44 protein-coding genes and 1 pseudogene (2 of these 45 running past the window's edge) are annotated in these 57,671 nt (G+C 52.3%); 18 read left to right on the plus strand and 27 right to left on the minus strand.

Annotation, left to right across the window (positions count from 1 at the left end):
- The 4 genes from nrdD to ribA form a co-directional block, all read left to right on the plus strand.
- Nucleotides 1–605: the end of an anaerobic ribonucleoside-triphosphate reductase gene (nrdD, locus tag DB48_RS06390; protein ID WP_041509433.1), read on the plus strand. 1,513 nt of this gene lie to the left of the window's left edge; the window shows 605 of its 2,118 coding nt (coding positions 1,514–2,118); its start codon lies off the left edge, out of view; it ends in the stop codon at nucleotides 603–605.
- 120 nt (nucleotides 606–725) lie between these two features.
- A complete protein-coding gene (nrdG, locus tag DB48_RS06395) occupies nucleotides 726–1,202 on the plus strand; it encodes an anaerobic ribonucleoside-triphosphate reductase-activating protein (protein ID WP_041509434.1) in 477 nt (158 codons plus the stop codon).
- A 169-nt stretch (nucleotides 1,203–1,371) separates the two neighbouring features.
- Complete coding sequence (locus DB48_RS06400) at nucleotides 1,372–1,728, plus strand: YibL family ribosome-associated protein (protein WP_041509435.1); 357 nt, start codon at nucleotides 1,372–1,374, stop codon at nucleotides 1,726–1,728.
- Between the two features lie 246 nt (nucleotides 1,729–1,974).
- Nucleotides 1,975–2,592, plus strand: coding sequence for a GTP cyclohydrolase II (gene ribA / locus DB48_RS06405; protein ID WP_041509436.1), 618 nt, complete (start codon nucleotides 1,975–1,977; stop codon nucleotides 2,590–2,592).
- Nucleotides 2,593–2,646: 54 nt separating this feature from the next.
- On the opposite strand, the gene DB48_RS06410 is transcribed toward ribA, so the two are convergent.
- The 19 genes and pseudogenes from DB48_RS06410 to DB48_RS06505 all read right to left on the minus strand — a co-directional run bounded on the left by DB48_RS06410 (nucleotide 2,647) and on the right by DB48_RS06505 (nucleotide 25,802).
- A complete protein-coding gene (locus DB48_RS06410; protein ID WP_041509437.1) occupies nucleotides 2,647–3,105 on the minus strand; it encodes a hypothetical protein in 459 nt (152 codons plus the stop codon).
- Nucleotides 3,106–3,295: 190 nt separating this feature from the next.
- Nucleotides 3,296–3,700, minus strand: a complete 405-nt coding sequence (locus tag DB48_RS06415; RefSeq protein WP_041509566.1) for a VF530 family DNA-binding protein — start codon at nucleotides 3,698–3,700, stop codon at nucleotides 3,296–3,298.
- A 99-nt stretch (nucleotides 3,701–3,799) separates the two neighbouring features.
- Entirely contained in the window at nucleotides 3,800–6,214 is a 2,415-nt protein-coding gene (locus DB48_RS06420; protein WP_041509438.1) for a S8 family serine peptidase, read from the minus strand.
- Nucleotides 6,215–7,018: 804 nt separating this feature from the next.
- Entirely contained in the window at nucleotides 7,019–7,405 is a 387-nt protein-coding gene (locus tag DB48_RS06430; protein ID WP_152619107.1) for a rhodanese-like domain-containing protein, read from the minus strand.
- 186 nt (nucleotides 7,406–7,591) lie between these two features.
- Nucleotides 7,592–7,804, minus strand: coding sequence for a YgaP family membrane protein (locus DB48_RS06435; RefSeq protein WP_033537722.1), 213 nt, complete (start codon nucleotides 7,802–7,804; stop codon nucleotides 7,592–7,594).
- A gap of 11 nt (nucleotides 7,805–7,815) precedes the next feature.
- On the minus strand, nucleotides 7,816–11,070 hold the full coding sequence (locus tag DB48_RS06440; RefSeq protein ID WP_052813675.1) for an efflux RND transporter permease subunit: 3,255 nt from the start codon (nucleotides 11,068–11,070) through the stop codon (nucleotides 7,816–7,818).
- Between the two features lie 30 nt (nucleotides 11,071–11,100).
- On the minus strand, nucleotides 11,101–12,117 hold the full coding sequence (locus DB48_RS06445; RefSeq protein WP_041509440.1) for an efflux RND transporter periplasmic adaptor subunit: 1,017 nt from the start codon (nucleotides 12,115–12,117) through the stop codon (nucleotides 11,101–11,103).
- Nucleotides 12,118–12,231: 114 nt separating this feature from the next.
- Nucleotides 12,232–12,942 (minus strand): SIMPL domain-containing protein, encoded by a 711-nt coding sequence (locus tag DB48_RS06450; protein ID WP_041509441.1) that lies wholly within the window; start codon nucleotides 12,940–12,942, stop codon nucleotides 12,232–12,234.
- Between the two features lie 436 nt (nucleotides 12,943–13,378).
- On the minus strand, nucleotides 13,379–13,765 hold the full coding sequence (locus DB48_RS06455; protein ID WP_041509442.1) for a VOC family protein: 387 nt from the start codon (nucleotides 13,763–13,765) through the stop codon (nucleotides 13,379–13,381).
- Nucleotides 13,766–13,870: 105 nt separating this feature from the next.
- A complete protein-coding gene (locus DB48_RS06460; RefSeq protein WP_041509443.1) occupies nucleotides 13,871–15,190 on the minus strand; it encodes an OmpP1/FadL family transporter in 1,320 nt (439 codons plus the stop codon).
- A gap of 411 nt (nucleotides 15,191–15,601) precedes the next feature.
- Entirely contained in the window at nucleotides 15,602–17,053 is a 1,452-nt protein-coding gene (putP, locus tag DB48_RS06465; RefSeq protein WP_041509444.1) for a sodium/proline symporter PutP, read from the minus strand.
- A gap of 353 nt (nucleotides 17,054–17,406) precedes the next feature.
- Complete coding sequence (locus DB48_RS06470; RefSeq protein ID WP_041509445.1) at nucleotides 17,407–18,111, minus strand: DUF3379 domain-containing protein; 705 nt, start codon at nucleotides 18,109–18,111, stop codon at nucleotides 17,407–17,409.
- Nucleotides 18,104–18,667, minus strand: coding sequence for a sigma-70 family RNA polymerase sigma factor (locus DB48_RS06475; protein WP_041509446.1), 564 nt, complete (start codon nucleotides 18,665–18,667; stop codon nucleotides 18,104–18,106). The genes DB48_RS06470 and DB48_RS06475 overlap by 8 nt, the downstream gene beginning before the upstream one ends.
- 84 nt (nucleotides 18,668–18,751) lie before the next feature.
- Complete coding sequence (locus DB48_RS06480; protein ID WP_041509447.1) at nucleotides 18,752–20,392, minus strand: BatD family protein; 1,641 nt, start codon at nucleotides 20,390–20,392, stop codon at nucleotides 18,752–18,754.
- Nucleotides 20,386–22,433, minus strand: a pseudogene (locus tag DB48_RS06485) (VWA domain-containing protein). Before DB48_RS06485 ends, DB48_RS06480 begins: the two are co-directional and overlap by 7 nt.
- Nucleotides 22,430–23,434 carry a vWA domain-containing protein gene (locus DB48_RS06490; RefSeq protein ID WP_041509448.1) on the minus strand — a complete coding sequence of 335 codons (1,005 nt, stop codon included), beginning with the start codon at nucleotides 23,432–23,434 and terminating at the stop codon, nucleotides 22,430–22,432. The pseudogene DB48_RS06485 and the gene DB48_RS06490 overlap by 4 nt, the downstream one beginning before the upstream one ends.
- Complete coding sequence (locus DB48_RS06495; RefSeq protein ID WP_041509449.1) at nucleotides 23,422–23,916, minus strand: DUF4381 domain-containing protein; 495 nt, start codon at nucleotides 23,914–23,916, stop codon at nucleotides 23,422–23,424. Before DB48_RS06495 ends, DB48_RS06490 begins: the two co-directional genes overlap by 13 nt.
- Nucleotides 23,917–24,846, minus strand: a complete 930-nt coding sequence (locus DB48_RS06500; RefSeq protein WP_041509450.1) for a DUF58 domain-containing protein — start codon at nucleotides 24,844–24,846, stop codon at nucleotides 23,917–23,919.
- Complete coding sequence (locus tag DB48_RS06505) at nucleotides 24,846–25,802, minus strand: AAA family ATPase (protein ID WP_041509451.1); 957 nt, start codon at nucleotides 25,800–25,802, stop codon at nucleotides 24,846–24,848. The genes DB48_RS06500 and DB48_RS06505 overlap by 1 nt, the downstream gene beginning before the upstream one ends.
- 409 nt (nucleotides 25,803–26,211) lie before the next feature.
- On the opposite strand from DB48_RS06505, the gene fadI reads away from it, so the two are divergent.
- Together fadI and fadJ are read left to right on the plus strand one after the other, a co-directional pair.
- The gene (gene fadI, locus DB48_RS06510; RefSeq protein WP_041509452.1) at nucleotides 26,212–27,522 is read left to right on the plus strand and encodes an acetyl-CoA C-acyltransferase FadI; all 1,311 of its coding nucleotides are present in this window, start codon (nucleotides 26,212–26,214) and stop codon (nucleotides 27,520–27,522) included.
- Between the two features lie 4 nt (nucleotides 27,523–27,526).
- A complete protein-coding gene (gene fadJ / locus DB48_RS06515) occupies nucleotides 27,527–29,647 on the plus strand; it encodes a fatty acid oxidation complex subunit alpha FadJ (protein ID WP_041509453.1) in 2,121 nt (706 codons plus the stop codon).
- 799 nt (nucleotides 29,648–30,446) lie between these two features.
- Here the strand turns inward: fadJ and DB48_RS20380 are convergent.
- The 3 genes from DB48_RS20380 to DB48_RS06540 all read right to left on the minus strand — a co-directional run bounded on the left by DB48_RS20380 (nucleotide 30,447) and on the right by DB48_RS06540 (nucleotide 38,747).
- Nucleotides 30,447–31,043, minus strand: coding sequence for a hypothetical protein (locus tag DB48_RS20380; RefSeq protein ID WP_082035594.1), 597 nt, complete (start codon nucleotides 31,041–31,043; stop codon nucleotides 30,447–30,449).
- 150 nt (nucleotides 31,044–31,193) lie between these two features.
- Nucleotides 31,194–35,474: an EAL domain-containing protein gene (locus DB48_RS06530; protein ID WP_235375352.1), complete on the minus strand. Its 4,281-nt coding sequence runs from the start codon at nucleotides 35,472–35,474 to the stop codon at nucleotides 31,194–31,196.
- 483 nt (nucleotides 35,475–35,957) lie between these two features.
- Nucleotides 35,958–38,747: an insulinase family protein gene (locus DB48_RS06540; protein ID WP_041509457.1), complete on the minus strand. Its 2,790-nt coding sequence runs from the start codon at nucleotides 38,745–38,747 to the stop codon at nucleotides 35,958–35,960.
- 211 nt (nucleotides 38,748–38,958) lie between these two features.
- Between DB48_RS06540 and sixA the strand changes: the two genes are divergently transcribed.
- On the plus strand, nucleotides 38,959–39,429 hold the full coding sequence (gene sixA / locus DB48_RS06545) for a phosphohistidine phosphatase SixA (protein ID WP_041509458.1): 471 nt from the start codon (nucleotides 38,959–38,961) through the stop codon (nucleotides 39,427–39,429).
- A gap of 181 nt (nucleotides 39,430–39,610) precedes the next feature.
- Here sixA and smrB read toward each other — a convergent pair whose 3' ends face one another.
- A complete protein-coding gene (gene smrB, locus DB48_RS06550) occupies nucleotides 39,611–40,138 on the minus strand; it encodes an endonuclease SmrB (protein WP_041509459.1) in 528 nt (175 codons plus the stop codon).
- Nucleotides 40,139–40,217: 79 nt separating this feature from the next.
- Between smrB and prmB the strand changes: the two genes are divergently transcribed.
- From prmB to DB48_RS06580, 6 genes are all read left to right on the plus strand, one after another.
- Complete coding sequence (gene prmB / locus DB48_RS06555; RefSeq protein ID WP_041509460.1) at nucleotides 40,218–41,162, plus strand: 50S ribosomal protein L3 N(5)-glutamine methyltransferase; 945 nt, start codon at nucleotides 40,218–40,220, stop codon at nucleotides 41,160–41,162.
- A 182-nt stretch (nucleotides 41,163–41,344) separates the two neighbouring features.
- Nucleotides 41,345–42,439 carry a chorismate synthase gene (gene aroC / locus DB48_RS06560; RefSeq protein WP_041509461.1) on the plus strand — a complete coding sequence of 365 codons (1,095 nt, stop codon included), beginning with the start codon at nucleotides 41,345–41,347 and terminating at the stop codon, nucleotides 42,437–42,439.
- A gap of 206 nt (nucleotides 42,440–42,645) precedes the next feature.
- Entirely contained in the window at nucleotides 42,646–43,851 is a 1,206-nt protein-coding gene (locus tag DB48_RS06565; RefSeq protein ID WP_443018610.1) for an MFS transporter, read from the plus strand.
- Between the two features lie 20 nt (nucleotides 43,852–43,871).
- On the plus strand, nucleotides 43,872–45,038 hold the full coding sequence (locus tag DB48_RS06570) for an ATP-NAD kinase family protein (RefSeq protein ID WP_041509462.1): 1,167 nt from the start codon (nucleotides 43,872–43,874) through the stop codon (nucleotides 45,036–45,038).
- Nucleotides 45,039–45,063: 25 nt separating this feature from the next.
- On the plus strand, nucleotides 45,064–45,345 hold the full coding sequence (locus DB48_RS06575) for a YfcL family protein (protein ID WP_041509463.1): 282 nt from the start codon (nucleotides 45,064–45,066) through the stop codon (nucleotides 45,343–45,345).
- A 2-nt stretch (nucleotides 45,346–45,347) separates the two neighbouring features.
- The gene (locus DB48_RS06580; protein ID WP_041509464.1) at nucleotides 45,348–45,872 is read left to right on the plus strand and encodes an RNA methyltransferase; all 525 of its coding nucleotides are present in this window, start codon (nucleotides 45,348–45,350) and stop codon (nucleotides 45,870–45,872) included.
- A 302-nt stretch (nucleotides 45,873–46,174) separates the two neighbouring features.
- Here DB48_RS06580 and mnmC read toward each other — a convergent pair whose 3' ends face one another.
- On the minus strand, nucleotides 46,175–48,085 hold the full coding sequence (mnmC, locus tag DB48_RS06585) for an FAD-dependent 5-carboxymethylaminomethyl-2-thiouridine(34) oxidoreductase MnmC (RefSeq protein ID WP_052813676.1): 1,911 nt from the start codon (nucleotides 48,083–48,085) through the stop codon (nucleotides 46,175–46,177).
- Between the two features lie 298 nt (nucleotides 48,086–48,383).
- Here mnmC and fabB point away from each other — a divergent pair, with 298 nt between their 5' ends.
- A complete protein-coding gene (gene fabB, locus DB48_RS06590) occupies nucleotides 48,384–49,595 on the plus strand; it encodes a beta-ketoacyl-ACP synthase I (protein WP_041509466.1) in 1,212 nt (403 codons plus the stop codon).
- A 304-nt stretch (nucleotides 49,596–49,899) separates the two neighbouring features.
- Here the strand turns inward: fabB and DB48_RS06595 are convergent, their stop codons facing one another.
- Complete coding sequence (locus DB48_RS06595) at nucleotides 49,900–50,637, minus strand: YciK family oxidoreductase (protein ID WP_041509467.1); 738 nt, start codon at nucleotides 50,635–50,637, stop codon at nucleotides 49,900–49,902.
- A 260-nt stretch (nucleotides 50,638–50,897) separates the two neighbouring features.
- Here DB48_RS06595 and DB48_RS06600 point away from each other — a divergent pair, with 260 nt between their 5' ends.
- From DB48_RS06600 to DB48_RS19650, 4 genes are all read left to right on the plus strand, one after another.
- Nucleotides 50,898–53,384 carry a VolA/Pla-1 family phospholipase gene (locus DB48_RS06600; RefSeq protein ID WP_041509468.1) on the plus strand — a complete coding sequence of 829 codons (2,487 nt, stop codon included), beginning with the start codon at nucleotides 50,898–50,900 and terminating at the stop codon, nucleotides 53,382–53,384.
- 122 nt (nucleotides 53,385–53,506) lie between these two features.
- Nucleotides 53,507–54,538: a protease SohB gene (sohB, locus tag DB48_RS06605; protein ID WP_041509469.1), complete on the plus strand. Its 1,032-nt coding sequence runs from the start codon at nucleotides 53,507–53,509 to the stop codon at nucleotides 54,536–54,538.
- A 138-nt stretch (nucleotides 54,539–54,676) separates the two neighbouring features.
- Nucleotides 54,677–54,946: a hypothetical protein gene (locus DB48_RS20385; protein WP_052813677.1), complete on the plus strand. Its 270-nt coding sequence runs from the start codon at nucleotides 54,677–54,679 to the stop codon at nucleotides 54,944–54,946.
- Nucleotides 54,947–54,972: 26 nt separating this feature from the next.
- Nucleotides 54,973–55,689, plus strand: coding sequence for a helix-turn-helix transcriptional regulator (locus tag DB48_RS19650; protein ID WP_235375357.1), 717 nt, complete (start codon nucleotides 54,973–54,975; stop codon nucleotides 55,687–55,689).
- Here DB48_RS19650 and DB48_RS06615 read toward each other — a convergent pair.
- Entirely contained in the window at nucleotides 55,686–56,912 is a 1,227-nt protein-coding gene (locus DB48_RS06615; protein ID WP_041509470.1) for an SO2930 family diheme c-type cytochrome, read from the minus strand. The genes DB48_RS19650 and DB48_RS06615 overlap by 4 nt on opposite strands.
- 52 nt (nucleotides 56,913–56,964) lie before the next feature.
- Nucleotides 56,965–57,671: the final stretch of a parallel beta-helix domain-containing protein gene (locus DB48_RS06620; RefSeq protein ID WP_041509471.1), read on the minus strand. It continues 1,945 nt past the right edge of the window; 707 of the gene's 2,652 nt are visible here — the last part of the coding sequence; its start codon lies beyond the right edge, outside the window; the stop codon is at nucleotides 56,965–56,967.

The following is a 57,671-nucleotide window of genomic DNA, read 5'->3' on the forward strand; positions in this document are numbered from 1 at the left end:
ATGTGTATGACAGCGAGGCGCTCAGAGATAAGGCCCTTGCCATTATCGAGCATCTCAAGGCGGCTACCGTGCGCTGGCGCGAAGAGTCTGGCTATGGCTTCAGCCTCTATAGCACGCCGAGCGAGAACCTGTGCAGCCGCTTCTGCAAGCTGGATACCGAGGCCTTTGGGGTGATCGATGGCGTAACGGACCGCGGCTATTACACCAACAGCTTCCACCTGGATGTGGAGAAGAAGGTGAATCCTTACGATAAGCTGGATTTCGAGCAGCCCTATCCGGCGCTCACCAGCGGTGGCTTCATCTGCTATGGCGAATACCCCAACATGCAGCACAACATCGAGGCGCTGGAAGATGTGTGGGACTATAGTTACAGTCGGGTGCCATACTATGGTACCAATACGCCGATTGATGAGTGTTACGACTGCGGCTTTACCGGCGAGTTTAGCTGTACCAGCAAAGGCTTTACCTGTCCTAAGTGTGGCAACCATGAGCCGAGCCGGGTTTCTGTGACCCGCCGCGTGTGTGGTTATCTGGGCAGCCCAGATGCCAGACCCTTTAACTATGGCAAGCAGGAAGAAGTTAAACGCCGGGTGAAGCATCTCTAATGAGCTGAGCCAAGCAGCACTAAGTTTCGGCTGCTGGCGCAAAGAGAATATAGAAAGTGAAAGAAAAGATGAAGATAGCAAGGCGCCCCGGGGCACTTGCTATCTTTGCATGAGGGACACATGAATTATCATCAATATTTTCCCATCGACGTGGTCAATGGCCCAGGCACCAGGGCGACTCTGTTTGTCTCGGGCTGCGAGCATCAGTGCCGGGGCTGTTACAACCAATCGACCTGGCATCCCGACTCGGGCCATCTGTTCGATGAGCAGATGCTCGAGCAGGTGATTGAGGACCTCAACGATACCCGCATCAAACGTCGCGGCCTATCGCTCTCCGGTGGTGACCCGCTGCATCCGGGTAACCTCGACACCATACTCACCCTGGTGAGAAGAGTCAGACAGGAGTGCAAGGGTAAGGATATCTGGTTATGGACAGGCTATAGACTTGATGAACTCAGCCCGGCGCAACAAGCCGTTGTCGCCTATGTGGATGTGCTGGTGGATGGCAAGTTTGAGCGTGATTTAGCCGATCCTAGCCTGGTGTTTCGCGGCAGCAGCAACCAGGTGATCCACTATCTCACCCAAAAGCAGCGCTGATTTTTACGCCAAAAACGAATAAACAGGCCCCAAGACGCTGGCGCGGCCTGCGCCAGATGACTTGTTCGCACCTTCCTCATTAGTGGTATAATGTTCGCCAAACTGGCAAATGCTGCCTATTTTTAACCGAGTGGCATTTGTGTATTCGCGAGATTTTTAAGGCAAGTTAATGAATTTAAAGCAAGAGTTACAGCAGTTGAACGATCGTCTTGACAAGTATCGTCGTAAATTAGATGCGGCGGAGAAGCGCGGCGATCAGGCGGTGATTTTGCAATTTAAGCAAGAGATCAATGCGGTAACTAAGCAAATTACCCATGTCAAACAGCAACAGAGCCGCCAATTGAACAAACGTGGCACCGAGCTGAGTGAACTTGCCTTTAGCCGTGCGCTGACCAAGGCCGAGCAGGCCGATATGGGTAAGCTCAAGCGTTCGGTGAAGGGGTTGATAGTCGTGCATCCCATGACGGCGTTGGGTCGTCAGATGGGATTGACTCAGGTAACAGGATACGCACCTAAGGCCTTTTAAGACTGAGGATAAAGCATATAGGATTTTGATGGCGGCGTGAGCGACTTCATAGCCTTGTCGCCGCTCAGAGCGTATCCTAATAAGCCGAAGCGGTTGCGGTGAAGCAATATCCGATTTTAATACTCGGGTATTTCACTGTTAGGCAAAAACACATAGAATGCTCGGTCTGAGAAAGGGGAGAGTTCCTCCACCTGGTTTTCATTCTTCATTCGCATCTCAGACAGAGCGAGTTGTAAAGGTTATTTCATGTCGATTAAGTATGTCGCCACCTCTAAACTTCCCACCCCTTGGGGAGTATTTGCCATGCATGGTTTCGAAGATACAGAGACGGGCAAAGAACATGTGGCGCTCACCTTTGGCGAGTTAGATGCGAGCCAGCCCATGTTGGGCAGAATTCATTCCGAGTGTCTGACCGGTGATGCCCTGTTTAGTCTGCGTTGCGATTGTGGTTTTCAGCTACAAACCGCGATGCAAAATATCGCCGAGGCGGGTCAGGGGTTTATTCTCTACCTGCGTCAGGAAGGCCGTGGCATAGGCCTGCTCAATAAGATCCGTGCCTATGAGTTGCAAGATCAAGGCGCCAACACGGTAGAGGCCAATGAGCGTCTGGGCTTTGCCGCCGATATGCGCAAATATGACATGATCAAGCCTATGCTGGAGAAGATTGGTGTGCAGCAGGTGAAGCTGATGACCAACAATCCCCGCAAGGTCAAGGCGATGAAGGAGCTAGGCATAGCGGTAATCGAGCGCGTGCCTCTGCAGGTAGGTAAGAATCGTTACAATGAGGCCTATCTAAAGACCAAGTCGACCGAGCTGGGTCATATGATGTCTGAATATCACTTCACCGAAGAACATCAAAATTAACCTCTTTCGCCATGGCGACACCTTAACCTGTCGCCATGGTGTGATTACTTTTCGTTAGCCTTGCGATTGATCCTGTTTCTCTTTAGCACTGAGCAGCGACATCAACTGATTGCTGAGAACGGCTATCTGATCTTGTAGTTGCTTGCGCGCTTGTTTCGCCGTCTCGGAATCATCCCCTTGAAGGGCCTGGAGCTCAAGTTTTAACTCTTCGAGTTTCTGCTTTAACTCTTTAATCTTTTTGTCTATCTGAGATTGGCCTTCATCCACTTCTTGCTCCGCTTTTTGCGCGTTAGCTGCCTTGGCCGCATCGTTGTTACGCAGCGCCTTGCCTGTCGCATCGGCGAGCGCCTGACGGCCCTCTTCGGACAGGCTGACCTTATCGGTTGCAGGCTGAATCTGAGTGTTTTGAACTTGGGGCGCTTGCGGGGCATTGGTGCTACGCACTTCGATAGAGCTTAAGTCTGTAGGACCGGCGCTTTGGGCGCCTAAGGGATTTATACCGAGCACATTCATTTGCTAACCTTCCTGGTTATTACGACTAAGAGGATGCCTAGCCAGAATATCGGCAGGCAGGCGCAAAGCTTAAGTTAATTCCTGCATGAATACGCTGATAGGATTCACTTTTTCGGTGAAATTCGCTGGCTTCGACTGTGACTTATCGTCAGGCTTATACTCTGACCTCTGCTCAGGCTTCTTTTCTGGCTTAGTCCTGGCCTTTTCCCCAAATGTGTTGATTCACGCCCGTTGAACTCTCATCTTCAGCCTTGTCTTTCGTGGGCTGCTCTTTTGTGGGTTGATGGTTTGTTGGTCTCGATCTGCCGGAATCCTGGGTACCGCTAGCTCGTGGTGTCTCGGTATTGCGACCTGCGTCACCGCGAAGGTGCTGCGGAATAGGCTCGCCAATCATCTTGAGATAGAGGCGCTCGACCTTTTCTCTGGCCCATTGGGTCTTGCGTAAAAACTTGAGACTGGACTTGATGGAAGGGTCGTGATTAAAGCAGCGTATGTCGATGCGTCTACCCAGCTCTTCCCAGCCGTAGTGGTCGACAAGGTCGGTGAGTAAGGCTTCGAGTTTGATGCCGTGTAATGGATTATTCGCCTGGGTCATGGTGATGAATGAGTAAAAAATTTGTCTCATTATATCAGCTTATTCATGGCGTTTTCGATAAAAAAGGGGACCCTGAGGTCCCCTGTTTATTTTATGCCTTTACTGGAAGCTAAGCTGCCATGCATCGATAGTACCTGTGTCGCGACGGGCGCTATCTACGGCTTTCAGCGTCCAGGTGCCGGCCGATTCAACGCCAGACATGTCGACTGTGTAGCTCTTGATGATGTTGTCTGCGCTGCCGCCACTGTTGTCATGTAGCACGGCTACCTGACCGCTTGGGCTGTGCAGTTCAACCTGCAAGTCGCCGATATAGGTGTGGGTAATGTTTACCGTTACTGTGACTGTGCCTGAGTCGCCGCTGCGAGTGACATCGATTGGGCTGCTGATACCAGCAGAGCTGTTGTCAGGGATCGCATAGCTGGTGTTGTTGGTGTAGGTGGCTGCGCCGCCAGTGTTGCCGCCAGAGCTCTGCTCTGTGTAGCTAGCTGTCAGGCTGACACCGCTAAAGTCGCTGTAACCTTGCACCATCACATAGTAAGTGCCTGCCTGCGGTGTGCTCACTGGGCAAGATTCGCTGTTGCCACCTTTCCAAGGACGACAGTCGTAGCTGCTCAGGGTAGGGGCCGCGCCGTACTGCATGTAAAGGTCAGCATCGCCGGTACCGCCGCTCATGGCAAAGTTCAGATCGCTGGCACCTGCTGGTACTTCGATTGAGAAGTGTAGCTCGTCGCCTTTCACGCCGGTGAGGTTGGTCTTAGCCACGCCATTTCCCAGCACGTTGCTACCGTTTCCGCCCGTACCCGGATCGGTTGGGCCGTTACAAGAAGCATCTAGGTACTCTTTGGCTGCAACCGCGTTAACCAGACCATAACCCGTCTTGTCGTCGCGACCCGCTACATCCAGATCTTCAGCGGTTGCGGTCAGCGCAGCACGCACTTGGGCGGCGCTACACTCTGGGTGGTAGCTCCATACCAGTGTTGCAACACCCGATACGTGTGGCGTCGCCATAGAGGTACCATTGTAGTACTCGTAATCTTCACCACTAGTGTTAGCCACAGTGACATTGGTGCCTAGGTGAGCACGCAGTGCCTGACCAGTGGCGCGATCGACAGAAACAGAAACCATTGGGGCTTCGTTGTTGGTGTCAACCAGGAAGGGGTTTTGCAGACCTGGCAGTGTCGTGTTACTGAACACGATGGCCGCCTGGGCGCCGGCATTGTTACAAGCCTTAACCGCGTCGATCTCTGGGTAGCTGGCGCCTTGGTTGCCAACACGCTCAACCAGACAAACCTTACCTGTCATGTCGCCACAGTTAAATACACCGCCCGATACGCTACACTCGGCCAGCTCGGCGGTGACAGAACCTGCGATAGGTGTACCGACATAGTTGCCGCTGCTGTCTTTCACATAGCGGTTATGGGGAACCACACCATTGTCGAAGTATGACTGACCACCTGCGGTGATATTTGCCAGACGACCCTCGCCACGTGTGACGGTTGAAAGAATCGCTTCACCTGGACCTGAGATCTCAACCTGGTTGGTGTACTGAGAGAAGGCGGCGTGATCTTTGTTGTTGTCTACCGCGGCAACAGACATTACGGCGTCATATGATGCTGGGTAGCTATGAGTGTTGTTACCATCGTTACCGGCAGCGGCGATCAGTAGCACGCCGTTGTTGGCGTGAGCCGCGAGTGCGTTGCGCTCAGTCGTGGTTGACTGAGAACCACCCAGACTCATGGTGACGACATTGGCACCGTTATTGACACAGGTGTCAACCGCAGAAACCAGTGAAGACGAGTAACCCCAACCGTCAGAGTTAAATACTTTTACCACGTGGATGTTGGCGTTTTGGTTTGGCATCACACCGACAACACCGTCGTTGTTGGCGATAGCGGCAATGGTGCCGGCTACGTGAGTACCGTGCGCGTTGTGGGCGCCTGGCTCATACCAGTTGCCTGTGCCCGAGTTGTTGGTACCCGTGACATTGTTGCCGCTTAGCTCGCTGTGGCTGCGATCGTAACCTGAGTCGATGATACAGATGGTGCGGTTGCCGGCCATGCTGTCGCTTAGGCTGGTGGCGCCTACGAAGGTTTGACCCCAAGGCGTCGTTTCACTCAGCAGACGGCGCGGCATATCTTCTTCAACATAGTCGATGTCGGCGCGCAATTTCAGGGCCTTAACGCCCTTGCTATCGAGCTGAGCCGAGTATGCGTTTGAGCGACCGATGCGCTTCATCTGCTTGGCCTTCACGCTGTTCAGTGCTCTGTGCTGAGAGAAGACTTCGTTGGCTCTAGGCTGATAATCATTCAGGCTGTTGGCATCGGCTTGTGCGGCGGCCTGGGCATTCTTAAACTTGACGATATAGCGCTTAGGCAGGGGAGATGCTTGATTGATACGGGCATTATCCGCCTGAAGGTGGAGTCCTTTCGAAGGCGCCGCATTGACGTTTGCTGCGATTGCCAAGGCAAGCGCAGACAAAGACATAGCGACCGCAGTTGTCTTTTTAACTGTCATATTGTCTTCCATTTTAAAAGTTAGAATTAATAATTATTATTAGAGTGCATAGCAGCATGACTGCCATTATATGCGTTACTCGACAGTGAATTTATCTGCTGCAGAAACATTTGTAAACAAGCTGTTAATTCGCGATGCGGGCCAAACACCATAATGGTAGAGAGCATTTTTATGCGGAAAATATTCAATGAATACGATTGTTTCGTCGGTGAGATAGTGTGTTTTTGAGTATTTATTCGAATTTTTGGCGTATTTATTTTGTAACTATGAGGGATGCTTGCCTGCGACGGGAAATTGACCTTAATTTATAAATCATTGTAATTATTGCTTAATTTATATTCCATAATCGTAATAACATATAGCTAATGGTTATATGCTGTTTCAATTGTTACATTTGCCCCGATACTTTGGCTGAACCTTGCCTGCATATTGGTTGCACATTGGCCGCATAGTTAGTTTCACATTGACCGCATATTGAGTTTCACATTGACCGCATATTGAGTGAGCACCGAGTGGCCCATGAGTTTATGTATCGGTTGGCTACTTGCCGGCGAGATAGGCTAACGAATGAATAGTGACGTTATTGGGGGCCGTGTGCTGCTCCGCCCTTGGCTAACTTGCTTCGATGCGTCAGGCCCTAGGCGGCTAATAAATAGAAAGCATGAAATAGCTAAGGTTGAAACAGCTAAGGTTGAAACAGCTAAGGTTGAAATAAGAAGGGCAGAAATAACAAAGGTTGAAATAAGAAGGGCTGAAATAAAAAAGGCACCCAGAGGCGCCTTTGTTTGAAAGCGGAACTTATCTTTACTGCTTATTAGCCAGGCTCTGATAGCCGCCGCCATTATAGGTGTTGCTATAGCCGAGTTTTATCAGGCTTTCCTGAGCGATACCACTGCGACGTCCGCTGCGGCAATAGAGCACCACAGACTGATCTTTGGCTATGTTGCGTTTGGTAAACTCTTCGGCAATGTTTTCAAAGGGAATGTTAATCGCGTTTTCCAGGTGTCCCTCGGCAAACTCCTCAGGGGTTCTGACATCGACGACCATGGCCCCTTGCTGTATATGCTCCCAAGCAACCTTAGGGTTCTTCTCTTCGCCATAGCTTGGCGCAGATATGCCCATGATAGCGATAAACAGCAGCGCCATCAGGCTGATAAAAGACTTGGGTAGCATCTTATTGGCTTGTCTCACGTTGGCTCCTTGTGACTTGTGAGTGGTTCCAATCCTAGTCAATAACTGCTCATGTTAGCTTGTTAAAACGCTCGATAAGGGCATTATAATTTTTGATTGTAAAATAACTACTTATCTAAAATTATAGCCTGGCTATCAAGCGTTTCTCTTAGGTTGTTTCTGAGCACTTACTTACCGTGATTGGTATTATTTCATGCGAGCCAATTCCGCTTCTGTCTTGATCCCCATCTTCTTCATCAACATGGCGGCCGGGCAGAAGCCGGTAAAGGCACTTTGAAATAGATTAGCGCCTACAAAAGCCGTTAGCCAGATAAAATTGGGATGGACAAAGGCCGTGAGCAGTAAAGACAACATGACCATAAAGCCTGCAAAGGCGAAAATACTACGTTCGACAGACATACAGTATCTCCTTAAGATTGCGGATTGACCGCGGCAAAGTATTCGGGGCGGTGACGCATCACGGCGTAATAGAGCACGGGGATCACCACCAGGGTTAATAGGGTCGATACCAAGATGCCGAAAATCAGGCTGATGGCCAGCCCGTTAAAGATCGGATCATCCAAGATGAACAGGGCGCCAATCATGGCGGCCAGTCCCGTGAGCATGATGGGCTTGGCCCTGACGGCGCCAGAATGGATTACCGCCTGCTCGAAGGGCACGCCCGCCGCGGTTTCCTGGTTAATAAAGTCCACCAATAGGATGGAGTTACGCACGATAATCCCGGCCAGGGCGATCATGCCGATCATTGAGGTGGCGGTAAATTGTGCGCCCAGCAGGGCATGACCCGGCATTACCCCTATGATGGTGAGCGGAATAGGCGCCATGATGATCAGCGGCACGCTGTAGGAGCGGAACTGACCCACCACCAAGAGGTAGATGGCGATCATGCCCACGCCATAGGCGATGCCCATGTCTCTGAAGGTTTCATAGGTGATCTTCCACTCGCCATCCCAGAGCACGGCAATGCTGTCCAGCCCGCTAGGTTGGTTGACATAATGCTGATCGAAGCCTAGGCCGCCATCTTGATTGATGCTGCCGGCAATTTCGAACATGCCATAGAGGGGGCTGTCCAGCGGCCCTGCCATGTCGGCCACCACCATGATCATAGGGATCATGTTCTTGCGTATGATGGGGGCATCTATGGCTTGCTTACGTATGGTTATCAGCTCAGAGACGGGAACCGAGGTGCCCGATGCCGTGGTGAGTTTGAGGTTTAGCACCTGCTCGAGATCCACCTTGGCGCCTTCCTCCAGCTGCAGCTTGATGGGTACCGGGGTCTTCTGATTGGGTTTGTGCAAGTAGCTTACCGCCTTGCCGCCCACCGAGGTGGCCACCAGATCGACGATATTGCTGTAGGGCACGCCCATCAGGCTGGCCTTGGCACGGTCAATATTCACCTGCCATTTTTGCTGGGCGGCCGGTAGATAGATGTCGATATCCACCACATCCTGGGTGTCATGAAATAGCTGTTGCAGCGCCTTGGCGGCAGTTTCTCGCATCTCGGCGTTAGGGCCATAGACCTCGGCCAGGATAGGTGACCATACTGGCGGCCCTGGGGGCACTTCGACTACCTTGACGTTGGCATGATATTGCTTGGCGGTAGCTTGCAGTGCGCGGCGCACCTCAGATGCTATGCTGTGGCTGTCTCTGTTTCGCTCGCCTTTGTCGACCAGATTAACCTGAATATCGCCCAGCTCCTGGCTCTGTCTGAGGAAGTAGTGGCGCACCAGGCCGTTGAAGTTCATTGGCGCGGCGGTGCCGGCGTAGAGCTGGTAGTTCTCCACCTCTTCGACCTTATCCAGCTCCTGTGCCAGCGCCTTGAGGACGCGCTGTGTCTGCTCAACTGGTGTGCCTTCTGGCATATCCAGCATCACCTGAAATTCTGATTTGTTGTCAAAAGGCAGCATCTTGAGCACGACCAGCTGTCCCACGGGCAGGGAGATGGCAATCATGATCATTAATGCGATAGCGGCGCCCAGGCCAATTCTGGCCTTACCGGCCTGCTTACCTCTGACGAAAGGCGAGATCAGGCGGGTAAAGAGCCTGAGCATGCGATCGTCTACATCCTGCTCGCCATCACTGCCTTGATGCTGGTGGCCCTTGAGCAGCTTAGTGGCCAACCAAGGGGTGACGATGAAGGCGATAGCCAGTGAGATCAGCATCCCCATGCTGGCGTTGATAGGGATCGGGCTCATATAAGGGCCCATGAGGCCTGATACGAACGCCATCGGCATCAGTGCGGCGATCACGGTAAAGGTGGCCAAGATGGTCGGGCCGCCCACCTCATCGACGGCGACGGGGATCAGCTCGACGAAGGAGCGTTTGCCTAGCGCCATGTGCCTATGGATATTCTCTACCACCACTATGGCGTCATCCACCAGAATGCCGATAGAGAAAATCAAGGCAAACAGCGAGATACGGTTAAGGGTAAAGCCCCAGGCCCAAGAGGCAAACAGTGTGATCGCCAGGGTAATGATGATGGCGATGCCCACCACCACAGATTCGCGTAGCCCCATGGTGAGGAAGACCAGAATCACCACGGCCGAGGTGGCAAACACCAGCTTGAGGATCAGGGTATTGGCCTTGTCGCCAGCCGTCTTACCATAGTTACGCGATACCGTGATGTTCACATCATCGGGCACTAGGATGTTGTCTATCTTATCCAGGCGCTCGAGGATCACATTGGCGATATCCACGGCATTTTCGCCCGGCTGCTTACCGATGGCGATGGTGACCGCTGGATAGATAGCCGACTTGTCGCCGTGCCAGGCGTGCTGGGTCGGTATGTCGCTGTTAAGGCTTATCTTGGCGATATCGCCCAGGTAAACCGGGGCGCTTTGGCCCGACTCGTCCTGATAGACGGCGACGACCAGCTGCTCAACCTCCTGCCTGGACTTTAAAAACTGCCCCGTCTGGACCTTGATCTCCTGATTGTCTTGCACCAGAGATACGGGCATGGAGACATGGTTATTGCTCGACAGGCTGCGGTTAATATCGTCATAGGTGAGGCCGTAGAAGCTCATCTTGGCGGGATCGATACGCACGTTGAGGCTGATCTCATGGCTCCCCACGCTGTAGATCTCTCGGGTACCAGGGATGCGTTTCAGCTCGCTCTCCAGCCCCTTGGCGATGTGAGTCAGCTGCTCGGCGGATTGTGCCTTGTCTTTCGACCAGAGGGTCAGGCTGACAATGGGCACATCATCGATGCCGCGGGGTTTGATCTGTGGTTCACCCACGCCCGCATGGCTGGCGACCTTGTCTTTATTGGAGTAGACCTGATTGTAAAGTTTGACTATGGCCTCGTTGCGGGGAATCCCCACCTCGAAGATGGCGATGATCAGCGCGCCGTCCGGCTGCGAGAAGGAGTAGAGGGTATCTATGCCCTTAATTTGCGAGATCACCTCTTCCATGGGTTGAGTCACCAGATGCTCGACCTCGCCGGGTGTGGCGCCAGGGAAGGGGATATAGATGTCGGCGAAGGTCACATCTATCTGTGGCTCCTCCTCCTTGGGGGTCACCATGACGGCGAACAGGCCAAGCAGCAGGCCAAGCAGTGCCAGCAGTGGCGTGATGGCGCTTAGCTGGAACATGGCCGCCAGACGCCCGGAAAATCCCAGACGTTTTTGGCTGTGGTGATTATCTTGGTGTCGTTCTTGCTGATTCATATCTATACGGCTCCTATTCGATCACCAGATCTAGTGTTTCAACTTCAGCAGCACTTGGTAGGCATCGACAGCTATGGTGTCGCCGTCGCTTAGCCCGGATAGCACCTCGAAATTATCGCCCTGCTTGTTACCCAGACGCACCTGGTTGAGCATGAACTGGTCGTTCTGCAGCAGATAAACGGCGCTGAGTTCGTTGTTATAGATCACCGCAGACTCAGGGATGGTCAGGGTATTCCTGTTGCCTGCGTTAAAGCTGGCCTTGACCCACATGCCTGGCATCAGGTTGGGCTCCTGGGGCGGCAGGTTGATGCGGGTCTTATAGCTGTGGCTTTGGGCGTCGGCAAAGGAGAAGATGGTCAGGGCGTCCGATTCGAGTTCCTTGCCGTTAGGTAGCACTAGCTTCATCTTGGGGTTGGCGCGCAGCGCATCTATGTAACGCAGCGGCACATGGGTGACGGCGCGCATATGCTCGGTGGCAAAGCCGCTCAGCAGTGGCTGGCCCGGCGATACGGTTTCGCCCACCTCAACGTGGCGTTTGGTCACCACACCGGCAAAGGGCGCGCTGACCGTGGTGTACTGCAAAGACTCGTTCGCCTGAATGATTCTGGCTCTGGCGGCGCTGACGGCTTGGGCTGCGGCGCGGGCGTTGGCGATGGCCTGATCCATGTCACCCTGGGAGATAGCGCCTTGGGGGAATAGCTGCTCGTAACGTTTGCGCTGTTTCTGCGCCTCTTCGTTTTGGGCCTGGGCGCGGGCAAAGTCGGCCTCGGCGGCGGCTAGCTCGGCGCCCTGGGCCTTGCTGGTGATCTCCAGCAATGAGGCGCCTTGGGGCACTATGTCGTTGACATCATAGTTAATCTTGATGATACGGCCTGAGGTCTGCGCCGACACAGTAGCCGATTTTACCGCCTCGAGCTGTGCATCTAAGGTGACCCACTGGGGCTGAGATTGTTTGGCCAGAGTCATAGTCGGCAGTTCGCTGGCAGCCGATACTAGGCTGACGAGCGACAGCAGAATGCCGATGGAAAACGTGTGTTGTACTTGCATGGAAGATCACCTCTTAAAACTTCATAAGAAAATTCTAATGGACTTTTTAAGCTTGTGCAATCTTTTATTAGAAAAATACGATTGAAGGGGCGAAGATGCCTTGCCCCTTTAAAACTAATCGTTTAAGTAGTAGGTCAGGGTCGAAACCACCCGGACTTTCTTGATGCTCGGTGTATTGCTGTCGCGATTGCTAATCGTAAATTGCCCCTGAGACGCCTGCTTTATCTTGCCAAGCTGTGATGCCGAGTCTTTGGCAAACTTCTCGGCGGTCTGGCGGGCGTTTTCGGTTGCCGTCTGCACCATCTGTGGCTTGAGCTCGTTCAGGCCGGTAAAGAGAAACTCGGTACGGCCGTTGTAATCCTGATTGGAGATGGCGATCCCTTCCTTGGTCAGCTCGATGAGGTTGCGTTGGGTGCCCAGCAGCAGGTCTACCCGCTTGGTATAGAGGGATACCGTGACCTGAGCGGCATAGCGATATTTAACATTGGGGTCGACGTAACCCTGGGCCTGTCTGTCTTCGATGGAGGGGAGGGAACTTGAGATCTCATCTGAGGTAAAGCCCTGTTTACTCAGGAAGGCGATCACCTTATCCGTCTTGCTCTGCACCTCTTGATAGAGGGTATTGAGATCATTATCTACCTGAGTGAAACGGATAGGCCAGATGGCGGTGTCGGCCTTGACTTCGACTTCGGCAAGTCCCTTGACCGTGACGGTTCTTTCCATGGCGCGCATCTTGATGATGCTGTCGCCAAGGCTGGTGCCTAATAGGTAGAGACCGGCGCAGATAAAGCCGCCTAAGAGAATACTCGCCAGTGATTTTTGCATGAGTCAGCGTCCGAATTGCTATGAGGTAAATCCAGCATATGCTTGTTTCGTTTAGTTTTCCAGCGTCTTAGGAGTTATACCAATCGTAATAAATATTGATCATGCTAGCTTACCTCAACTCCGGATAATCTAAGTCTCTCAGAACGGCTCTTTTAGCGCCTAACGTCGTTAAAATCAACGTAATAGACCGGCTATTGTCTTATGATTTTGCCTCGTTTTGCTTCTAAAATGGCCGCACTGAGTCATGAGATAATATTGCTATTATGCAAATCAAAGAATGATAGCCTTTCTTATCCAGAGTTCAGGTTAGCTTGTTAAAACGCTCGATAACTGTATTGGTATTTTTAATTGTAGAATAACGACTCTAAAAACCCTGCCTTGTTCTCAAGGTTTTTTCCTGGGCCATTTCCTTATCACATACTTAATGTGACTGGTATTAGGTTTGGTTACTGGGTTGCCAGAGTTCTACCTTGTTGCCATCTGGGTCAATAAACCAGCCGAAACGGCCAAATTCAGAGTCTTCGGTTTCCGCAATTAATTGGGCGCCACCCTGGGCCACCTGGGAGAGGGCTTCGTTGAGATCGTCAACGATCAGGTTAAACATAAACTCTTTGGTTGAGGGATGGAGATAATCCGTGTCTCTGCCCATGGGGGTCCAGACGCTGTAGCCGGTGGCCGCCATCGGCATCAGGTTGTTGAGGTAGAAGGCCGCGCCGCCCCAGTTCTCTACTGGCACCTGTAGGTAGGTCTTGTACCACTCGGCGAGCCGTTTGGGATCGTCACTCTTGAAAAATATGCCGCCTAGGCCAATTACTTTTGCCATCGTCAATCTGTTGTCATGGGAGCCTTGTACTAACTGTAGAAAAGTTTTCCCATAACTACAAAAAAGCCGCAGTAGACTGCGGCTTTTTGGGTATTGGTCAACAAGTTAGAACTTGTAGTTGTACTGCATAGAGTAGTAGGTGGCGTTCGAGCGCGTGGTGGCGTGAACCATGCGGGTATCTGGACCGATTGGCAGGCCGCCCGTGATGGCGCTGTGCTCGATTAGGTCCACATCTTCACCGCGGATGACGGCGATACCGAAGTCCAGGCTGGCGTGCTTGCCCAGGTTATAGGTCGCACCTGCGGTGAACCACTGACGGTCAGAGTCAGGAATAGAGATAGAGCTGACTTCACCTACAACACCCTGGTCGAACATGTAACCGGCGCGCACTGTCCAGTCCTGGTTGAGGGTATAGGTGCCGCCGATGCTGAACAGCCAAGAGTCGTCCCAGGCGTAAGTTTTCAGGCTAGCTTCAGGTATGGTAGTTGGCATGCCTGGTATAACACCATCGTTGACAGTGATCTCTTTAAAGTCGCCCCAAGTAGTCAGCTGGGCCGTATAGTGCAAGGCAAACTTTTCGGTGAGCTGATGGAAACCCGCTACCTGGAAGATATCCGGCATAGGGATGTTGATCTCATCGAAGGCCACATTGGCACCGGCTGCAGGATTGTACATGTCGATGTCGCCCGTCGCCTTGAAATCAGGGCTGAAGCGGTAGCTCATACCAAATCTGTGATCGGCATTGATCTCATAGACGGCGCCAACGATGCCACCAAATGCCACGCCATCGGCGTCCACATCTACCAGATCTTGTTGTGCTGGGCCAGCTTGAGTCGGTACCAGACCACCTCGGGTCAGGGTGCCTTGACCATAGATCACATCGACACCGGCGCCGACGCTGAAGTGGTCATTAAAGCGGTAAGAGGCGCTCAGGTTAAAGTTAAGTGTGGTGACTTCTGTCTTACCCAAAAGATCCAGCGGCGCAGGCAGGCCGTTGACCAGCTGCTGTGACATAGGCGTGGTGTCTGTACCTGTGCCGAAGTTGCTGAACATGGCAACGCCATAGGCTAACTTGTCGTTTACCGGGCTGACATAATAGAAGTTAGGGATGATCTTGGCTTCTGCCGCATCATCCACATGGCCGTAGTGGATCTGACCCAGCGCAGAATCTATGTAGACATCTTTTACGCTGACTTCGACGTCGGCATAGGTAAGGCCCATAGAGAGCTGCTTCTCGTCAAACAGAGCCATGGCTGCTGGGTTGCGAGACAGCACAGACGCGTTGTCAGCGATCACTGCATCGCCGGCAAATGCACGGCCGACACCTGTGGCTGACTGGCTGTTGAGTTGGAAACCTGCGGCCATCGCCTGTGAGCTAGCGAGTGTGACGGCTACTGCGAGTATTGTCTTGTTGAAACGCTTCATAGTTTATTCTCGTTATTGTCGGCCCGGCAGTATGTTTACGCTTAGCATCGATGAAAAGTCACTTATACCATTCATCTTTTGCATGGCTGGTGGCGGCCGGGTCCATTTTATAATTCCCGTGCATAGTAGGGATGAGGTGTTACCTCAACAACTCCGACCAGATACAACTTTTTGTTGATTTTGTGTTAAATGCTTGGCCGGTTTTGTGCCGAGAAATGGGCGCCTGTTTGAAGAGTGCCTCGATCGAGCTATGTCACGTAGGTTCTGGGTTTGGTTAAGGTTTTGCTAAAGGTTAACGGGATGTGAAATGGCAAATTGTAAGTAAAATTTTTACGGTATAAAAAAAGCGTACACTTGTACGCTTTTTTGATCTTCCGCTCATTTTTACGTCAGCAGAGTGCGAGCCCGGCCTCAAAGTTTCTGGTTAAACTGGTCGAATTGTTCGCGTGTGCTGTTTGCCGGGGCAGAGACTAGGCTAACCAAGACACCGGCAAGGGTGGCGAAGAGGAAACCTGGCAAGATCTCGTACAGATCGAAGATGCCGCCGCTGCTCTGTTTCCATAGCACGACCGTGATGGCGCCAACAAGGATCGTGGCCACGGCGCCGTTGCGGCTATAGTTACGCCAGAAGAGTGACAGAATGACCACTGGGCCAAATGCCGCGCCAAAGCCTGCCCAGGCATAGCTCACCAGACTCAGTACACTACTCTCCGGATTCAAGGCAATGAGGCCAGAGATGACGGCTATGGTCAGCACGCCGATACGACCTATCATCATCAGCTCCTTGCTGCTGGCCTCGGGTCTGAGCCATTTCTTGTAGAAGTCTTCGGTGATCACGCTGGAGCAGACCAGTAGCTGAGAGTCGATGGTGCTCATGATGGCCGAGAGGATCGCCGCAACCAGCAGGCCACCGATCCAAGGGTTGAAGGCGGCATGGGTCAGGTGAATGAAGATGGTCTCGGGGTTGTCGATAGGCTGGTCGGCAAAGTAGAGGCTGCCCGCAAGGCCAGTTGCCAGGGCGCCCATGAGTGCGACTACCATCCAGCTCATGGCGATACGGCGAGATACCTTGAGGTCGTCGGCGCTACCAATAGCCATGAAGCGCGACAGGATATGGGGCTGACCGAAATAGCCAAGTCCCCATGCCAGCAGAGATGCCAGGCCAATCATGGTGGTGTTGTCACTCAGCAGGGATAGCATGGCGGGATCCAGGCTATGAATGCCGTTCTGTGTCTCTGGTTGGCTGAAGATGGTGACTGGCACGATAAGCAGGGCAATCAACATCAGGCAGCCCTGGAAGAAATCGGTCCAGCTCACGGCGAAGAAGCCGCCGACGAAGGTGTAGGCTACGATGATGCCAGAGCCGATAAGCAGGGCCAGGTTGTAGTCCAGGCCGAACACCTTCTCGAACAGTATGGCGCCGCCGACCATGCCAGATGAGGTGTAGAAGGTGAAGAAGACTAAGATGGTGACCGCCGAGACCAGCTTAAGTACTGACTGCTTGTCTTCGAAGCGTTTCTCGAAGAAGTCCGGCAGGGTGAGGGCGTTGTCGGTAAATTGGGTGTAGATCCGCAGGCGTTTGGCCACAAATAGCCAGTTGAGCCAGGCACCGAAAACCAGGCCTATGCCAATCCAGGCTTCGCCTAAGCCGCCGAGATAGACGGCGCCAGGTAGTCCCAGCAGCAGCCAGCCTGACATGTCGGAGGCCCCCACGCTGAGCGCGGTGACGGCCGGTCCCATGGAGCGACCACCTAGAATATAATCGTCGACAGAGTCGGTTGCTTTATATGCCCAAAGGCCAATGCCCATCATGAGGATGAGGTAGCCGAAAAAAGTAATTAATATCGGTAATTCAATATTCATGCTTACGCCATATTGTTCTCATGCCAATGCCCTTGCTGGCCGGGATGTGAGCCCAGGGCCAATGGGGAGTGACATGTCTGTTTTAAGTGAGCCTGCTATGCTAGCAGATGTTTGAGCGCTAGCCCAAATCTGCCTTGAAATGTGATCAAGATCTAGGCTTTATCGGTCGATTAATTGCCAAATAAAGCGGAAATGTTGTGGCTTTGCTGGTCATGTTGAGGTGTTGTAGCGTGTAAGAGTTAGCTTTGGTGAGATGTTAAGAAGCCGACACTAGGCCGGCTCCTTAGATCATCTTGTCTGGCGATTTACTTTACACAGGTTTAGCTTGCGACACAGGCTCAGATTTTAGCCTCTTAGATGAAAGACTCTTTCACTTCGTCTCTGACAAAGTTCAGATCCGTCACATCTTCACCGACCAGGAGCACGTAGGCGTTGTCAGACTTGAAGCCCATTCCCTGGTAGCGATTATCGGCAAAGGCTTCCTCGAGCACCATGCGGTCTTCTAGCGGTACGATAAACAGGGTGACCTTGCCCTGCTTGCCTTGCATCACCAGATGGATACTCTTCACGCCCTGGAAGTCACAGTAGGTACTGTAGAGTACGCGGCCGGGTTGCTCGGTAAAGCGGGCATGATTGAGGCTGGTCAGCGACGCGAGCTGGGTATTGACCTCATCGACGCTGATATTGCGCTCACTCTTCATCGCCATCTCTTCATGATAGACATGGGCCAGGGCGTGCTGTCCCAGATCGACCGGGGCGAGGCGTAGCAGGGTGAAGCTGATCCCGGCGATGAAGGCGATAGAGGCCACCAGTGCCAGGGTAAAACCTGTCTTGCGACGCTCCACCTGATGTTGATGCAGCTGCTGGTTGAGTAGCAGCTTAGCCTCGAGATCCTCTGGCACTTCTACCTTCAGGGCGGCCTCGAGCTTCTTGTCTAGTAGTTTGAGATCGTTAACAAACGCGGTGCGCTCGCTCGACTCGTGCATCGACGCAAGAAATTCGTCGTCTTGACGATTTGGATTTTCATAGGCCTCGCGGCGGAATTTGAGCTCATCCATTGGAGCGCCCCCTGGTTTGCGTGTCATCGAGTATCTCTTTCAGCTGATTTCTGGCGCGAAATAAGCGAGTCATTACGGTATTACGATTCAGATCTAAGATGTCGGCGATCTCTTCACCGCTAAAGCCACCGATCACCTGTAGGATAAGGGGCTCACGGTATTCGGCCTCAAGCTTGGCGATCTGACGCCTGAGCATATGCTGCTCCATGCTCTCTTCGCTGGAGGCGGAGATATGGTCGGCGATATCGGCCTGCTCCACATCCGAGTAGTCGAACTGTTTACGCTCGAAGCGGCGGGCGTTCTCACGCCTCAAAATGGTGATCAGCCAAGCCTTGGCGGCCTTATCGTCTTTTAATGACTCAAGGGAGCGCCAGGCACGTAAAAAGGTTTCCTGGGTGATATCTTCGGCGATATGTTTATCCCCGCACAGCCAAAAGGCGTAGCGGAACAGGTCGCCATGAAGTGCCCTGACAAGGCTATCGTATCGTCGTTGTTTATTCAGCATGTCTCTATTGACCGACTTTTTCGGTTTTTTATTTCGTATCACGCTAAACATTTTTTACTCGCAGCATAGAAAGGAGGTGAGGCGCGTCAATTGTTTCGACTAAGTTACCGCCATTGGCGCGCCTGAGGCAAGTTGTTAGAGGGGATTTAACGGGCTTAAGGCAGATTGTGTGCTGTGTGGCGCCGCTTTGGGGGCATTTTTCACCGCGCGGATCACCTTTTCACAGTCTAGCCCCTGGCTATCGGGGCTGTATCCCTGACGCTGTATGGCTTGGATCGCCTGGTCTAGCTCGAAGCTTACGGCCGCGATATCTGTCAGGGTCAGCGGCTTGCCCGCCTGCTGGCTCATGTGACGCTGCAGGGTAACCAGTGCCTCGCCCGTCTTGCCTTGGCGGCAGGCGGTTTCAAATTGGCGCAGCGCATCTGAGTCCATGGGCGCAGGGTGTGCAGCGTCCCTGTTTGCGTTGCTCGGCACGGAGCGATAACGATAGCCCTGGTAGTGGCGATACCACAAGAGCATAGTCGCCAACCATAGCAAGGCAAACAGTGCGCTGATGCCGGGCCAATAGTTTGTTGTAGCGGCCTGAGCATCTGTTGTCACGACCAGCGGACTCTGCTGGCTAGTGCTTGCCGGTGCCACACTGATGGTGCGGGCGGGCAGGGTGGCAAACTCCTGTTTCTGGGTGCGGCTGTTCCACCAGGGAATGCGGATAGCGGGCAGGGTATAGCTACCTGGCTGAGTCGGCACTATGGCCGTGGTCTGGTTGAGCTGGGCAACCACCTGTTTCTCACGCACATAGGTCTTGCGTTGAGGCTTTTCCGGATAGACCTTAAAGGATTCTGGTAGATCTAGGGTGATCCCCGGTAGGCTGGTATCGTCGGCGTTGGAGGCCAGCAGGCTGATGTTACGTGTGATGGGCACGCCGACCTGGTATTGGGCATCTTTCTTCCAGTCCTCTTTTAACACCACGAGATCGCTCACTAGCCAGTCACCCTGATAAGTTTCTGGGATGGGCAATACCTCGATGTCGCTCGGGGCGGCCTTGGCCTGCATGGGGCGGCTCTCGTTAAAGGAGAACATGCCGCCGCGGCGGGAGGATTCGACTAACACATCGCCAGAGAAGCTGGCGCCGGCAAGCGACAGTGTGCCTGGCTTATCGGCGATCAGGCTATAGGTTCGCTCGATCACCCGGTAGCGGCGGCCATCGATGATCTCTGTGCCGTCGATGTCGTCACCCAGTTGTTTGAGCTGAGCGCCCTCGACATTGGGCGCACTGAGTACGCCGCGTTGCAGCTCGACGCCCAGGTAAAGCTTCACCTTATAGGTGATCAGTTGCCCCACATAGGCGGTCTCGGTGGAGACGCTACTGCGGATAAACAGGTTCTTCATCTGCTCGGGTTGGCTACCGGGGGCCGCCACCTTGAGTTCTATAGGAGCAGAGCTGACGTTGTCTATGGTCATGGCGGGGATGATCACTGTGCCGGTTTTCTTGGGGGCAAGCAGGATCTGCCAGCGGGTCTCCTTGCTGGCGTCGAAGTTCATGATCTGGGTGCTGCGGCTGACACTGGTGCGTCCGACGATGAAGTCTTTTAGCAACCCACTGGTGTCCAGGCTGGCGTTGTCCACATCGTCATCGGCCTTGATGCTAAGCACCAGATATTCCCCCTGGATGGCGGGGTTTCTGTCTACCGAGGTTTCTACCTTGGTTAAGGCATAGGCTGGTGCTGACAGGCTGAGTGCCAAACAGGCTAAGGTCAAAAAGCGTCGTATTACCACTGTTGATTGTCCTTTATGGTCGCGCCCTGACGGCGGCGTTTTTGATATTCCAGTTGCATCTTGTTGCGCAGCAAGACCTGAGGGTCATCGACCACCCCCGAGAGGCCGCGCTGCATCTCGGGGGGCAGATCCTCTGGCGCAATCGCATTGGTTAGGGCCGCAGCAGGTTCGCCTTGTTCATCTGACTCGTCTGCTTTTCCCTGGGTCATCTTGCTTGCCTGAGCTTGGTCTTGCCCCATCTGTTGTCCGGCATCGCTTTGACTCGCATTAGCATCCGCTTGGTTACTGGCGTCCTCTTGGTTATTGGCCTGTTGAGCCGGATCGGCGCTCATCTGAGCATCATTTGGCGTGCCTGACTGTTGCTCCCCCTGAGACGGGTTATCCTGACCGGTATTTTGCGATGCTTGCTGGTCAGCTTCTTGTTGCGAGCCTTGCTGTTGTGACGTCTGGCCATCCTTTTCTTGAGCGTTTTGCTCCTGTGAGCCATCACCTTGAGAGCCATCACTTTGTGAGTTGTCGCCAGATTGCTGGTCGCCATCGCTGGTCTGTTGGCTCTGCTCCTGTCCGCTACCCTGTTGTCCGTTCGCGTCCTGGCCTTTGTTTTGATCAGAGTTACTTTGATCAGCGTTACTTTGATCAGAGTTATCTTGGGACTGATTCTGATCAGATTGCTGCTGATCCGATTGGCCTTGGTTATCTTGCTGCTGTTTAAGCTGCTCAGCTAACTCAAGGTTTTGTTTAGCCTGGCTGAGCTGGGGATCTTTATCCAGCGCCTGTTGATAGCGCTCGATGGCCTTGTCGAGTTCATTGAGCTGCATCAGGCTGTTGCCCTGATTAAACAGGCCACTTGCCGAATCATCTTGCTCGAACAGTTCCAGTGCCTGTTGATAGTCGCCACTCTTATACAGGGAGGAGGCCTTCCATTGAGGCGAGTCAAACTGCTCGGCCGCCGCTTGGTAGTCTTGCGCCTGATAGGCCTGCATGGCCCGCTGATCGTCAGTAGTAAACGGATGTTGCCAGCTGGCAGCCTGCGCCTGTGGGCTAGGGGAGAGGAGCATCAGACAGGCCAGAGCGGGTAGGGCATGCCTGAAGCTCAGTAGCGCTGGCAGCAGCAGGAGCAGCGCCAGATAGGGGCCGAGATCTTGCCAGGCTTCCCCTTGGCGATCTGACGTCTTGGCATCGCTTTCCTGGCTCAGGCTTTGCGTCAGTGCCTCGAGATCTTTGCCATCGGCGCGGTAGGCAAACAACTTGCCACCACTCTCGCCAATCAGGCTGCCAAGATCATTGAGATGGGTTTGACTGACCACCACCTGATCACTTTTGTCGCGCATCAGTTGTCCATCCGGCAGGCGGATGGCCGCGCCCTGGGCCGTGCCCATGGCGATGATGGAGAGGCGATACTGGGTATCTTCCAATATCGACTTGGCCTCGCCTATTTGCACTGGCTCGACGCCGTCGGCCAGTAGGATGATCTCGCCCTTAAGATGACCACCTTGGATCAGTAGCTGCTTGGCCTGCTTGAGCGCCGCAGGCAGATTCGACCCCAGCACGGGCATGATCTCCGGCGACAGGGTCGGTAACAGGTTTAGCAGGGTAGATTGGTCTCGGGTCAGTGGGCTGATGGTAAAGGCATCGCCGGCGTAGGCGACCAGACCTGTCTCGCCCTCCTTGAGGCTCTTGATGAGATCCGTTGCCTTAAACTTTGCCTGAGTTAATCGGTTAGGAGCCAGATCGGTGGCGTACATGGACAGCGACATATCCATGACGATCACCCGGCCAGGTTGGACTCGAATACCGGCAGCTTCTGTTTAGTCAGCGCCGGGCCTGATAACGCCAAGACGCCAACGAGCCAGATAAAGGCGACTAGGCCAAGATGTTGTTTCTTGTTGGCCGCCTGGCCACTCACCAACACCTTGGCCAGATGGGGCGCGATATAGCGATTCCAGCTCGAGGCCTGGTGCTGATGGCGTCTTTGTAGCCAGAGCAGCAGGGCCAGTGGAATGAGGGCCAGTAGCCATTCGGGACGGAGGAAATGGATCATGAGGCGCTCCGTGGGAAACGTTGAACTAAGGCCTGCACGGCAGCTAGGCCGCTTAACATCATGAGAACCGTTATCAGCAGGGCGACAGCCAAGGGATAATAGAAGAGTTCGGCCTGTGGCCGATAGCTGAGTTGGTCGCTGTCGGTGGGCTCGAGTTTGTCTATCTCTTGATAGATCTGCTCTAGCTCATCCGAGTTGCGCGCCCGGAAATAGCGCCCCTGGGTTTTCTGTGCCAGCAGGGTGAGCTGCGCCTCGTCGAGATCCATCGACGGATTGACGCGCTCCTTGCCAAACAGGGTGCGGCGCTCCATCACCTCGGCGCCCACCCCTATGGTGTAGATGGTTACGCCCCGCTTGGCGGCGATATCGGCGGCCTGCTCGGGCGTAATGCTCCCCGAGTTATTTGAACCGTCGGTGAGCAGGATAAGCACCCGGTTGCTCTGCTCGGCCTTGTCGAAGCGTTTAACCGCAAGGGCGATGGCCTCGCCGATGGCGGTCTGCTTACCGACCAGACCAATTTGTGCCTCGGTAAGGAATTGGGCCACCGAGCGTCTGTCCTGGGTGAGCGGCGCCTGCAGATAGGCGTGATCGGCAAATAGGATGAGCCCCAGTTTATCGCCCTTGCGGCGCTCGATAAACTCGCTCATCACCTTCTGTACCATGGTAAAGCGATCGACCGTCTTTGTGTTTAACACCATGTCCTCTATCTGCATACTGCCTGACAGATCCACCGCCAGCATGAGGTCACGCCCCTTGCTCGGCAGCTCGATGGCATCGCCAACCCATAGGGGGCGGGCGACGGCGCAAACCAGCAGCGTCCACACCAACCAATAGGGCCAGCGACTGCGGTTAGGGGAATTATCGAGTGTGAGGCTCTGCGCCTCACCGACGCCGGGCATCTGCAGATGCCCGCCAACCTTCTGCTGTGCTTGTTTGCTGCGGCGAAAGATTAAGGGAAGCGGCAATAAAACCAGCAACCAAGGCCAGGCTAGTGTGAACATAATGCCTCCTTGTCAGCCTTTAGCGGCAGCGCCTGCTGCAGCCAGACTTTGGCACCGCTCAAAAGTTGTGTGGCTTCCTCTTGCGTGAGGTGCGCGGACTGATAACGCTTCTCCAAGAGGCTTGGCAGCTTAGGGTCCATGGTTGGCAGCTGGGCGCTTAGCCAGGCATACCAGTCGTCTCCCTGTAGGGAGGCGACCTGCTCGCGAGGCAGATAGCTCATGGCGCTGCGTTTAAGCAGGCTGTTGACCGTTAGTGCTAACAAGGGATCGTCGGGTGTTACTGCAGCAAGAAGCTTTAGCGCCTCGCGTTTGGCCGCCAGTTGTTTGCCTCTGCGTTTGACATAGATGAACAGGGCGGCGATCAGGATAATCAGTAGCAGGGCTAAGAGGTAATAGCCGTAGGCGAGGGGCCAGAAGCCGATAGGCTCAGGGGTGATGATATCCTGCATCTTGGCTAGTGCAGGTTGACTTGCCGCTTGCATCTACCTTAGGGCTCCGATTTGTTGGTTTAACGGCTGGGCCGCGTCGATGCGTCTTGGCCGTGCGTTGATCTGATTCATCATGGTGATAAATCCCTGTTGCTGTTTTTGTTGCTGATTGAGCCAGGCATCGTAGCTGCGCCTGTCCAGCATTAGCTCCTTATCGCCATCCCTGACCGGGAATTGGAACTGTGGTGGCAGCTTAAGGGTGCCTTGCCTGAGGGGATCTGTGATCAGAAAGGCGCCGATATCACAATGGCGTTTTAGCTCGCTCAGTGGCCCCAGACATTGGGGGCTGAAATGGCTGCCGTCACTGATGATCCAGATAAGCGAACCGGGTTTGGCGATCCGTCTCAGGCGTTGGCAGGCCTTGAAGATATGCTCAGGCTGTTTCACTGGCTGATCGAGCTGGCTTAGTTGCCGCTGGTGCACCTGCTCCATGGCCGAAATGAGTGCCAGCATGCCTCCTTGGCGGCTACGAGGCTTAAGTTCAAGGTGTTCGGTCTCACAGGCGATTAGGGCGCCGAGGCGATCGCCGTGACCGACGGCCGCCCAGCCCAAGGTCGCGGCCAGGTGAGCCGCCTGCACCGACTGCAGCATAAGGCTGGAGCCGAAATAGAGGCTATGGCTGAGATCCAGCAGTAGCAACACCGGACGCTCGCGCTCCTCGACAAACAGTTTGGTATGGGCCTTGCCGGTTCTGGCGGTTACTCGCCAGTCTATGGTGCGCACGTCGTCGCCGCTCTGGTAATGGCGCACCTCGGCAAACTCCATGCCCCGTCCCTTGATGCTGCTGGCTCTATGGCCGGCCAGTGCCGCTCGCGCCTTGGTCTTGCGTTCGGGCAGGGCCCTGGCGATATTCTGGCAGGCTAACAGCTCTTTCTGGTTGAGGGAGACGCCATCGGCAAATAGTGGTAAAGCCTTCTGTTCCATTAAGGCACCGCTACCTGACTGAGAATATGGTTGATCACCTGATCGCTGCTCACTCCTTCGGCCTGTGCCTGATAGCTAAGGAGCAGACGGTGGCGCAGCACATTTGGCACCACGGCTTGAATATCTTCCGGCGAGACAAAGTCGCGCTCCATCAGCCAGGCCCGGGCGCGGGCGCAGCGCTCGATGGAGATGGTCGCACGTGGGCTGACACCATATTCTAGCCAGCTGGCCAGCTCGTCACTGTATTGTTGCGGCTGACGGGTGGCCATCACGATATTGACAATATATTGCTCCAGCGGCTCGGCCAGATAGATGTCGAGCGCGGCCTTACGGGCGGCGAACACTTCCTCCTGGGCGATGGGCTCGACCCTTGGCAGTTCTTGAGTGATGGCCTCGCTGCGCGACAGGCGCATGATCTCAAACTCTGTTGCGGCGCTGGGGTAGTCCAGATTTAGGTGCATCAGGAAGCGATCCAGCTGCGCCTCGGGCAGGGGATAGGTGCCCTCGTTTTCCAGCGGGTTTTGAGTTGCCATTACCAGAAACAGCTTTGGCAGCTTGTAGCTTTGTTTACCGACGGTGACCTGACCCTCGGCCATGGCTTCCAATAGCGCCGATTGCACCTTGGCCGGCGCGCGGTTGATCTCGTCGGCCAAGATCAGGTTATGAAAGATAGGACCTGCTTCAAACTCGAAGGTGGCCGTCTGCGCGCGATAGATGTCGGTGCCGGTCAGATCCGCCGGCAATAGGTCTGGCGTAAACTGGATGCGGTGGAAATCTCCCTCGACCCCATCGCTGAGCGCCTTCACCGCGCGGGTCTTGGCCAGACCCGGTGGCCCCTCAACCAGTAAGTGACCATCGGCAATCAGTGCGATCAATAAGTTTTCGGTAAGAGTGGGTTGACCCAGAATCACTTTATCCAGGTATTCACGTAATGCATGAAATCGACTTAAGGGCATGATGCTACTCGGTATTATCTATTGTGTGAGCTGTAGACAGCGTATCGGGTAAAAAATTCAGTGATAAACGGCTTACCGCAACCTTGGGAGTGTCAGAAGACCTTGCGGGGCTTGGCGGCGCCAAATTTCAATCAGCAAAATAAGTTAGCATGCTTAAACGGGGAATAAAACCGACTTTAATGGCTAATTTGTATTTTATTAAACATTGTTAATCAACATCTTTTTCGATAATTGTCGTTTAAAAACCAAACAGGTGTTTAAAACCTTGAAATAAGAAGTTAGAATCAGATCACACTTTGATGGTCTGACCTGTTGCGAGCATGTAGCGAGATAGCTGGCGACGGGGTAGGGAAGAATAATAACGGCGTTAGTAGAAGCGTTTCTATCAGACGCGTCACGAGGGCAAAAGATGAGTGAACTACAGCAAGTAAGGAACGCGAAGGGCGATCGCATCGCGATAGTGATGGGGCTTAGAACCCCCTTTGCTAAGCAGGCGACCGCGTTTCATGGGGTGTCGGCATTGGATATGGGCAAGATGGTAGTCAATGAGCTGCTGTCGCGCTCGGAACTCGATCCGAAGGAGATCGAGCAGCTCGTTTACGGCCAGGTGGTTCAGATGCCTGCGGCGCCCAATATTGCCCGCGAGATAGTGTTAGGCACTGGCATGAATGTGGCCACCGATGCCTATAGCGTCACGCGTGCCTGCGCCACCAGTTTCCAGTCGACGGTGAATGTGGCCGAGTCCATCATGACGGGCAACATCGAGATAGGGATCGCCGGCGGTGCCGACTCCTCATCTGTACTGCCTATCGGTGTATCGAAGAAGCTAGCTCATGCCTTGGTGGATCTCAATAAGGCCCGTAGTTTTGGTCAAAAGTGGTCTATTATCCGTCGTCTCGGGCTGAAAGATCTGCTCCCTGTACCGCCGGCGGTGGCCGAGTACTCCACCGGCCTCTCTATGGGGCAGACCGCCGAGCAGATGGCCAAGACCTACAGCATTAGCCGCGCCGACCAAGATGCCTTAGCCCATCGCTCTCACACCCTGGCGACAGAGACCTGGGATTCGGGCCATCTGCGTGATGAGGTGATGGTGGCGCATGTGCCGCCATACAAGTCTTTCATCGACAGAGACAACAATATTCGCGAGAACTCTTCGCTGGACTCTTACGCCAAGCTACGTCCGGCGTTTGACCGCAAACATGGTTCGGTGACGGCGGCCAACAGTACGCCGCTGACCGATGGTGCCTCGGCGGTGCTCTTGATGAGTGAGAGCCGTGCCAAGGCCCTGGGCTATGAGCCGATTGGTTACATCAAGAGTTATGCCTTCAGCGCTATCGATGTGTGGGAAGATATGTTGATGGGGCCTTCCTATGCGACACCGCTGGCGCTTAAGCGTGCCGGCATGGAGCTCGAAGATCTTACCCTTATCGAGATGCATGAGGCCTTCGCGGCGCAGACCCTGGCCAACATGCAGATGTTTGCCTCGAAGAAGTTTGCCAAGGAGAAGCTGGGCCGCGATCGCGCCATCGGCGAGATCGATATGACAAAGTTCAACGTCTTGGGCGGCTCTTTGGCCTATGGTCACCCGTTTGCGGCGACCGGGACACGTTTGATCACTCAAGTTTGTCGCGAGCTGAAACGCCGCGGCGGCGGTACTGGCCTGGCAACGGCCTGTGCGGCGGGTGGTCTGGGTGCAGCTATGATTGTAGAAGTGGAGTGATCTCATGGAAAAGAGTTTTACATTAAATCGTCAGGATAACGGGATCGCCGTGCTCACCATGGATGTACCCGGTGAGACCATGAATACCCTGAGAGCCGAGTTTGGGCCAGAGATCTGCGAGATGTTGGCCGAGATTAAGAGCGACGCCAGCATTCGCGGCGTGGTGATCATCTCGGGTAAGAAAGATTCCTTTGTGGCGGGCGCCGACATCTCTATGCTCGATGCCTGCGCTACAGCCGAAGACGCCAGAGAGCTGTCGAAGCAGGGCCATGAAGTGTTTTTGGCCCTAGAGTCACTCTCTATCCCTGTGGTTGCTGCGATTCACGGTGCCTGTTTAGGCGGTGGCCTCGAGCTGGCGCTGGCCTGTCATCAGCGCGTGTGTACCGACAGTAAGAAGACCATGCTGGGATTGCCAGAAGTGCAACTCGGTCTGTTGCCCGGCGGTGGCGGCACTCAGCGTCTGCCTCGTCTGGTGGGGATTGCCAAGTCATTGGATATGATGCTTACCGGCAAGCAACTGCGCGCCAAGCAGGCATTGAAGCTTGGGCTGGTGGATGATGTGGTGCCCGAGTCAATCTTGCTACAGACGGCAATAGAGATGGCGCTAGCAGGTGCGCGTCCTGCGAAGAAGCGCAAGGTGCCAATGGTTGAGAAGCTGCTGGAAGGCACACCGGTTGGCCGTAACATCATATTCGATCAGGCACTCAAGCAGGTCAATAAGAAGACCCAGGGTAACTATCCTGCGCCAGAAAAGATCATCGACTGTGTGCGTCAGGGCGTGACTAAAGGCATGGTGAAAGGCCTCGAGGTGGAGGCGCAGCATTTTGGCGATCTCGTGGTCTCGAGCGAGTCGGAAGCTTTGCGTAGCATCTTCTTTGCGACCACAGAGATGAAGAAGGAAACCGGCGCCGGTGACGTATCGCCTCAGGCTGTCAACAAGGTGATGGTATTGGGCGGTGGCTTGATGGGCGGTGGTATCGCCTCTGTCACCACCACTAAGGCCAAGATACCTGTGCGGGTGAAAGATATCAGCGAAACCGGTTTGAGCAATGCGCTGGCCTATGCCTATAAGCTGCTGGCTAAAGGGGTTAAACGCCGTCATATGACACCGGCGGTGCGCGATAACCTGATGGCGCTGATGACCACCACCACAGAATATAAAGGCATCAAGGATGCGGATATGGTGGTGGAAGCCGTATTTGAAGATCTCAAGTTGAAACATCAGATGGTGCAGGATGTTGAGCGTGAATGTGGCGAGCACACGATTTTTGCCTCTAACACGTCATCGTTGCCGATCAAGCAGATCGCCGAGGCCGCCGAACGTCCCGAAAACGTCATTGGCCTGCATTATTTTTCGCCGGTCGAGAAGATGCCTCTGGTCGAGGTGATTGCCCATGAGAAGACGTCACCAGAGACCATTGCCACCACGGTCGCCTTTGCCCGCAAGCAGGGCAAGACACCGATTGTGGTGAAAGATGGTGCCGGTTTCTATGTGAACCGTATTCTGGCGCTCTACATGAACGAGGCTGCGAATTTGCTACTCGAAGGCCAGAGCGTCGATCATCTGGATAAGGCGTTGGTGAAGTTTGGCTTCCCTGTTGGCCCCATGACCCTGCTCGACGAAGTTGGCATTGATGTGGGCGCCAAGATCTCACCGATTCTGGAACAGGAGCTTGGTGAACGCTTTAAGGCGCCGGCGGCGTTTGACAAACTACTGGCTGATGAGCGTAAGGGTCGTAAGAATGGTAAGGGTTTCTACCAGTATGGCGGCAAGTCTAAGAAGAAGCTGGTGGATGAGAGTGTCTACGGCGTGCTGGGTCTAACACCTGGTAACGGCGGTGAACCAAGAGCCTTGGCCGAGCGATGTGTTGTGCAGATGCTTAATGAAGCGGTGCGTTGTCTGGAGGAGGGGATTATCGCGTCACCAAGAGACGGCGATATAGGCGCGATATTCGGTATCGGCTTCCCGCCATTCTTAGGTGGCCCCTTCCGTTACATGGACTCACTGGGCGCCAAGCACTTGGTCGAAACTTTAAAACGTTATCAAGATCAGTTTGGTGAGCGATTCACACCTTGTGATCGCTTAGTCGAGATGGCCGAATCTGGCAGTAAGTTCTACGATTAGGGCATCTATAGTGTTAACAATGCGGCAACATAATGCCGCATTTTTTTTGCCTGAGGATTATTTTTGCCTGTTTTTTGTTCACCCACAGGCTGGTTTCGGTTATCATGCTGGGCTCGTTTGGCTGTTTACAGTCCTCTTGGCACCGTTGTTGTGAGGTAGTGTCTGTGGTGATATGCATTCTTGGTGTACTAATGGTGAGTAGCTTGGCTATGGGAAATATGGCTTTTCGTGCTGGGTTAGGGGTGAAACGCTGGGCCATGCTAGGGTTAATCATGGGGCCGGTAGCCTATCCGCTGCTGAGTACACATAAGCGATTCGCCCATAAGCGGGCCCAGGGAAAGCATAGCATTGCGATAAAGGCGTAGGGCAGCCTCTGTGGCCATGTAGATGTAGGCTAGGCGCAAATCTCTAATTATACCAATCGTAATAAACAATTGATCATTCTAGCTTGTTAAAACGCTCTATAACTGTATTAGTATTTTTAATTGTAGAATAACTACTTATCTAAAAATCCTGCTTTGTTCTCAAGCGTTTTTCCTGCGCTATTTCTGATCACATATTTACTGTGATTGGTATTAAAAGTCATATAGCAAGATCAAAAAAGGAGCCTTTAGTAGCTCCTTTTTTATGTATCTGGTTTTCGAAAGACGTTTGATGTCAATTAGTTCCACCAACCTTTAGCAGGGATCACCTCTAGGTGATTTAGGCCTTCTGGAAGCTGTACTTTTTTACGCTCTGGTTTGTGAGTAAGTCCTAGAGCTTTTTTCAATGAATCTAACATAATCATTCTCCTTAAGACTTAAGCAACGGCTGAGTTGATGAATTTGACGTGTGGGTAGCCAGCGACTTCGAGAGGTTTGAACTTAACGTGTGGGTAGCCAGCGGCTTCGACAGGCTTGAACTTAACGTGTGGGTAGCCAGCGACTTCGAGAGGCTTGAACTTAACGTGTGGGTAGCCAGCGACTTCGAGAGGCTTGAACTTAACGTGTGGGTAGCCAGCGACTTCGACAGGCTTGAACTTAACGTGTGGGTAGCCAGCGACTTCGATAGGCTTGAACTTAACGTGTGGGTAGCCAGCAACTTCGAGAGGCTTAAATTTAACGTGTGGGTAGCCAGCGACTTCGACAGGCTTGAACTTGACGTGTGGGTAGCCAGTAACTTCAAGAGGCTTGAACTTGACGTGTGGGTAGCCAGCGACTTCGACAGGCTTGAACTTGACGTGTGGATAACCAGCGACTTCGACAGGCTTGAACTTAACGTGTGGGTAGCCAGTTACTGCTAGTTGCTCAGTCTTCTGCCCCTTGATGTCAGACGTATTTGATACTTCTTCGGTATTAATATTTGCAGTTGATAAGCTTGTTGCTAAAGCGATGGCAGTAACTAGTCCGTTAATCATTGTCTTAATCTCTCAGGGTTATTGAAGTTATAGTGCCAACTATTCGTTGACGTCTGAGAGATGTATTGCAGGTGTTATGCCAATTTTTATTTTTAGCTTAATTTTAGTTAAACATTCTTTTCTTCAGTCTGTCATTTGCATGATAAATCATTAGGCTTTCTTGTGTTGAGAGACTGGTGTATAGCTAAAGCTTTCTTGTTTTAGCAGTTCGGTAAAGCTAGTCTCATTGACGGCTTTGCTGTATATAAACCCTTGTATTTCCTCGCATTTTAGCGCTTTCAATATGCTGAGCTGAGAAGCCTCTTCGACGCCTTCACCGACCACTGAGAGCCCCATGTTATGGGCGATAGTGATGATAGAGTCGACCATTTTTAGATCTCTGTCAGATTTATCTATGTCGTCAACAAAAGCCTTATCGATTTTCAGGGTGTCAATTGGGAAGCGCTTTAAATATGACAGTGACGAATATCCGGTGCCGAAGTCGTCTAACGCAAGGCTGACGCCCATTTTAGAGAGTTGCATCATCACCTTTATAGCCTTTTCTGGCTGTTTTATGACGGTACCTTCGGTAATTTCTAGCTCAAGGTTGGCTGCTGGCAGCTGAGTGAGACGTAAAATTGACTCTATCCGCTGCTGGAGGTCTGGAAGAGCGAATTGTTGCGATGATAAATTGACGGCGACTCGGCCGTTGAACAAATTTTGACGGCGCCAATTTTGCGCCGCAAAGCAGGCTTTACGTAGAACGACTTCGCCAATCTCAACGATGAGCCCATTCTCTTCTGCCAGCGGGATAAAGTCGCCAGGCGGAATAAGACCGTGTTCTGGGTGATTGAGCCTTACCAGAGCCTCCATACCGGCCATCTTGCTACTTCTAAGATCTATCTTAGGTTGGTAGTAGACTTCGAAGAGATCATCCCTTAATCCTTCGCGGATGAGGTTTTCGACTTCCAGCTGGCGAATGGCATTGCGATTGAGCGATTCAGAATAGAACTGATAACGATTGCCGCCGGCAGATTTAGCGTGATACATGGCAATGTCAGCCTTACGCAGAAGCGCCTGCTCGTTCTGATCATCTTCCGGGTAGAGCACAATGCCGATACTCACCCCCACAACAACTCTGTCTTTGGTGAGTTCGAACGGGCTGGAGAAGGCATCGACCACATGATTAGCAATCACGGCGCTTGAGCCGATATCCGGGTTGTTATCGACCAGTATGGCAAACTCATCGCCCCCTAAACGATAGATACTCGTATGATAAGGAACGGTGGATTCGATGCGTCTGGCCACTTTGATCAGTAGTTCATCGCCTACCTGGTGACCAAGAGAGTCGTTAATCTTCTTGAAGTTATCTAAGTCCAGCACCATAAGGGTATGATGGGTATCTTTCTTCACCAGGTTACCCAGGGTAACCATGAGGCTTGAACGGTTTGGCAGGCTGGTGAGGAGATCGTTGTTGGTGAGTTTACGTAGCTCCTCTTCTTGTTGTTTACGACGAGAAATATCAGAGAATACGCCAACATAGTGGGAGAGGACCCCCTGTTCATCGTAAATCGCATCGACCGTTAGCTCCATCAGGAAACTGCTACCGTCGCCCTTGGCGGATTCGACTTCGTTACTCCAGCTGCCTTGCTGTTGCAGAATATGACGAATTTGCTCGGAGTAGCTTTCGGGGTAAAGGTCAAACTTAAATAGCTCGCCGATAAAGTCATTGCGGCTCTTCTCACACAGATCACAGCAAGCCTCGTTGACTTCAACGAATGTAAACTTGTTGTCCAAGATAAACATGCCTTCGGAGATATTCTCGATAGCTCGCTCGAACAGTCTCAGTTGTTCCTCTGCTTGCTTGAAGTTGCTGATGTTTTTGATTGTACCTGTCATACGCAGGGCTTTATCTTCCTCATCGCGTTCAACGATTTTTGCCCTGTCCAATATCCAGATCCATTGGTCATCTTTGCCTTTGACGCGATAGGCCGCCTCGAAGTGGTCTGTTTCGCCATAGAAGTGCTTATTCAGCGCCGTATTCACTCGTTCTTGGTCCATGGGGTGAATGTTGCTTTCTTCACCATCCTCACCCGAACGCTGACCGTCTCGTGGAAACTCCAGGGAACCCCAGATATTAGAGCGATAAATCTGTCCGGTTTCGATATCCCAGTCCCACATCTCATCACCGCTTCCCCACAGAGAAAGCTTCAGTCGCTCTTCTGACTTAGCGATCTGGCGTTGCACCTCTCTTCTTCTGAGAGCCGCCTTGACTATCGCGCCAGTGATCAACAGCGTAATGAGCAGGTAGACGAGCTTGGCTTGAATCGATAACCACCAGGGAGGGGTGATTTCGATCGAAAGGCCTTGGGTAACTCCTAACTTCTTCGTTAAAGGGTCAATGGTATGTACCTTGAAGTAATATTCGCCAGGAGATAAGTTAGTATAGGTTGCGGAATTAATGCCTTTGGAGTTTATCCAAGCATCGGAAAGCCCTTCCATCTGATAGGCATATTCCAATGTCTTATCGATGTTTCCAGGTGTGCTAAATTTCAAAGTAAATGGATAATCTGAATACTTTAGGCTTATCTTTTCCGTTTTAGGAAGTTGTTTTTTTAATATGCTACCATTTACTTTTTCTGGAACATTGAAAACCAATAATGTATCTATAATTACTTTGGGAGGTATTCTTTTTGTTAGGAAGTCAGAAATTTTATTTGCATCTAAAACACTTAAGCCATTTATACCGCCTATGTAAATCGTTTCATCTATGCTGGATATTGCCTGTGAGTTATACTCGTCTTGGCTCCCATATGATGAAGGGAATGAATACATATAATGATCATCGGTTATCAAGAATATTTCAGCGTTTGATGAAGCAATTATATTTTTGCCTACTTTTTCAATGGCGTAAATAGGTTTACTGCTTTTGAATAATTCGGTTGTATGTTTTTTTGATGTTTCAAATTTTGAAAGTGAATTCCTGGTTGTGAAATATACTGTATTCTTGTCTATGAAAATACTACTAACTAGATCTGCAGCAACGACTTTAGATACCAAACCAGATTTTAATGAAAACAATCCGCTTTGAGTGGCTACCCAAGTAGTGTTATTTTTTATTTTTATATCGTAAATTGGATTGCCACTATCGACCGTAATCGGTGTTATTGTTTCATCATCTAGACTATAGAAAAACACTTTGCCATCGAATGAGCCTGTGATAATCCTATTATTATCTTTATCGCTTCTTACAATTAAAAATCTATTATTACTCAGTGTTTTATGTTCGCTGGTCAAGGTGTCTATCGACTGGAGTCCTGCGGTAGAAGCAATGTATATCTTATTGTTCTTTATTATCGCAGATTTTGGGCCTTCTATTTTTGAATCATAACTATTGATTAAATTAAGATTTTTATCAAAAATTTCGATCAAAGGAGAGTCAGATGCAACAATTAAGTTTTCTTTTTTATAGCTATCAATTGACCATACATTTCTATCTGAAATATAGTTCTTCAAAAGATTTCTGTCATGTTTTACTATAGTTATTCCATCGTTTAATGCCGCAATGTAAACGCCATTTTTACTGGAATAAATTAGCGGTGGGTTGGTTGTCTTAGAATCTGTGTTTAATTTTCCTATTACATCTACGTTAAAATTGTTGTCAATAGTTGTAATTATATTGTCACTCAATATTATTGGGGTTGAGGTATTCTCTGAGATGCTGGTTATTTCGCTTGGGAATATTAGTTTTTCTCTTGTTTCGATATCAACTAGGCTGTCTTTTTGTGGTGTAAAAACTTTGCCGTTAAATAAGGTTAGTCCTATCGAATTCTGTGTAATTAATCTTATATTCCCTTGGTTGTACTCATAAATGCTACCGTCATAATTTCTAACGTATATTTTGTTGTTGAGTACAATGGTTTTCTTTATCCCACCAAAATCATAACTGGTGATTAATTTAACTGAACCCTCTGATTTTTTTAGTTCTAATAAGTCGTTTTCAGTACCAATGATTATTGAGCTACCGTATTCATTTATAGACCAGATAGCTTGGTTTTTTATTAATTCATGGTTTGTTTTTTCAAAATTATCTAAATTATCATTGTAAATAACTAGGCCTTTATCTGTACCAACAAGCAACCTATTACTATCATCTATATACAAGCTTCTAATGAATGAGCTTGGTAAAGAGCTATTATCACCTTCGGCAAAATAGTGCTTAAAATGGGTACCATCGAATCGATTAAGTCCATTTAGGGTACCAATCCAAATATATCCCTGTTGATCTTCAACGATTGAAGTGACGGTACTTTGGGATAAACCTTCGGGAACATTGTAGTGATCGACTTTTAAGATCGGCGCGTTGCTTGGGGTGTCACTGGCGGAGGCATAGCCGGAGACAGTCAGGGCCATTAGCAGTGAGAGTAGCAATCTTGAGAGGATTTTAGGCATAATTATTAGTTTGATTATCAGCCAATAATGCATAGGCAACAGTTATTTAACCTAATTTATTCAGAAATAGGGGGATTTGTCAAAGGAACACTGAATTTTCTTGTTTGCAAATTACTTTCATTTTCATTGTCTTTTAGGGCTTTGTTCTATGAGAAGTTCTTTCTGGTTTGGCTTTGTCTGCTGTTTGCGCTCATATCAGGCGTTTGTCCTATCTCGAATATTTTAGCGAATGAAGCGATAAAGGGGCTAAGAATCATTTCCCTAGCGCAGCAGGCGATCGAGAGCTAAGGCGAGCTATAGCTAAGAGGATTGAGCTAGATAAGAGCTTAAGCCTTGACCAAAGGCCACTTTGGCCTGACAGCTAACACTTAGAAGAGAGCGCCTAACAGCTGCATCTAATAGATATCGCTCAAAGGCGTCGCTAAAAGATATCGCTTAAGAGATAAGGCCTCGGCGATATGGCTTAAGGGAAGGTGGGGCTGGCTAGTAGCTAAACTTGGCTGCCCGTTGTTTAAAGCTTCTCAGATCTGTGATCATATTGTCTGATGTGAGCTGTTCCTGATTCCTGTGTTGTTCTCCCGTGGTAAAGAGGATCAGGCGGTCACCGTGTTTAGTGCGCATCTTCTGCATCATAAATTTAATCAGGTCAGAGCGGGTAAGTTCGCCAATTTTTTCGGCCACCAGTTCTCGCTGGTTAAAGTCGTAGTCTTTATTCCCTATGCTCGACCAGTATCTTTGTCCCCGGGTCTTGAGGTTAGGGTCATGTTCCATAATCTGGTTGACCAAACCTTGCTTGGTGAGCTCCCACTGATCATTGGTGATCTGCATGACGGCATAATTAAAGTCTGCGATAAACTCGTCGATGGCCTCCAGTAGCTTTAGAGGCCCTGCAGTGGGGGATTGCACATAGAAGATCATGCCTGGGTAACGATTGAGCGGCAGATAACCCGTGCCCACCATGTAACCCAGCTGACGTTTAGTTCTTAGCTCGTGGAAGAAGGTCGAAGACATGGTGTGGTTTAACAGGCTGAAAAGGGCCATCTTGAGTGGTGTCGCCTCAGCAGACTGATAGTAGACTATGATGCTGCTGTCTTGATGATTGACGCTAACCTCACGCATCAGGGTGCCGACATTTTCAAGTTTTATCAGCTCACGTTCCGATTCGCCGCTGGGAGAGGAAACCAGAGAGAGAATATGGTCGAGTCGCTTACCCAAGGCCTGCGCCTCCTCGGTCAGCCAATCACCATATACCAGCCCCTCGAGGTGGATCTTCTCATAGAAGGCCCGTACGTGGTTGTGAAGATCGTCTAGGGTGATATCTTCAAGCTCTTCTGCCATGCGTTGAGGCTCGAAACTACTTTTCTGCAGCGTAACCGTCAGGCTGGTGAATAGCTGTGAGATAGGTTTTGCCCGGCTCTGATTAAACCAGTTACGCAATATCTGCTTCTTAATCTGCTTAAATCTGTCCTGGGTAAAGTTACGTTCTCTGGCTTTATTAATCAGCAGCGACAGCAACGCCTCTTGCTTCCCTGTCAATCCCGTTAGGTGCAGGGTGATCCCCCCTTGATGAGGGTAGATGTTATAGCTGAGTCCAGCGACCTCGGCCGGATAGGTAAATTCGGTCAGGTAGTCGAGCAGCATCTCCACATAGAGACGGGTGAGCGCCGCATGTTTTGGGGTGGCGGCCGCCTGATGTGAATCGAGGGACAGGTACATATGTCCCTTGGGGACATTAAATTCATCATCTTTCTTATGCCAGATCCGATAGCCGGTTTCCTGGCAGACGACGACAGGTACCGGATGGTCACTCTTAACATCCCTGGCTATCGAATCCTCGATAATAAAGGGGTTGGGGTCCGGTAGTTTTAGTGTCTCTCTGACATCAGGGTCACGCCATGGATGAAGCCGTTGTTTATCTATGGGCTTCATCTGATAGGGGGAGTGGTACCAGGCGGCCTGCTTTTCTGTGTCTAAGTCGGGTGAGATAAGCTGGATACGCAGATTGTCCGGACTCATTAGATCCAGCAGTTCGGTGACTTGAGTGACGTCCAAACCATCCATGCGATAATCGCCATAGATGAGATCGACTACCTCATAGTGGTGCATGTTGATGCTGAGGTGACTGGCCAGATCCAGCGGTTTGATCTGTTCCTGATATTTAAAGGCAAGTTTTAGCAGATTGGCGCGCTCTTGATATCGCCAGGCCTGCATGCCCTGGGTTTTAATCAGTTTAAGGTATTCGAAGCTCGCCTGAATCACATCATCGAGTTGTAGCAGGCCTTTTTCGGTCAGCTGAATGCTGATGTTATAGTCTTTAAAGTTATAACCATTGACGCCACCACCGGCCGAGAGATTGATGGCCAGCCCTTGTTCCTTGAGGTGACTCAGCAGGCTTCCCTTACCCTCATAACCCAACAGATGACTGATAAAGGTTAGCGGCTTGCGCTTATAGAAGCGGTCGATGGCGGGCAGGGGAAAGGTGATCGCCACGCGGCGCTGCTCTTTTAGCGGCACTATGTTGATCTGCTGGCCAAGTTGGGCCGCTTCATAGATGGCTACCTTGGGGTATTGCTTTGTCAGCGCACGGTTTTCAATCGGCGCAAAATAGCTCTTGGCCAGAGATAAAAGCTCGCTCAGTGGCAAGGGGGCTACCAGACACAGGGTCATCAGGTTGGCACTGTAATGAGTTTGATAGAAATCCAGCAGCTCTTGCCTAAGAGTTTTCTCATCGCCGTCTAAGGTCTTGAGATTCCCGACAGAGAATTTAGAAAAGGGATGCGCCGGGTTTACGGTTTCCTTTTGGACCTGGTAGGTGCGGCGAATATCATCTTTGAGCTTGAGGCTAAATTCTGACTCGATGGCGTGGCGCTCTCTGTCGACCAGTTCCAGATCGAAGCAGGGGGCGATAAAAAACTGGCTAAATCTATCCAGAGACTCTTCGAACACCTCGGCGTCGATGGCAAAGAAGAAGTTAGTCTGCTCTGTGCCTGTCCAGGCATTGTTGCTGCCGCCATGCTGATTGATGAAGGCATGATATTCGCCAGACTTGGGGTATTTCTCCGTGCCCAGAAACAGCATATGCTCTAGGAAATGCGCCATACCGGGACGTGAGGCGGGATCGTCAAAATGGCCAACGTTAACCGCCATAGACGCGGCGGCCTGCTGGGCCTGGAGATCTTCCACTAGCAATACACGTAGCCCATTGTCCAGCTGCAGATATTGGTACTGGCGATGATCGTTGGGGCTTTTAGTGATCGGCATAGATGTTTGCAATGGCTGGCTCCATCCTTATGCTGGACAAACGTATGATATTCATCGGAGTTTAGGCGACTAAAGCGGTAAGACTACATATTGAGCCTCAAAAAAGACTTTGGCAAATATCTTATCCATTATTCGACTAATTAATAACAGGGTTAAGGTTTGTTGCGCCGAACTTTAACGCTACAATTCATAGTAGAACAAGAATAATCATAGCGAGAGTAGTATGAAGCTATATTTGATGCGACATGGTGAGGCGGGTTATCACGCCCACTCAGATCGAGAACGTGTACTGACAGAAATCGGCCGTTATCAGACTGAATTGATGAGTAATTGGCTGGCCCGTGATGTGACCGAGTTCGATCTTGTGTTGGTGAGTCCCTATCTGCGTGCGCAGCAAACATGGCAGGAAGTGAGTAAGCACTTCCCCGAACCGAGAAAGTGGCTGGTATTAGATGAGCTGACCCCTTCGGCCGAGCCGACCCTGGCCGCCGATCTCACTTTGGCCTATGCCGAACAATATAAGGCGGATAATGTGTTAGTGATTGCCCACATGCCGCTGCTAGGTTATATGGTGAGCGAGTTGGTACCCGGCATCGAGCCGCCGCTGTTTGCGACTTCTGGTGTGACCCTTATCGACCGTCATGGCGAGCGGGGCTCCCTGAGCTGGCAGCATACCCCTCATACGGTGAGCTAAATCGAATAAAAGGTTAGAATAAAAGGTTAGAATAAAAGTTAACCATAGAAAAAGAACGCCGGGGCGTCCTTTTTAATATCTATTTGCGCCCAAAGATGAGCGCTAATGCTGACTTCTAGGCCGGTTGCAGCGCTTGTCAATTCTGATGGGGGATCGCTATCACCCTCAATCAAAAATATGATTACTCCCAGCTAGGGAACTCACCGACTTCGACTAAGACCAAAAGCGCCGCGTCGCCGCCCCATTCCTTGGGCGCCTTGTGGAAGGCCTTAACCTGCGGATGCTGCGCCAGCCACATGGGAATATTCTGTTTTAATATCCCGGTGCCATGACCGTGCATGACGCAGCAGCATTGGCTGTGCTGCTTAACACAGGCCTGAATCAGGGCCGCAAGTTCCAGTTTGGCTTCGGTTTGGCGCATGCCGTGGAGATCCAGCAGCAGATCCGGCTGATAGTCGCCGCGCCTGAGCCGCTTAAGCTCGTGACTGTCCACATCCTCTCTGGCCCAGCGCATGGCGCCTTCTAGTGGCAGCAAGGGCTGGTAGGTATCTGAAAAATAGCTGTCGGCGTGTAGCTGAGTGGTCGCGACTTCCAGCTCACGCTTAGGTTTTTGCGGCGCGGAGAAATGACGCTTATCCTGTTTAAGCGGCTTTATCCCTTTGGTTAACGCCGAAAAAAGCGCCAATTCATCATCATTTTCTTTATTCATGGCGCTATTTTATTGAATCCGATGCCATATGAATAGAGTTCAGTTACAATGAGGCGGAACTATCTAGCGGGAGCCAGTTTTGGACAAGATTTTTGTTGATGAAGCCGTGACGGAATTACGTACAATCGGCGATATGTTACGTTGGGCGGTGAGCCGCTTTAACGATGCCAATATCTACTATGGTCATGGTACCGATAACGCTTGGGATGAAGCCATCGCTCTGGTATTCCATGCGCTGCATCTGCCAGAAGAGATTGGCCAGCAGGTGATCCATAGCAATCTGACCAGTAGCGAAAAGCATAAGATTGTCGAACTCATCATTCGCCGGGTACGTGAGCGTCTGCCCGTGCCTTATTTGACCAACCGCGCCTTCTTTGCCGGCCTCGAGTTTTATGTGGATGAAAGGGTGTTGGTGCCGCGCTCTCCCATTGCCGAGATGATCGCAAACCGTTTCAGCCCTTGGCTCTATAACAAGCCGGTAGACCGTATCTTAGATCTCTGTACCGGTAGCGCCTGCATCGCCATCGCCTGTGCCTATGAGTTTGAAGATGCCGAGGTCGATGCTATCGATATCAGTAGTGACGCGCTGGAAGTGGCGCAGATCAACGTTGAATCCTTAGGCGTGATGGACAGGGTTTTCCCTATCGAGTCTAATTTGTTTGCCGCCATCCCTAAGGGGCCGCAGTACGATCTTATCGTCTCCAATCCGCCTTATGTGGACGCCGAAGATATCGGTGACATGCCTGATGAATATCATCACGAGCCAGAGCTTGGGTTAGCCTCGGGGCGCGACGGCCTGGATCTGACGAAACGCATACTAGCCAATGCGGCCGACTACCTGACGCAAGATGGTCTGCTAGTGGTCGAGGTGGGTAACTCTATGGTACATCTCATCGAACAGTTCCCCGAGGTGCCATTTACCTGGGTTAACTTCGAACATGGTGGCGACGGCGTGTTTGTGCTCACTCGCGATCAGTTAGTTGAAAATGAATCACTTTTCGCCATCTACAAAGATAGTGAATAATGTAGTGTCGGCTAACTGTGTTGTCGGCTAACTGTGTTGTCGGCTAACTGTGTTGTCGGCTAACTGTGTTGTCGGCTAAATGGTTTATCGGCTTAGCATGACTAAGCCGATTTAAGAATATAGCCACTGGCGGCTTTGGGTTATGCTGGGGTCAAATAATTAAGTAGAGGTGAAGTAAGCGAATGTCGGGTAACAGTATCGGTCAAAATTTTGTGGTGACGACGTTTGGTGAGAGCCATGGTAAGGCCCTGGGATGCATTATCGATGGTTGTCCTCCGGGTCTGGCGATTGATGAAGCCGATATGCAACACGATCTCGATAGGCGCCGTCCCGGCACCTCGCGCTATACCACTGCCAGACGCGAGCCCGATCAGGTGAAGATACTCTCAGGCGTATTTGAGGGGCAGACCACAGGGACTTCCATCGGCTTGGTGATCGAAAATACCGACCAGCGTAGCCAGGATTACTCCAACATCAAAGATCAGTTCCGCCCGGGTCACGCCGACTATACCTACCAGCAAAAATATGGCCTGCGAGACTATCGCGGTGGCGGTCGTTCCTCTGCGCGGGAGACCGCTATGCGCGTAGCGGCCGGCGCTGTGGCGAAGAAATACCTTAAGCAGGTGCATGGTATAGAGATTAAAGGTTATCTGTCTCAGCTCGGCCCTATTTGCGCCGAGACCCTGGATTTCGACCAGGTAGAGCAAAATGCCTTCTTCTTCCCCGATGCCAGTAAGCTCGAGCAGCTCAACGACTATATGCGCGAGCTGAAAAAGAGCGGTGATTCTATCGGTGCCAAGGTGTCTGTAGTGGCGACCAATGTGCCTGTGGGACTGGGCGAGCCCGTATTCGATCGTCTCGACGCCGATATTGCCCATGCCCTGATGGGGATCAACGCCGTTAAAGGGGTTGAGATTGGTGACGGTTTCGCCGTAGTCAATCAGAAGGGATCTGAGCATAGGGATCTCATGTCGCCCGAGGGCTTTGCCTCTAACCATGCCGGCGGCATTCTCGGTGGGATCTCATCGGGTCAGCCGATTGTCGCGCATATCGCCATGAAGCCGACTTCCAGTATTAGCGTGCCGGGAGAGAGCATGACGGTGCAGGGCGAGCGCTCAGAGGTGGTCACTAAGGGGCGTCACGACCCCTGCGTAGGCATCCGCGCCGTGCCGATTGCCGAGGCCATGTTGGCCATCGTCTTGATGGATCATCTTCTCAGACACAGGGCACAAAACATGAATGTTGAGAGCATCACTCCTGTGATTGGGATGAAGTAAGGCGCAATCTAAAGCGAGTAAGAGGGCACAGTAATGTGCCTTCTTTTATGGGGCCCATAATGCCATGGGGTCAAGCCAGTATAAATAAGCTTCGGCCAGTAGCAGAAGCCACTCACAATAAATTAAAAATAAGTACTCATTAAAACAAATCGCTCCCAATAATATCGAGAGCGGATAATAACCCTGCTAGGAATAGCCCTACACAAATGTCGTCCAACATTAAGTTTCCTTCCAGCATGACACCCAACAGCGAGTCGTCAGCATCACAGCAGCAACTACATTGGATCAGCGCCTGTTACTTTTTCTTCTTCGCGATCCTTGGCGTGCTGGTGCCTTACCTTGGAGTCTTCTTCGAGCACAGAGGGTTCGATGCTCAGCAGATAGGTTTCCTGCTCGCCATCTTGATGGCGACCCGCATCATAGCGCCCAATATCTGGGCCATGGTGGCCGATAGAACAGGCATGCGGGGTCAGCTGGTTAAGATGGGGGCTGCCTGTTCGGCGGTGACCTTCATGACCTTCTTCTATCACGGCGGATTTCTCTACTTAGCGATTAGCCTCAGCATCTATACCTTTTTCTGGAATGCGATTTTGGCCCAGCTCGAGGTGATCACCCTCGAGACCCTTGGGGAGAACACGGGGGGTTATGGCAAGATCCGCAGCTTCGGCAGCCTGGGCTACCTTGTCTTCGTGGTGAGCGTGGGCTTCGCCATCAGCCAGTTCGGCACAGAGATCTTACCCTTTGTGGGCCTCGCCTTGTTTCTGGGTTTGCTGGGCTGTGCCTTATCTCTGCCAAGTACCCGGGTAAAAGTCGATACGAGCCAGGTGGCTACGCCGCTCAAGTTAGATGCTGGCATCATCTGGTTTTTGCTGTCGGCTATGTTACTGCAGATGAGCGCCGGGCCATTTTATGGTTTCTTTGTGCTCTATCTAAAACAGGTAGGCTATAGCGAGTCCAGTGCCGGCATCTATGTCGCCCTTGGTGTGCTGGCCGAGATAGTGATGTTTATGTTTGCGCCAAGGCTGCTCGGGCGCTACGGGGTTAGCGCCTTGCTGGTGGTCTCTATCGGCTTTACGGCGGTACGCTGGCTGCTGATGGCCTTTTGTGCCAGTAGCATGATCTGGCTTGGGGTTAGTCAGTTGCTGCACGCCTTCACCTTTGGTTTAGTGCATGCGGCCTCGATTCAGTTTGTACATCAAAGATTCGACGTGCGTCATCGCAGCAAGGGGCAGGCGCTCTATGCCAGCCTGAGTTTCGGCGTCGGTGGCGCCTTGGGTACCTGGCTGTGTGGCTTCATCTGGGGCGATGGCTCTCAGGCCTGGCTCAGTTGGTTGGTGGCTGCGGTTTGTGCATTGCTGTCTATGTTCGCGGTACTCCTAATCCCTAAGGCACGTGAAGTGGTAAAACAATAAGAGATGATAAGGAAATATCCATGAAACAGACATTTCGCCTCGGCGTGATCATCAATCCTCTTGCAGGCCTTGGGGGCAGCGTGGCCCTCAAGGGCAGCGATGGTGTGGCGCAGGAGGCTATCGCTCGCGGCGCCGAACCCAAGGCGCACCTGAGAATGGCGCAGGCGCTCGAGGTGATTAAACCCTATCAGCAAAAGATCACTATCGTTACCGCCTCCGGTGCCATGGGGGCCGATTTGGCCGATCAGCTGGGGTTTAAGCATCAGGTGGTCTATCAGGCGGGCGAGACGACGGCGGCCAGCGATACCCAGGCTGCCGCTACGGCGCTGCAACAAGCGGGCGTGGATCTTTTGTTGTTTGCCGGTGGTGACGGTACGGCGCGGGACCTGTTTGAGGTCATCGATGAGGCTCAGCCCGTGCTGGGGGTGCCTGCCGGGGTGAAGATTCACTCGGGCGTCTACGGCATTACGCCCCACGCCTCGGGCATGGTAGTCAAATTACTGCTCGAGGGGGCTCTGGTGAGCCTGATGTCGGCCGATGTGATGGATATCGACGAGGTAGCCTTCAGGCAAGGGGTGGTGCGGGCGCGCCGATTCGGTGAGATGCAGGTGCCTGCCGAGCCACGCTACATTCAGGCCGTTAAGATGGGCGGTAAAGAGGTCGATGAGTTGGTGCTGGCGGATATTGCTGCCGAGGCGATCGAGCAGATAGACGATGGGCTTGCCATCATGGGCTCTGGTAGCACGGTCGCGGCGGTGATGGAGGAGCTTGGACTCGATAACACCCTGCTGGGGGTGGACTTGATCGAGGAGGGCAAGCTCGTTGCCAGCGATATGAGCGCTCAGTCGCTGTTCGAGCTGACTGCCAATCGTCAGTGTAAGTTAGTGATCACCCTGATCGGCGGGCAAGGGCATATCCTGGGGCGGGGCAACCAGCAGCTGTCGCCAGCGCTGATTCGTCAGGTCGGTAGAGAAAATATTATCATCCTGGCGACAAAAACTAAGTTAAAAGCACTTGAAGGTCGGCCCTTAATTGTGGATAGTGGCGACCCAGAGTTAGACAGCGAATTATGTGGTTATTATAAAGTCGTGACCGGCTACCACGATTATGTGATGTATCAGGTGGCTAATCCTGACTTAATCAACCCGGATTTAGTCAGCCCAGATTTAATCGGGCAACCTGAGTAGCGAAATGATAATTGGAGACGTAATAATGTTAGAGCAGTATGAGCAAGCATTAGACGAGTGGATCGCCACCAAGGTTACAGGCGGTGACGATGATCAACTCTTCGCCAGCGGTTACCTGCAGGGCCATGTTGCCGTAGTCCTGTCTGAACTCGAAGTGCAAGAGTCTCAGGATTACCAGGCGCTGGATACTAAGATGCAGGCCTGTTTGGAGACGGCCAAGTCTGAACTGGAACCTGCCGACCTTGCCCTGGTGGTTAACGCCTGGAATGAACTGCGCGAGAAGATGGCTCAGGTGGCCAGCGCCTAATCATGGCTAACACAAGCAAGGCGATTATCGGGCTGCAAAACCCCAAGAGCCCTACCAACGTGGGCGGCGTGATGCGCGCCGCCGGCTGTTATCGTGCCGATGAGGTGCGATACACGGGCAAGCGTTATGCGCTGGCCGCACAGCACAGGGGCGAGCAGTACAACACAGACACCAAGCGGGTGAGTCAGCATATTCCGCTAAAAGGGGTCGAGTCATTGCTGGATGAGCTCGATGTCGATACTAAGGTGATCTGTGTCGACCTGGTGGAAGGCGCCACGCCGCTGCCGGCGTTTAATCATCCAGAGAAAGCCATCTATCTCTTCGGCCCAGAAGACGGCACCCTAGAGCAGGCGCTTATCGATCGTGCCGATGAGGTGGTCTATGTTCCCACAGTGGGCTGTATGAATCTGGCCTCCTCGGTTAATGTGTTGCTCTATGACCGACTGGCGAAGGGCGAACACCTCGCAGGCGATGAGCTCATTCGGGCCAGCAGAGACACCAACAATCGCGTCAAGGTAAAGTCTTAGCCTTATTTATACAATGAAAACGCCGACTCAATGAGTCGGCGTTTTGTTATCTGGTGGCTAGTTAGTTAATCATGCCAAGGAGTGACCATCGTCTTTTGCTTGCTAAACGGGCGAGGTTTTAATCCTGTCTCATACCAATCACAGTAAACATGTGATCAGAAATAGCGCAGAAAAAACGCTTGAGAACCAAGCAGGATTTTTAGATAAGTAGTTATTCTACAATTAAAAATACTAATACAGTTATCGAGCGTTTTAACAAGCTAGCATGATCAATTATTTATTACGATAGGTATCACACCCTCTTACAGCGCCTTACCCTTGATAAGCTTTCTCATCCACATACGATTGGGGTTGAGCAGGGTTAATATATCATTCGTGGCAGGTAGCAGCTCGCCGCAAAGCTGGGCGGCTAAGATCTCTGCCGCCAATGGACCCGAGGTGAGACCGCGGGAGCCGAGTCCGCCGAGAATATACAGACCATGATGCACAGGAGCAGGTGTAGCCTGCCAATATTTGGCACTCTCTTTGGTATGCTGGTGCTCGCCGTAGGCTGCTGATATCGCCTCGAAATCGGGTGCGCAGCCCATCATGGGGGCGTGATCCCTAGTCACCATGCGCACGCCTACGCGAGCGCTATGACCTGTGATGTCCACGGCCTTGGTCCAGTCTCCGCCGTAGCTGGTGCGGATCTTATCTAGGTTCTCTACTTGTTCCACCGCGCTGTAGTCGAGATTACTGGCGTCTTTCACATAGCTGGCGCCTGTACAGTGCAGCCTGTCGTGGGCGGGCGTGAGATAGCCGTGGGCGCAGAGTACCGTCTTAAGATCGGCAAGCGGTGCTCTTGCCGGGATATGGCTGACCTGGCCGCGAAAACCGCTGATGGGTAAGTGGGCCGTTTGCGAAAAGTCGGTCAGGTGACGGCCATTGGCCAGCACTAGGTTGGCAAAGGGGCCAAATTCTTGCCTCTGACTTTGCAGCACAGCGCTCAGATACCATTGCTGATCTTCGAACCGAATAGCTGTGATCTGGCATTGGTAGTGTGTGCTCTGCTTACCGAGCTGCTCGGCCTGGCTGATGGCCGCGCGGGTAAATGCCTGGGGCGATACCCAACCACCGAGCGAGTAGTAGATCCCCTCATGCTCTATGGTGACGCCGGCAAGCGCCGTAGCCTCTGTGGCGTTGACGGCCTGAGCGATAGAGTCAGCCCAGGGCTGGGCATTGATGATCTTAGCCAGGCGCTTATGGCTGCGTTCATCATGACCTGTCTGTAACACACCGCAAAAGTCATGGGGGATCTCGTGGCCGGCATCGACCAAGTGAGCGATGCGCTGGCGGCTAAAGAGATAGCCTTGTAAGAAGTAGTGGCTCAGGCTGCCGTGCTCGGGCGTGAGCAGTGGATAGATGGCGCCCTGTTTGTTGCCCGAGGCTTGCTCGCCGGGCGCCTTATCCATACAGAAGAGGCTAACCGACTTGCCGCGCTCGGCCAGAGAGAGTGCTAAATTCGCACTGGCCACCCCGCCACCTATGATGGCGGTATCTCCCGCATATCCTTGATGCAGGGGATTGAAGGCAAGCCCATCGCTTTGTTGACGCCTCAGGGCTCGACGCTCCTGCATGGCGATATCCATTGATGCTTTGCTCGGCTTATCTACCAGAGTCATCAAGCGGTCATCTATGGCAGATAGGTTAAGGCGATAGCAGGTAAATCCCGCCTTGGTGACGCGCTCGGTCAGCTCGTTTGCGCTAGCTGTGGCCGGTTTATGATTTGAGTCAGTGCTCGGCGAGGCGTTATCCGCGCTTATATTACCGGGGTTAGCAAGTCGCACATCCGAGCGTTTTTCATCGGAAAGTTTTACATCGGCTAGCAGCACATTGGCGTTATCTTGGCTGAGGCGCGCCATCTGCCAGATAATGGCCTCATCCAGGAGATCTTTGTCGACCAGCCAGCTATGGATGGCTTGGCTTGGCTCGCTCGGGGCGAGCAAGGCCTTGATCTGCGAGAGCGGCTCGCCCAGATGAATGTCTATAATGAGCTGGGTGCTTGCTAGTTTTACCCTGTGGCAACCGGACACTTGGGCCTCGGCAATCACCTTAATTTGCTCTCTGGCTGATGAGGTCAAGGCGTCACAGTTGGCCTGTGCGAGCAGCCAAGGCGCCTGATGCTGGGCAAACAGGTGAAGATGAAGAGGCTGCTTAGCATGGGGTTGTTGCAATCGATCTGCTAGCACTGCCACCGGCCAGTTGGCGTCACATCTTGGGAGTAGGGCGATAATGTGGGGAGTGTTTTGACCCGCTATCGCCGATAAATGGCTGAAAATTTCTTCGAATGTAGGCATTTTGTCACTATTTTGTGCGTTATTCGGGTGTTCGGTAGCCAATGAATTTACTCTCAAGGGGATATTAGGCATTATTTTACCTGCCTTTATGGAAAGCTGACCACTTAAATGCAGTAAAAGCGATACTATTGGCGCAGCTAAATTGGTACTAGACGTACGGAATGGATAGTAAATAATGAAAAGAGTCGTGATCACCGGCCTTGGCATAGTGTCAAGTATCGGTAACAACAAGCAAGAAGTCACCGAGTCACTCAAAGCGGGTCGCAGTGGTATTACCCACTCAGATCAGTTTGAAGAAATGAAGCTTCGTAGCCATGTTTGGGGCGACATTAAGTTAGACCCTAAAGAGCATATCGACCGTAAAGCATTACGTTTTATGGGTGATGCAGCCGCATACGCTTATATTGCCATGGAGCAAGCGATAGCCGATGCTGGCCTCACCGAAGAACAATATTCAAATCACCGCGTCGGTATCATCGCCGGTACTGGCGGCGCGTCATCGGCTAACCAGGTTCAGGCTGCCGATACTCTGCGTGAGAAAGGTGTGAAGCGCGTTGGTCCTTATATCGTGCCACGTATCATGTCGAGCACGGCCAGCGCCTGTTTGGCCACGCCTTTTAAGATCAAGGGTATGAACTACTCAATCAGTTCGGCTTGTGCCACCAGTGCTCACTGTATCGGCCATGCGGTCGAGTTGATTCAGATGGGTAAGCAAGACATGGTCTTCGCCGGTGGTGCCGAAGAGGTGGATTGGACCCTGACCATGGGCTTCGACGCCATGGGCGCACTGTCGACTAAGTATAACGACTGCCCAGAGAAGGCTTCTCGTACCTATGATGCGGACCGTGACGGTTTCGTTATCTCTGGTGGCGGCGGTATCGTGGTTGTCGAAGAGCTTGAGCATGCACTTGCTCGTGGCGCTAAGATCTACGCCGAAGTGATCGGCTACGGTGCTTCTTCAGATGGTTACGACATGGTTGCGCCATCGGGTGAAGGCGCGGTGCGTTGTATGAAGATGGCTCTAGAAGATGTCGACACGCCAATCGATTACATCAACACCCATGGTACTTCAACGCCTGTTGGTGACATGCGTGAGCTGGAAGCCTTGGCCGAGACCTTCGGTGACAATCTGCCTGCTATCGCATCGACTAAGTCGTTGACCGGTCACGCGCTGGGCGCTGCGGGTGTGCATGAGGCTATCTATAGCCTTATCATGATGGAGAACAGTTTCATTGCACCAAGCATCAACATCGATAATCTTGATGAGAAGGCTCAAGGTATGCCTATCGTGACTGAATATCGTGATGCTGAGCTAAACACTATCATGAGCAACAGCTTCGGCTTCGGTGGTACCAATGCCACCCTGGTGATGCGCAAGTACAAGTAATTGCTTAGCTGTTATTAAAGACGGTTTTTTAAAGACAGTGATAAAAAAGGGGAAGCGAATGCTTCCCTTTTTTGTGGCTATTTTTCGTCTGACATCTTTCTGTTAACGCGTAATACCAATCACAGTAAACATGTGATCAGAAATAGCGCAGGAAAAACGCTTGAGAACAAAGCAGGATTTTTAGATAAGTAGTTATTCTACAATTAAAAATACTAATACAGTTATCGAGCGTTTTAACAAGCTAGAATGATCAATTATTTATTACGATTGGTATAAAATGCGCCCAGAGTGGGCGCATGCCTGATTACTGCGCGTTAAACTGCTGGCCCGTGACGCCTTTAGCATCGTCCCCCATGAGGTAGAGATAGGTGGTCATGATCGCTTCTGGGGTCTTGAGATCCTGTGGGTTCTCGGCTGGGTAAGCATTGGCGCGCATCTTAGTGCGGGTCGCACCTGGGTTGATGCTGTTAACGCGCAGGTTGCTGCCTTCATATTCGTGCGCCAGAGACTGCATCATGCCTTCGGTGGCGAATTTAGAGATGGCATATTCACCCCAGAAGGCGCGTCCCTGACGACCGACACTGCTGGAGGTGAACAGGATAGACGCAGAAGGGGCTTTCTTCATAACAGGCAGCAGCGCCTTGGTCATCATGATCTCGGCGACCACATTGACCTGTAGCACTTCCTTGACCGAATCCATCGAGATATGTTCGAAGGGGCCAAGTACACCCAGCAGGCTGGCGTTATGCAGCAGGCCGTCGAGGTGACCAAACTGCTGTTCTATGGTTTCGGCCATGTCCTGGTAGTTCTGCTCTGTGGCGCCCTTAAGATCCAATGGCACGATTGCAGGAGTCGGGTAGCCCGCCTGTTCTATCTCGTCATAGACGGCTTCCAGCTTCTTGACTGTCTTGCCCAGCAAGATAACGGTGGCACCATGTTCGGCGTAGGCCAGAGCAGCGGCGCGGCCAATACCATCTCCGGCGCCAGTGACCAGTATCGTTTTATCTTTAAGTAAATCTTTTGCTGCCTGATATTCCAACATGAGTCAATTTTTCCTGTAAGCGGAAATCCCCGCCATTTCTATGATTTATTCGAGCCTGATACGCATGTTTTAAACAAATGATTGATTAATGACCGTCAATCTGTTGTTTGTGTGTGACAAAATTGTAGCTAACTCAATAATTTTGCGTTAACTTGAGTGGCAATAAGGACGGTAAAAGTCCTATTGGTCACGCAAGGAAGACTATTGTGACCAATTTTTGGGGAAAACAAAATTATTACAACAAGATTTGGGGAAAAAAGATGAAAAGACTCTTTTTGGGTGTCGCAATTGCATCCGCATTGGGAATGGCTGGTTGTAGCGAAGATAGCGTCGATCAACTCGCAGAGAAGACCGAGCCGCTAATCCCTCTGTCACACATGGTATTCGATCCTGCTAACAGCAAGGTACCATTACCCAACGATCTACTTTTTAGCGGCACCACAGACGGTACTCTGACCATGCCGGGCGAGAAAGCCGACGGCACAAGCGATTATACAGACCCTCAGATGGCGTTAGGCGCCCTGGATGGTTGGTCTACTACCTCTCCCATTTCGATTAACGTCGAACCTGCGGCCGACCATGACGGCACCATGCTGACTCTGGCGGCAGCCTCTGTGGCACAGCCAGGCGCGGTGCGCATGTTTGAAGCCACTGTCGGCGGTCCACTCTCATCGGACCCCGAGTGTCAGTCTGCGCCTTCGGTTTCAGCCTGTAAGATAGGTAACGAGCTACAATTTGGCGTCGATTTTGTCGCCAGTGCCTCTGGCAACACCATCGCTATCGTGCCGCTAAAGCCGCTTAAGGCGGGTCAATCTTATGTGTATGCCACGACCGATCTGATTCAAGACTCGGCAGGCCGTCCTATTGCGCCGTCAACCACCTACGGCCTGCTTAAGCTGGATATTGAGACTAAGCCACTGGAAACGCCAGAGCAGCTGATGCTACAAGCCTTGGTAAACAGCTATGAGAAGGGGATGGCCGCCGCTCATGGCGTCGATGCTTCGACCATCAGCTACTCAGGCCTGTTTACCACTCAGTCGGTAAGCGATGTCTATGAGACGACTAAGCTACTGATGTTGCAAGAGGGCACACCTTTTGCCCCGTCTATCTCAGTGCCACAGCCTCATCCGCTGGGGATCACTGTTGCTCAGGCCGCTGGCTTGAAACCTGAAGACGGTGTGGCATATGTGGTCTCTAGCCTCGCCGATGTGTATGTAGCTGAGCTGACACTGCCGACTTTCGGCGGCTGTAACTCAGTGATGTGTAACGGCATCAATGGTAGCTGGCATGCGCTGGGCGACAGTCCGGTTGCCGTACTGCTGGCGCTGCAATCTGGCACCCTGAGTCAACAAAATTACGGCGCCCAGGCCGTGGCTCACGGTATCGATCCCGCGGCCGGCCTAGCCAACCCAGCCCTGTTGGCAGGCAAGAGCTGGTTACTCGATGATGGTACGCCGGCCGATAAGGCCAAGCACCTGACTAAGTTCAATCCTATCCCGGCTCCAACCGGTAGCGAGAAGGTGCCTGTACTCATCTCTATGCCAAACGCCGAGCGTCTGGCGCAGTTCTACGCCTCACAAGGCTTACCTTTTACGCCGCCTACGGCAGGCTGGCCAACCACCATCGCCATGCATGGTCTAGGCGGTGGTAAAGAGATGTCATTGGCCTACGCCGGTAGCTATGCTGCCATGGGCGTTGCCACTATCGCGATCGATATGCCACTGCATGGCGCGCGATCGTTCGATGCAAATGGCGATGGCATCTACGAGGTATCGGCGAGCGATCCAGCATTTGGTGCCGTTATCGGCAATACAGATGCATTTAAGAACGGTAATCCGCTGGTGTTTGTGAACCTGGAAAGCACCCTGGCAGTACGTGATAACTTCAAACAGGCCACAGTGGATCATCTAGGGCTGCGCGCCGCCTTGACTGGCCTTGCCGGTGGTTTAGCCGCAGCGCAGATGCCGCAGATGTTCGATATTACTAAGATCAGCGCACAGGGTCTGAGCCTGGGTGCTATCGTGGGTACCGATTTTGCTACCTATGCCAACTCTGGTCTAAACCATCCTGTTAATGGCGCTGATCTTAGCTATGTGCATAAGCTCAATGCGGTTTCTCTGGTGGCACCAACCGGTGGGTTTGCCGGTACCTTCATCGGCTCCGAGACCTTCGGTCCACTGCTGTTTAACAATGTGACGGCAAGCGATACCTTCCAGGCGCTGGTGGATAAGGCTAACGTTGCCGGTTACGAGCCGGGTACGCCCGAGTATGCGGCCCTAGTACAGGCTGTCTATGCCGAATTCCTGCCAACTTTCGCCTTCGCGGTGCAGACTGCGGTCGACAGTGCCGATCCAATTAACCACGCGGCTCAGTTAAAGGCTAATGAAATGCCGATACACCTGATTGAGGTAGTAGGTGATGGCAGTAACTTGCCGGATCAGGTGTTACCTAATCGTGTAGATAAGTTCCCTGTATCAGGTACCGAGTCATTGATCGCAGGCCTTGGCCTCGAGTGTATCGATACCACGACAGTAGGTTCTGGTGCGGTACGTTTCAGCAAGGGGCATCATAGCTCTATCGTGAGCCCAAGTGAGGTGCCTGGCGTGACCGATGGCAGCGCCGCAGCGGCCACGGTTGAGATGCAGCAACAGGTTGCCGCATTTGCTCTTACCGCCGGTAAAGGTCAGGCAAGTGTGCTAGTGCAGGATGACTCTGTGATTCAGCCTTGCGCCGTACCCGCAAACTAATAAGTATCACTCGATAGAAAAAACCCAGCTAGGCTGGGTTTTTTTATGGCTGGATTTGTTATTGCACTCAGGGCTGCTAGAATAGCGGCCAGATTTTTAAGGCCTGATCACGGAGCTGAATTTTGGAATTTTTGTATGAGTATGGACTCTTTCTGGCAAAAGCCGTCACCATAGTGGTGGCCATCGTTGCCGTCGTCGTGTTGATATTGGCGTCTGCGGTAAAGCAGAAGGCCGATAAGGGGGAGCTTAAGCTCACCAATGTGTCTGAAGATCTTAAGGCACTCAAGCATGACTTGAAGGAAGAGCTGCTGAGCAAGAAGCAGTTTAAGGCCTACGAGAAAAGCCTTAAGGCAGAGGCAAAAGCCAAGGAAAAAGCAGAGAAGGCCGATGGTGAAGCCGCGCCCACGCCTCGTGTGTTTGTTATCGATTTTAAGGGCAGCCTAGATGCCAACGAAGTGGCGTCGCTGCGTGAAGAGATCAGCGCCATCTTAGCCATTGCTGAAAAAGGTGACGAGGTGGTGGTGAATGTCGAGAGTGGCGGCGGCATGGTGCACGGTTATGGCTTGGCGGCAAGCCAACTCGACAGACTGCGCAGCGCCGAGATCCCGCTGACCATCTGCGTCGACAAGGTGGCCGCGAGCGGTGGCTATATGATGGCCTGTGTGGCTAACACCATCTATGCCGCGCCTTTTGCCATCGTTGGCTCTATCGGTGTTGTCGCGCAGATCCCCAACTTCAATCGTCTGCTGAAAAAGCATGATATTGATTATGAGCAGCATACCGCAGGTGATTTTAAGCGCACCCTGACCCTGTTTGGTGAAAACACCGATGAAGGGCGGCAGAAGTTTCAGGAAGAGCTGGAAGAGACCCACGTGCTGTTTAAGGCCTTCATCAGCAAGTATCGCCCAACGCTGGATATCGCCAAGGTGGCGACCGGTGAACATTGGTATGGCCAACAGGCGCTGGACTTGGGGCTTGTCGATGGTCTGTCGACCAGTGATGACGTGGTGATGAAGCTCGCCGAAGAGAAGACGGTGATTAAGGTTCGCTATCAGCTTAAGAAAAAGATCGCCGACAAACTTGCCCACAGCGCTTCGTTGGCCGTCGATGCGGTGTTTAATCGCCTCGCGCAGAAGAACCAACCGCTTAGCTAAAGAGGCCACTCTTCTACCGAATAAAAACCCGTCTTTGACGGGTTTTTACATATTTGTAACTTTTTAATCTCTTCGGGCTTTTACTCACCCACGAAATCTTATACAAAATACTATTCCCCAAAGTTTTTGTGAGATGAGATGACGAGTAATACCCGCTATCAGGCGACGCTAAAGGTTGGCGATCAATCTTATCCCGCCTATGAATTGAGGAGTCTGGTCTATTTTGTGGCTCGCCGCTACGGTCAATCCCAGGCAGAACGCCTCGGCAGCGAGATAGGCCTGGGTTTAAATGAGCTGGCTAAGCTCAATTTTGTGTTTGTCTGGCAAGTCGACTATGCCATGGCCTTTCTGGCCGACTTAGATCAAGATCCTCAGATTGGTGCACGATTGGGGAGACCTACAGGGTAGAAGATCTAGCGCTTATCTGGCCCTATCTGGCCAAGTGTAAAACCCTCGGCGAATGCCTGGAGTTTGTTATCGCTCACCCGGAGCTGGTGGGGAGTGTCTCGGATACCCTGGTGAGTCAGGGTGAGCAATACCTCTATTTTCGCTGGCTCAATACGGCGAAGATCTCGGCTCGTCATTTTAGTCTGCAGTTTCAAAACAGTGTCTGTTCCATGTTGGCCTTGGCGCGCCAGCTAACGGGGCAGGATGTTAAGCTCGAGCGGGTGCAGCTGGCCACTCCGGCTCACGACAGTGAATTTCTGGCGGGGTTTTGCCAGGCCGAGGTGAGCTTTAATCACGAGTTTTTCGAGTGGGCCATCTCCCTTGAGGCACTCGGCTTGCCCCTGGTGTACGACTTCTCCCAGCTACAACTTGACGAGCAGGCCTTGCATGACACCTCCTTGATCGAAAAAGTGCTGGCCATCTTAAATCAAGATTTTCCACAGACTCACAAGCTTGAGTCTATGGCGCTGAGGCTCAACATGAGCGATCGCACCCTCAGGCGTCACCTTGCCAACGCGGGCACCAGCTATCAGAAGCTGGTGGATCAGGTACGCTGCCAGACGGCAATCGGCCTCATCGTCCAGGGTGACAAGAGTATCGTCGATATCGCTGAGATCATGGGGTTTGGCGACGTGAGCCATTTCCGTCAGAGCTTCAAGCACTGGCTTGGCCTGCCGCCAGGCCAGTTTATTCGCAAGATCTAGCCTGAATGTTGGCAGTTGCCCAGGCTTGGCGGTAGGCCATCGATCCAGGTTTGCAGAACACTCAAGGCCTCTACATGACTCAGGCTGCGGCCGATAGGAGGCATGCGATCTTTAGGGGCATCCAGCATCTGGCGATAGAGTAAGATGGAGTGCTCGCCATCGCCGGGAATGATGTCATAAGAGAGCCCTTTCTCACCGCCATCCCAGCCGAGAGGCTGCTTACATATCCCATATTGAAAGCTGGTGTGGTCCACATAGAAGCCCAGGCGTAGCCCTGAGATGCTGGCAAATCCTTCGGCCCTGTGACAGTGGGCGCAGTTGATATCTAGGTAGCCCTTAGCTCTGGCGGTCAGATCGGCATTATTATCTGTGATCGCCGGCGCCGAGTCGGGCGCGCCGCTATCTGGCAGCCCAGTCAATCTTGCTTGAGTGCGCCAATGTTCGAGCTGATTAATCCTTTCCTTGTTGACCAACACATCATGATTGAGCAGATAGGGCTTGAGGCCTATGGGATAGATATGGGTGCCATGGTCGCTGGCGCGTTGATGGCAAAGCTTACATTCGGCCCGGCTGGGAACATGATAGGTGAAATCCAGCTGCTCGCCCTGACGCGTCAGGCTGTGGGTCTGATTGGCTCCGGCGATGGTGAGGTGCGCCTCGCCGTCTTGCCAAAGATAGGGCAGCGCCGTCCAGCCGTTTTCGCGGTGTATAAGTAGCCTTGTTTCCACCAAGGTCTCATTGGCTTCCCCGGTAAGCTGAGTATCGCTTGGCAGGGCAAAGGTTTTGACCAGTACGGCGCCGACCGGCAGGTCGAAGGTATCGCTCGGGTTATAGTCGATTTGGCTTCCCTCGGGTAGGAAGATGAAGCGGTACTTGTGGGCGTAGTTGGTAAACAGTTGGCTTGAGAGTTCATAATTAAACCCGGGCGCATTAGGGCTGCGAGTCGGTTTATCTGGCTGTTGAAACAGCCGGTATTGGGATAAAGTCGGGCAGTCTTCTGCCATCAGGGCCTGCCAGTTGATCTCGCCCTCCAGGCTATCACACAAGCCCTGTGCGGGATCAGTGCCGCCCGTTTGCGGTGTGCCGGGTTGGCTGGTATCGGTTTGGCCAGTGTCTGATGGATTCGAGGTGGTGTCATCGCTGCCGCCGCAGGCCGCAAGGCATAGCAGCAAGAGGGTTTGACTCAAAAGCGGGAGCATACCTTTTACTGGGCTGGTTAACATAGTCTGGGCTCATGATAAGAAGGGCCGCCTATTGGCGGCCCTTGAGTTGGGGTTATTGAGAGCAGGTGGCCAGCGGTAATCGCTTGATCCACTCGGCAATCAAGGCGGTGCCTTCTGTGTGCGACAGGCTGCGACCTATCTCTGGCATGCGATCGCCAGGTACTGTGCTGTCCATACGGAAGTGTAAGATAGAGGTCTCGCTCGAACCCGGTACCACATCGTAGCTCAGCGAGCCACCGCCATAGGCGATAGGCGACTTACAGGTACCGTGAGAGTAGCCGCTGTCTTCGTCATAGGCGCGCCAGAACTCAAGTTTTAGCCCTGTGTTAGAGGCGTTACCTTCCGGACGGTGACAGTGGGCGCAGTTGATATCCAGATAGCCCTTGGCGGTCTGCATCAGCTCTACATCTGTCATGGCCGCGACCTTAGCCTCATCGCCATCGTGGAAGGCGGGCACAGTGGCTATGCTTGCCGTGTCTGGTACGCCCTGCAAGATCCCGGCGGCTTGCCACTTCATCAGCTGGTTCATGGTGCCATCGCTGTAGGCGTAGTCTTTATTCAGGTGACGCGCCTTAGGGCCGATGGGCACGAATACCGCGGCGTTGGCATCGTCACTCTTGAACTGGTGACACTGCTTACACTGGTTCATGCTCGGCACCACATAGTCAAAATCCAGTGTCTTACCGTTGTGAACCACCTGCTTGGCCTGAATGGCGCCTGCCTTGGCCAGCACGGCATCTGTCTGCTCTGCATTAAATA

It is taken from the genome of Shewanella sp. cp20 (genome assembly GCF_000832025.1).
GTDB lineage: Bacteria > Pseudomonadota > Gammaproteobacteria > Enterobacterales > Shewanellaceae > Shewanella.

Coding starts and splice junctions, on each gene's coding strand:
- nrdG (WP_041509434.1), top strand. CDS start 726: ATGAATTATCATCAATATTTTCCCATCGACGTGGTCAATGGCCCAGGC.
- DB48_RS06400 (WP_041509435.1), top strand. CDS start 1,372: ATGAATTTAAAGCAAGAGTTACAGCAGTTGAACGATCGTCTTGACAAG.
- ribA (WP_041509436.1), top strand. CDS start 1,975: ATGTCGATTAAGTATGTCGCCACCTCTAAACTTCCCACCCCTTGGGGA.
- DB48_RS06410 (WP_041509437.1), bottom strand. CDS start 3,105: ATGAATGTGCTCGGTATAAATCCCTTAGGCGCCCAAAGCGCCGGTCCT.
- DB48_RS06415 (WP_041509566.1), bottom strand. CDS start 3,700: ATGACCCAGGCGAATAATCCATTACACGGCATCAAACTCGAAGCCTTA.
- DB48_RS06420 (WP_041509438.1), bottom strand. CDS start 6,214: ATGACAGTTAAAAAGACAACTGCGGTCGCTATGTCTTTGTCTGCGCTT.
- DB48_RS06435 (WP_033537722.1), bottom strand. CDS start 7,804: ATGTCTGTCGAACGTAGTATTTTCGCCTTTGCAGGCTTTATGGTCATG.
- DB48_RS06440 (WP_052813675.1), bottom strand. CDS start 11,070: ATGAATCAGCAAGAACGACACCAAGATAATCACCACAGCCAAAAACGT.
- DB48_RS06445 (WP_041509440.1), bottom strand. CDS start 12,117: ATGCAAGTACAACACACGTTTTCCATCGGCATTCTGCTGTCGCTCGTC.
- DB48_RS06450 (WP_041509441.1), bottom strand. CDS start 12,942: ATGCAAAAATCACTGGCGAGTATTCTCTTAGGCGGCTTTATCTGCGCC.
- DB48_RS06455 (WP_041509442.1), bottom strand. CDS start 13,765: ATGGCAAAAGTAATTGGCCTAGGCGGCATATTTTTCAAGAGTGACGAT.
- DB48_RS06460 (WP_041509443.1), bottom strand. CDS start 15,190: ATGAAGCGTTTCAACAAGACAATACTCGCAGTAGCCGTCACACTCGCT.
- putP (WP_041509444.1), bottom strand. CDS start 17,053: ATGAATATTGAATTACCGATATTAATTACTTTTTTCGGCTACCTCATC.
- DB48_RS06470 (WP_041509445.1), bottom strand. CDS start 18,111: ATGGATGAGCTCAAATTCCGCCGCGAGGCCTATGAAAATCCAAATCGT.
- DB48_RS06475 (WP_041509446.1), bottom strand. CDS start 18,667: ATGTTTAGCGTGATACGAAATAAAAAACCGAAAAAGTCGGTCAATAGA.
- DB48_RS06490 (WP_041509448.1), bottom strand. CDS start 23,434: ATGTTCACACTAGCCTGGCCTTGGTTGCTGGTTTTATTGCCGCTTCCC.
- DB48_RS06495 (WP_041509449.1), bottom strand. CDS start 23,916: ATGCAAGCGGCAAGTCAACCTGCACTAGCCAAGATGCAGGATATCATC.
- DB48_RS06500 (WP_041509450.1), bottom strand. CDS start 24,846: ATGGAACAGAAGGCTTTACCACTATTTGCCGATGGCGTCTCCCTCAAC.
- DB48_RS06505 (WP_041509451.1), bottom strand. CDS start 25,802: ATGCCCTTAAGTCGATTTCATGCATTACGTGAATACCTGGATAAAGTG.
- fadI (WP_041509452.1), top strand. CDS start 26,212: ATGAGTGAACTACAGCAAGTAAGGAACGCGAAGGGCGATCGCATCGCG.
- fadJ (WP_041509453.1), top strand. CDS start 27,527: ATGGAAAAGAGTTTTACATTAAATCGTCAGGATAACGGGATCGCCGTG.
- DB48_RS20380 (WP_082035594.1), bottom strand. CDS start 31,043: ATGATTAACGGACTAGTTACTGCCATCGCTTTAGCAACAAGCTTATCA.
- DB48_RS06530 (WP_235375352.1), bottom strand. CDS start 35,474: ATGCCTAAAATCCTCTCAAGATTGCTACTCTCACTGCTAATGGCCCTG.
- sixA (WP_041509458.1), top strand. CDS start 38,959: ATGAAGCTATATTTGATGCGACATGGTGAGGCGGGTTATCACGCCCAC.
- smrB (WP_041509459.1), bottom strand. CDS start 40,138: ATGAATAAAGAAAATGATGATGAATTGGCGCTTTTTTCGGCGTTAACC.
- aroC (WP_041509461.1), top strand. CDS start 41,345: ATGTCGGGTAACAGTATCGGTCAAAATTTTGTGGTGACGACGTTTGGT.
- DB48_RS06565 (WP_443018610.1), top strand. CDS start 42,646: ATGTCGTCCAACATTAAGTTTCCTTCCAGCATGACACCCAACAGCGAG.
- DB48_RS06570 (WP_041509462.1), top strand. CDS start 43,872: ATGAAACAGACATTTCGCCTCGGCGTGATCATCAATCCTCTTGCAGGC.
- DB48_RS06575 (WP_041509463.1), top strand. CDS start 45,064: ATGTTAGAGCAGTATGAGCAAGCATTAGACGAGTGGATCGCCACCAAG.
- DB48_RS06580 (WP_041509464.1), top strand. CDS start 45,348: ATGGCTAACACAAGCAAGGCGATTATCGGGCTGCAAAACCCCAAGAGC.
- fabB (WP_041509466.1), top strand. CDS start 48,384: ATGAAAAGAGTCGTGATCACCGGCCTTGGCATAGTGTCAAGTATCGGT.
- DB48_RS06595 (WP_041509467.1), bottom strand. CDS start 50,637: ATGTTGGAATATCAGGCAGCAAAAGATTTACTTAAAGATAAAACGATA.
- DB48_RS06600 (WP_041509468.1), top strand. CDS start 50,898: ATGAAAAGACTCTTTTTGGGTGTCGCAATTGCATCCGCATTGGGAATG.
- DB48_RS20385 (WP_052813677.1), top strand. CDS start 54,677: ATGACGAGTAATACCCGCTATCAGGCGACGCTAAAGGTTGGCGATCAA.
- DB48_RS06615 (WP_041509470.1), bottom strand. CDS start 56,912: ATGTTAACCAGCCCAGTAAAAGGTATGCTCCCGCTTTTGAGTCAAACC.